This window comes from Flavobacterium galactosi (genome assembly GCF_048158585.1).
In the GTDB taxonomy this organism is placed as follows: Bacteria; Bacteroidota; Bacteroidia; order Flavobacteriales; family Flavobacteriaceae; genus Flavobacterium; species Flavobacterium galactosi.
In genome coordinates, this window is record NZ_JBLNKV010000004.1 from 230686 (window position 1) to 288356 (window position 57671).

The window sequence follows — 57671 nt, forward strand, 5'->3', positions numbered from 1 at the left end:
TGTCCAGAAGGAGATTTCTACTTCATTATTTCGGAGAAGAATTTGATGATGTCAATGGTGAAGGCGCTGATATGGATGACAATGTTAGAAACCCGAAAACAAAAGTTGAAGCCATCGATGAAGTGGTGAAACTGCTGGAAGTCGTTCGCGATACTAAGCATTTATACAAATCAAAAGAAGTTGTTTTTACGTTGATTGGCCGTGTCAATGCCGTAATCAAAGCGCATAGAACCGATACGCAGTCTTTTTTTGGGTGCGGTTCGGATCATGATGAAAAATATTGGATGGCTTTATTGCGACAAGTTCTCGTTGCCGGACTTTTGTCGAAAGACATTGAAACCTATGGCATCGTGAAAATTACCAAGAAAGGATTGGATTTTATTAAAAACCGAGAATCCTTTATGATGTCTGAAGATCATGAATACAATGAGTCCGAGGATGAAGCGATCGTAACTGCAGCAAAATCTACAGGAACTGCCGATGAAGTATTGATGGGAATGTTACGCGATTTACGTAAAAAAGTAGCCAAGAAATTAGGCGTTCCTCCATTTGTGGTTTTCCAAGATCCATCACTCGAAGATATGGCTTTGAAATATCCGGTTTCCCAAGAAGAATTGATTAATATTCATGGCGTTGGAGAAGGGAAAGCTAAGAAATACGGAAAGGAATTCCTCGAATTAATTAGCCGATATGTAGAAGATAATGATATCATTCGTCCGGAGGATTTAGTGGTGAAATCTACTGGAGTCAATTCGGTAAATAAACTCTATATCATTCAAAATATCGACAGAAAATTATCTCTTGATGACATTGCTTCCGCAAAAGGGCTGAAGATGGACGATTTGATTAAAGAAATGGAACAAATTGTCTATTCCGGAACCAAGTTGAATATAAAATATTGGATAGACGATATGCTTGATGATGATCAGCAGGAGGAAATTCATGATTATTTTATGGAATCCCTTTCCGATAATATAGAAGACGCGCTCAAAGAATTTGAGGGTGATTATGATATTGATGAATTGCGTTTGATGCGAATTAAATTTATCAGCGAAGTGGCTAATTAGAAAATAATCAGTTTGCAGTAATCAGTGTTCAGGAGTTTTTACTATTTGAATACTGATTACTGAATATTAAAAATTTCTCCTCGATGCGGTTTTAAAGCATCTCTTACTTGAATCATGTTTTCATCCGTTACTACCATAAAAGCGATAGCTTGCATTTCGCCTTGAACCTCAAAACCGGTGATATTTAAGTCAAGTTTTTCAATTGCAATATATTGTTTCAAATGAATTTCGTGATGTTCTGCCGTTTTTGCGGAAGCAGGCCCGCGGAAATCCCAAATCAGTTTTATTTTTCTAGACATTTTTTTATGAGATACAAAGGTTCAGAGATTCAAAGTGCCAAAGTTACAAAGTCTAATTTAAAAAAGCATTCTAGATTCAATAACTAATTCCACTTCAAAATACTATTTTTGTACTTTGTTTTTGTTTTTCGAATAAACGACTCAACAAAGCAAGGATTAAATAAGATAAAATGCCTCAAGAACTCCTATTACAAGTACTGCCGGAAATAGCCGCAAATGAATTGTTGCTCAAAGACTATTTGGCGAAACAAATTAAGGTTGCTACCAAAGAAATCGAGCATGTTTCCATTTTAAAACGTTCTATTGATGCGCGTCAGAAAGCGGTGAAAATTAATTTGAAAGTGCTGATTTATTTGAAAGGAGAGCTTTTTCAAGAACATAAATTCCAGCTTCCCGATTATAAGAATGTGGCAACGGCTCAAGAAGTAATCGTTGTTGGCGCTGGACCTGCAGGACTTTTTGCAGCATTGCAATTGATAGAATTGGGTTTGAAACCAATAGTTATTGAGCGTGGAAAAGATGTTCGTGGCAGAAGAAGAGATTTGAAAGCCATCAATGTAGCGCATCTTGTCAACGAAGATTCCAATTATTGTTTTGGCGAAGGCGGAGCTGGAACCTATTCGGACGGGAAACTATACACGCGTTCTAAAAAAAGAGGCGATGTAACGAGGATTTTGGAATTGTTTGTTGCTTTTGGAGCTTCGGAAGATATATTAATTGATGCGCATCCGCATATTGGAACCAATAAATTGCCTCAAATTATTCAGGATATTCGGGAGAAAATCATCGAATGTGGCGGACAGGTTTTGTTCGAAACCCGATTGACTGATATTTTAGTAAAAAACAATGAAGTGCAAGGTATCGTTACTCAAAATGGGGATACGATTCTTGCTAATAAACTCATTTTGGCCACTGGACATTCTGCCCGTGATATTTTCGAATTATTGGACAGGAAACAAATTTTTATCGAAGCCAAACCTTTTGCCTTGGGCGTAAGAGCCGAGCATCCACAATCGTTAATCGACAGCATTCAGTATAGTTGTGATTATCGTGGTGAAAATTTACCTCCGGCACCTTATTCTATTGTAAAGCAAGTGGGCGGCAGAGGTATGTATTCGTTTTGTATGTGTCCCGGCGGTGTGATTGCGCCTTGTGCCACGAGTCCTGGTGAAGTAGTTACCAATGGTTGGTCTCCATCCAAAAGGGATCAGGCGACTGCCAATTCTGGAATTGTAATCGAATTGAAACTCGAAGATTTTCAACCGTTTGCCAAATTTGGTGCTTTAGCCGGAATGGAATTTCAAAAAAGTATCGAGCAAAAGGCATGGCATTTGGCTGGGGAAACCCAAAAAGTTCCTGCGCAACGCATGATTGATTTTACCCAAAACAAAGTTTCCTCCGAAATACCGAAAACATCTTATGTTCCCGGAACTACATCGGTAGAAATGGGGCAGGTTTTTCCTGGGTTTTTAACGCAAATATTGCGTGAAGGTTTCTCTGAATTTGGAAAATCCATGCGCGGTTATTTGACTAATGAGGCGGTGCTTCACGCGCCAGAGTCAAGAACTTCCTCGCCAGTACGCATTGCCAGAGATCCATTTACTTATGAGCATGTTCAAATAAAAGGCTTGTATCCTTGTGGAGAAGGGGCCGGTTATGCGGGTGGGATTATATCTGCGGCGATTGATGGAGAGAAATGCGCGCTGATGATTGGTGCAATCTTGAATAAATAAAAACCCCATATCACAGGTTGTATCCCTTGTCCGAAAAGGCGAATTTCCTTTTAGAAGAAATCGGTAAAGTTTAATCTGATGACATGCATTTCGACCAATATATCGGCTTCTTTTAGGATTGGAGTTGGAATGTCAGTATATTCCAAAACATCTGAATTGCCAAAAGTTGAAAAAATTAGCGCTTTCATTTTGTTACTTTATTTTTATTAAATTCCTGTAAACATTGATTGATTTTATTATATAATAATTTTTCATCAATGGGTTTTGATACATAATCATTCATTCCGACTGCTTTGCATTTTTTTATATCCACCGAAGTGACGTCGGCTGTAAGTGCAATTATGGGAATATCTGATTTCATTGTATCGCGAATGTGTGCCGTAGCTTCAAACCCATTCATTTCCGGCATTTGTAAATCCATCAAAATGATATCGTAATTGGTTTTTTCGAGGTTTTCAATGCCAAGTTTACCATTATCGGCAATAGTGACATCGCAACCAAAATCCAATAATATTATTTTTATCAAAAGCTGATTCAGTGCAATGTCTTCAACAACCAATACTTTTATGTTTTCGGTTGCTTTTTCTTCACATGGATTTTCCTGAATCGGTTCTATTGCAGGTAAGGGTATTATTTCAGTTGCCGAATCTCTTTTCTCAAAGGGTAACACAAAACCAAAAGAGGAACCTTTTCCTTCTTCACTTTCTACTATAATCGTCCCTCCCTGGAGTTCTACCAATTGTTTAACGATGGCAAGCCCTAAGCCCGTTCCTCCAAAGGAGCTGCTAATGTCCGCAGAGGCTTGTTCGAAATTATTGAAAACTTCAACTAATTTATTCTTCGGGACTCCTATCCCTGTATCCGTTATCAGGAATTCAATGATTGCTTTTTCAGCGTCTTCTTTTAATAAACGAACGGATATTGAAATGGTGCCAGCTGCTGTAAACTTCACGGCGTTACTCATCAGATTTAGGATTATCTGGCGTATGCGCATAGGATCGCCAATCAAATTCAAAGGAATATTGGAGTCATATTCATTGATTAATTCTAAATTTTTTTCCTTCATTTTAGGTTCAAACAAATGAAGCATTGTAGCAATGGAAACAGATAAGCTTATCGGAAGTTTCTCAAAAATCATCTTTCCGGAGTCTACTTTGGCAATGTCAAGAATGTCATTTATTAAAACAATCAATGAATCTCCGGATTCTTTGATTGCATTCATGTATTCTTTTTGGGAATCATCTAATTTTGTCTTTAACACCACATTAGTAAACCCAATAATTCCATTCATGGGAGTTCTTATTTCGTGGCTCATATTCGATAAAAACTGCTGCTTGGATTTTACCGCTTCTTCAGCAATTTGTGTTTTTAGCTCTGCATTTATTTTAGCTTCAACCAATTCTTTTTTAGCTAGTACTTGTGCCGTTACATCATAAGCAATAATAGTCACGCCAGAAACGCTTTGATCCGCTTCCAGATAAGGCTGATAAACAAAATTAAAATAAGTTTGCTCTAATTTTCCGTTGCGAAACATAGGTGCCAGAAGCGAATCTCCATAAAAGGCGATACCGGTAGTGTATACTTCGTCCAGCAATTTTGGAAATTCCAAATCTTTAAGCTCCGGCAAAATGGATATGAATTTTTTTCCTTCAACAGCATTTCCTTTTCCCCATATTTCTTTTATGCTGTCATTGGCAAGTGTAACTACCATATCTTTCCCTTTTAATATTGCTATGGCAAATGGGGAGGTCATCAGCATTAGATTGTAACGTTTTTCACTATTTTCGATCTCTTTAAGAGATTTTTTTTCTATTTCGAGTTGTTCTTCTAAGATTCTTTTTTCTTTTGTTTGGAGTTCAATTGCTAATTTTCGTATCGCAGTAATATCTTTAATAGCCAGAATAATTGATTCTTGGCCAGTTGTTTTTTTAACAAAGTGACTGGCATTTAGTAACATTATTTTTTCGCCAAGATTTGGAAACGTACGTTTCACCTCCAGATCTTGAATGACAGCCTTTTTGGCATTGGTATTATTAAGCAATTCGTCAAGTTCGGGTATGTTCCATTGTCCATTTTCTAATTCAAACAAATGTTTTCCTTCTGTTTCTTCTTTGGTAATGCTATGCTGCTTATAAAATGAATTGCTGGCAGATTTTATATAGAAGTCTTTGTCCAGTATCAGCATTGTCTCATGAATGGTGCCAATGATAGCTTCAGCATATTCATACGCTTCAGCCAGTTGCTCATTGTTTTTTTTCAATGTCTGATTGCTGGAAATAAGTTGTTGGTTTTCGGTGATATCTTCCCCGTGCTGGATGATGTATTTCACATTATTATCGGCATCTAATACGGGAGAATGGCTTACTTTCCAATATCTAACTTCAAAGCCGCCACCATTTGCGTCCGTTTTTTTAATGTCGTATTTTTGAGCCGGCAAAGTATCTGTTGCCTTATTTTTAATCACTCTGTTAAAAGAGGCACGTATGTTTTTTTCTCCATCGGCATTTTCTTCATCGGGATTAATGGGAAATGAATCGAAAATATTCTTACCTAAAATAGTTGCTCTTTCTGTCATAGTAGTTTCCAAGAAAGCATCGGTAACTGCAATTATTGTAAAATTAAGATCAATAACTACTACTATTACCGGAGAAAGATTGAATAAATCTTTGAAATCATTTTCAATCATAAGTATGCTATTTTAGTTGTGAAAAATTATTTTATTTTTGCGATACTTTTAAAAATAGTACTAAAGCTAGTGTGTTTCTCTGGCATTGTAGTAATCTAAAAAGTCTGCAAAGTTGAGCAATTCAAATTCAAAAAAATTGTATTGCTTCTAATTATTATTAGTCTAAAAAAAGATGAAATATAATCAATATATGTGAATTTCAGTGTAAAATCATAGTTCACTCTTGTTATTTTATAACTAACACTATTTCAGTTATTTTTAAAAATATTATGGAGTAAAAAGGTGTTTAGTTTATTAAATAACAAGTTTCTTTTGAACTTAAATGTCGCTTTTATGTTTTCGAGCTGGTTAGTTTCTTGTGCATGTATTGAGCCGGAATAAATGACTTTTTTTAAATGGTTGATGATTAATTCGTAATCATGCCATTCTCCAAGCAGGTCAGTTAAATTATCCTTGTTTGAAAATAGTCTATTTTTCTTGTTATCCTTCAAAATTTTCTCACTGTACTGTAATTTTTTTAGTCGTTTGCGAAGTAGGTGTATTTGCTTGTTTTTTAAAGTGTTTTGGCGAAAGAATTTTTGAATTTTAGCTCTTTTTTTATGGATGTAACACTGCGTCTTTTTTTTACTTGTATTGGTGAGGAAGGAAGTGATTTTTCGATACTTTTTTTTCAGATTTGGACTTGATTTACTATTTATAATGGAGAAGTAAATTTTCAATTCTTTGGTCAGTTCTTTTTTTAAATAAGTGTTATAGTCTTTGGGCAAATTGAAAAAGAAATGTTTTTCAATTAAAGACAGTTCTACTTGAAGTTCGCGGACTTTTCCGGCCTGACGAAAAATAAGTTTAAACGGTTTGAAAGTCTTATTTTGTTTAAATCCGTTGGAGCAAAAGTCAACCAAGTCAAATAAAGCATGGAGCTTTTTGATTTCTACCCGGAGTGTGTGGAAAGTATCTGGTGTAAAAGATTGTGGTGGTTTTTGTAAAAGAAGGGTAATCGTAGTTTTTCGTTTTTTTAAATATTGATTAAACGCTTTCATCTTTTGAAATTGTTAATGACCGTTTTTCTTAAAAATAAAATAAGACGAAAGCTTTATCTTGATTGCGTTTAATGAAGTAAAGGTTGCTAATTTTCATCAAGAAATTTATTTTTTTTCGTCGAATTCTTCTTTCGTAATTTCTCCTTTGGCAAATCTTTTTTTTAGAATATCCAATGCAGTGTCGTTTTTTGTTCGCTGACCGGGAATGTCATAAGGAGTTGTGAATATCCAGATGAGCATGATTACCCAAAATACCCACCACAACACGTGTATGCCCCAAAAGGGATGTCCATTATGGATAGCGGGTTTTTTAAAAAGATTGAAAATTAGTATAAATGTATGAAATTTATAGTTGAAAATCAAGTGATTACATAAGATTGTTTCTTTAGGGAAGTGAAAAACCGTCTGGTTAGGAGACGGTTTTAGCATAATTTCTATTTTTTATTTTTCAATCGATCTTTAAATAGCTTTTCAAATTTTTCTATTTTGGGTTGAATTACCATTTGGCAATACGGTTGGTTTTTATTATTTGCATAATAATTCTGATGGTAGTTTTCTGCTTTGTAAAACTTGGTCAGTGGTTCCAGTGTTGTTACTATAGGACTATCGTATATTTTAGCTTTTTTCAACGCATTGATAATCGTTAGCGCGGCTACTTTTTGTTGTTCGTTTTTGTAGAAAATGGCAGAACGGTATTGTGTTCCGGCATCAGCACCTTGACGGTTTAACGTAGTTGGATCGTGGACAGTAAAGAATACTTTGAAAATTTCATCCAGATTCGTTACGTTTTTATCATAGGTAATTTGTACCACTTCGGCATAACCCGTTCTTCCCGTGGAAACATCTTCATACGATGGATTCTCCATTTTACCGCCAGCATAACCTGAAATTGCCGATTTTACACCATTTAGATTCTCATAAACCGCTTCAACGCACCAGTAACAACCGCCAGCTAAAGTGATGGTTTCGAGATTCGATTGTTTTGCTGCTTGACCAGCAGTATTGTTTTGTCCAAACATATTCACTGTTGTTAAGAGACAAATTAAAAATAAATTCTTCATGTTATTTGGTGTCAGGTATAAAATCCAGGGCTATAGAATTCATGCAATATCTTTTTCCGGTTGGTGCAGGTCCATCATCAAAAAGATGTCCTAAATGTCCACCACATCTGCCACAAAGGGCTTCGATTCTTTCCATTCCAAGTGAATTGTCAGTTTTATAAACTACACTGTTTTTGTTGTCTTGTTCAAAAAAACTGGGCCAACCGCAACTGCTGGCAAATTTTGCACCGGAACGAAATAATTTATTACCACAAGAAGCACAGTAGTACGTTCCTTTTTCATCGGTGTTCCAGTATTTTCCTGTAAATGGTCTTTCGGTATCAGCATGTCGCATTACTTCATAAACATCTTCAGGTAATATCTTTTTCCATTCGGCATCCGTAAGGTTTAGTTTTGTCGTATCTGTATTGGAATAATACGGATTTCCGGATTTATTGATTGGATTTTCCATACTAGTAGTTTTTTTAATATTGTTCTGTTTGTTTGTATTTTGCCCGCAGGCAGTAAACATGAATAATGGAAGCAAAAATAATACGCTTAAAAAACGGGTTGTTGTTTTCATATTTTTCTTTTTTTGTTCTACAAATGTAAAGCGGTTTTTCACTATAATATGTCGCCTACTTTACAAATTAATAGTGATTTAAGTAAGTTTTAACTATTGTTATTTACGTAAAAAAATCACTTTTGGATTTATAATTTAAAAAAGCATAATGCTACAATGCCATTCGCATATTTATCAAATGTTTTTTGAATCCTACTTTTTCATAGGCCTTAATTGCAGGACTATTGTCATTATAAACATCCAGTCGAAGTTCGGATATGTCTTTTGAATGACACCAATCCTTGAGTGCTTCAATAATTCTGGAATTCACTCCTTTGCCTCTGTGATTTTCATTCGTGTACATAAATCCTAAATAGGCATACGTCTCATGATTCAAATAGGGTTTTGCAGTTTCTATTCTGGCATAACCGCAACCAATAATCTCCGAATCAATTTCGGCTACCAATAGTTCGACATCAGCTGCTGAAATCATTTTTTCAATGTTATAATAATGGATTTTCCCTTCTTTTAAAGTGGGGTCGAAAGGGCGTTCGGCAGTAATAATTCCTTGTTCGAATTCAAGGAGTTTTTCTAAATCGTTAGGATGCGCTTTTCGGATGTTTATAGTATGCATTACAATAGGTGTGATTTGAGTATAAAAATACAAAAGAATCTTTAAAGGATTAGCATTGCATTTTATTTGGGCTTGCTCCAAAATGGTTTCGCATCAACAAATCGAAACAGAACGTTAAAGCTTCCTTCCATAATTTTCTTTTTTGTATTTTTGTAAGGCTAAAAACACTTATGAAAGAAGAAAACGTAATATTAGTTAACCAAAATGATGAGCAAATAGGGTTAATGCCAAAGCTTGAAGCGCATGAAAAAGCCATTTTACATCGCGCCTTTTCTGTTTTTATTTTAAATGATAAAAATGAACTCATGCTGCAACAACGGGCGCATCAAAAATACCATTCCCCTTTATTGTGGACCAATACCTGCTGCAGTCATCAACGTGAAGGAGAGTCTAATATTGAGGCCGGAAGCCGAAGATTGTATGAAGAGATGGGTTTTGAAACTGAGCTCAAAGAGCTTTTCCATTTTATATATAAAGCCCCTTTTGATAACGGTTTGACTGAACATGAACTGGATCACGTTATGATAGGGTATTATAATGATGACCCCGAAATTAATACGGAAGAAGTAGAAGACTGGAAGTGGATGAAGATAGAGGATGTGAAAGTTGATATGGAAATTCATCCCGAATTATATACCGTTTGGTTCAAAATAATATTCGACGAGTTTTATCATTTTCTGGAAGAACATAAAGTATAACGTTAATTCAACCCTTTCTAATGAAAGTTACTATTTCACGAAAAGCCCATTTCAATGCGGCACATAGATTACATAGAAAAGACTGGACTTTCGAGCAAAACGAGGCTGTTTTTGGTAAATGTAACAATCCTAATTATCACGGGCATAACTACGAATTGATTGTTAGTGTAACTGGAGCAATTGATGCCGAAACCGGTTTTGTCATGGATGTAAAATTCTTGAGCGAAATCATTAAAGAAGAAGTTGAAGATCGGTTTGACCATAAAAATCTCAATCTTGATGTTTTGGAATTTCAGGATTTAAATCCAACAGCCGAGAATATCGTAGTGGTAATTTGGAATAGAATCAGAAAAAGAATCAAACCACAATTTGAATTGGAAGTAGTTCTTTATGAAACACCTCGTAATTTTGTAACCTATAAAGGGGAATAATGGACTTAAAAGTGGGAGACAAAATCCCGAATTTTAAAGCAACAGATACCAACGGTAATGATTTTGACAGTCAAAGCATAGTAGGACATAAGCCCCTTGTTATTTATTTTTATCCAAAAGACAATACACCGGGCTGTACCGCTCAAGCATGCAGTTTTAGAGATCAATATGAAGATTTTAAGGATGTAGGTGCAGAGGTAATAGGTGTGAGTAGCGATAGTGTTGCTTCTCATCAAGAATTTACTAGACACTATAAACTGCCTTTTCTTCTTTTGTCAGACCCTGATAAAAAAATTAAAAAACTTTTTGGTGTTCACTCTCAAATGCTTGGGTTAATTCCGGGACGTGTAACGTATGTAACAGATAAGAACGGAATTATTCAATTGATTTTTGATAGCATGATAGCCACTAGGCACATACCTGTAGCGCTTGAAACCGTTAAAAGATTAATATCATAGATTAACAAAATCGTATTAGATACGTTTTATGTTTTTATCTTAATTTGCATCTTATCCCCACCTTACGGCGCCATTTTTTTAAGTGAACTGAAGACTTGTTTGCGGAAATGATATAGATTGTGCAAATTTGCACTACATAAAAAAAGTAAAATGAAATTTTATCCATTACAATTTGAACCCATTCTAAAAGAAAGAATTTGGGGTGGTGAAAAACTAAAAACGGTACTTCATAAACCAATTACATCAAAAATTACTGGCGAAAGCTGGGAGTTATCCACGGTAGAGGGTGATGTGAGTGTGGTAGCTAACGGTGAATGGAAAGGAAAATCATTGACTACTTTGATTAATGAATGTCCAAACGAAATTTTAGGAACAGTTGTTCATGCACGATTTGGAAAACAATTCCCATTGCTTTTCAAATATCTAGATGCTCGTGACGATTTGTCTATACAAGTTCATCCTAACGATGAGTTGGCCAAAAAACGACATAATTCTTTTGGAAAAACAGAAATGTGGTACATCATTCAAGCGGATGATGATGCCAAAATAATTGTTGGTTTCAAAGAGAAATCGAATGTGAACAATTATTTAGAAAATCTAAAAAATAAAACCTTACTTTCTATTCTTGACGATGTGAAAGTAAAATCAGGTGATGTCTTTTTCTTGGAAGCAGGAACGATTCATGCTATTGGTGCCGGATTGGTCGTTGCCGAAATTCAGCAAACATCAGATATTACCTATCGTCTTTATGACTTTGACAGGGTAGATGCTAATGGAAAAAATAGAGAACTACATGTTGATTTGGCTTTGGAGGCTATTAACTATAATACTGTAGAAACCAAAAAAGAATATACTAAAAACGAAAATGTGTCCAATGAAGTTGTGGATTGTCCTTATTTCACCACTAATTTTCTTCCGTTGAATGGTGAAATTACTGTTTCTAAATCCGGAAAAACGTTTACAGTTTATATGTGTTTGGAAGGAGGATTTGAAATTGATCTTGACAATTCAAAATCGCAATATAAAAAAGGAGATACTGTTTTGATTCCCGCTGCAATGAATACATTCATTCTCAATGGAAAAGCTTCAATTTTAGAAATTTACATTTCATAGTCGGTAATAGAAAGATTATGTGTACTTTTGCAGACGCAAATTAAAATTCAAATTTTAAAAAAATAAAAATGGCAAACGTTAAGAATTTAAAGAAAGACATCAACTACGTTTTAGGAGATATTATTGAAGCAGTTTACTTGTTCGAAATTTCTACAACAGGAAAACCAACAACAGAAACTAATGCTTTAATTGACGAAGCTATCGCTGCTTTTGACGTTTTAATCACAAAAGTGAACGAAAAAAAGGTAGAAGATAAAAAAGCACACTTCAAACAAATCAATGTTGAATTGGAACAAACTGCTAATCAATTGATTGCTAAAATCAACGAATTGTAGTCAAAAAAAAGCAAAAAAAGTTTGAATTTGTTTTGGAAAATAGAAATTCAGACTTATATTTGCACCCGTAATGAGTCGCCAGCGTAGCTCAGTTGGCTAGAGCAGCTGATTTGTAATCAGCAGGTCGTGGGTTCGAGTCCCTCCGCCGGCTCTTTAATAAAACCATCTAATACTCTTAGATGGTTTTTTGTTTTTATTAAAAAAAAGGCAACATTAAATTTAATTCAAGGTTAAAGAAAACCGTCTCGATGTATCGAGACGGTTTTTTTATTTTGATATAAAATAAGAATAGTAATACATTTTACCCCTGTGTAATATTTTTTTTGTTAAATTTGAAATCTAACCTAAAAAATAAATAGTATGGAAGAGCATTCAGTTATTGAAAATTTTGAAATGAGACTAAATGAATCTGCAAAAGATTTTTTAAAAGAAACGGCTAAATGGGCTCATTTTTTATCAATCCTTGGTTATATAGGAATTGGTTTTATTGCTTTAGCGGCGTTATTTGCGGGGACATTATTTTCTAAGTTTGGCAATATGGCACCTGGAATGGGAGCTATAGGGTCATCCATAAGAATATTTATAACGGTTGTGTATTTGATAATTGCAATTCTTTATTTTTTTCCAGTGTATTACTTAAATAAATTTGGATCTAATGCTAAAGCAGCGTTTAGAGACAATGATTCGGAAACACTTGCTGCCTCTTTAGAATATTTAAAATCACATTACAAATACATTGGAATTATGACATTAGTTGTTTTCTCTTTATATATCTTAATGTTTGCAGGTATGTTAATTATGGGAATGGCTTTAAAGAGTTAATGAATACTTGATTTACACTGTTGTTAAAATAGAAAAACCGTCTCGATATATCGAAACGGTTTTTCTATTTTAGGGAAACTTATAATTAACAACTCATTTATTTTTGCTTTTTGATATCGGAAACATATTTAGTCAATTTTTTTCCATAAAGCGATTGTGCTACTTTTGGAGACATGGATTTTTGAATCGTATCCAAGTATTTAATATTGATATCATAGATCTCTGATAAGGCAATATAAGGCGCTACCTCGTAGTTTTTATTGTTTATCGCAAAGTTAGTAGCAAATAAATACTTTCGTTTTGTATTAGAGTCTTGTCTTGCGTTTAAACTGTCAATAGCTTTAGCGTTATTGCTTTTAATGGCATTGAATTTTTTTTCAATTAAAGTAAGATTTTCATCTGTGAAACGTGAATTTATTTTTTTGTATTCCTCAAATAAATCATTATTCTTTGATCCTGTAATTTTAGCACTAGAAAGATAAGAGTCTAAACTAGTTTCAATAGTTATATTTCCTGGTTCAGCAAAAAACGAAAGGTTGTTGTCTAATGAATTGCTCACACCTCTATCCAGAAATAAATAAAGCATTTCAGGAGATTTTAATTCTAAGTCACTTTCAAAAGTAGGACTTCCATCGATGTTAATGGTGTCAATAACAACAAGGTTGGTGTCCACTACTCTTTGAATATATAAAGTTCCTTTTTTTAATCCTTTAATATTTCCGGTAATATGCAAGTTTGTTTTTGAATCTTTTTCGTTACAAGATGACAAAAGCAAAAAGGTAACGAATGCAATAATAGATTTTTTCATGTGAAGTTAATATTTGTTTTTTTTTGGAACATGGTATCGCCATTCTTTTAGTATGATTTTTTTGAATCATGGCGACTTCCTTTGTGTTTATATTTTGCCGCAAAATAAAGAAAATTGTTGGAATGATTTGGGAACGCATTCAAATTTTATAAAAAAAATCCCAATCTATTTTCTAAATTGGGATTTTCTGAATTATTTTTTGGATTTATGCTTTAAACCAAGCTTCCTTTAGTTTGCTCTTGGAAGAATCGGTTGCTTTAAGGCCTTCTTTTTCTTCATAAGGAAGTTTTACTTTTCCTTTAATGATTTGCTCCTTTCCATCGCGTTTTATTTTCACGGTAATTGCATCGTTTTCTTTCCAATTTTGGCTTTCGGTTATCATTTCATAAATATTGTCTAATGAATAGGATTTGTCATTTATAGCCATTATAACATCTCCTCCTTTAATACCAAGGGTAGTATAAAAATCAATTAACTTTATATTTGGATCAACGAGAATTTCCTTGGTTTGCTGATTAACCGTGATGTATGGTATTTTTTCTTTTAAGAAAACGTTGCCAGAAACTTTTTCCATCGTATTTGTAACACCCACTTTGGCTAAGTAGGTAGCATAAGGGATTGGAGTTGTTCCAGAGACATAAGTCTTTAAAAAAGTTCCGACTTCAGGATAGGTTAAAGCGGTGATTTTTGCGAAAAGCTCTTCGTCATTAAATGGTTTTGTTGGACCATATTCAGTCGAAAGTTTTTGCATCAAATCAAGAATTCCTTTTTCGCCATTGCTTTTTTCTCGGATTATAATATCCAAGCACATCCCAATAAGGGCTCCTTTTTCATACACATTCAAATATTGATCTTTGTATGGCTCTGTCAATACATTAGCACTCATCGTTGTAAAAGACATCGTGTCATTCAGGGTATTGGCGCGCGTAATTTTTTCGGCTATTCGGGTGTAAAATTCTTCTTCATTAATTAGGCCTTGATTAATTTGAAAAAGATTAGCAAAATATTCAGTTACACCTTCATACATCCATAAGTGCTGAGACATTTTTGGGGCATTATAATCAAAATATTGAATTTCTTTAGAATGAATTGATAAAGGAGTCACGATATGAAAAAATTCATGTGAAACTACATCTTTCATTGATTTTACTAATTCGTCTTTTGGCATCATTTCAGGTAAAACTACTGTTGTTGCGGTAGGATGTTCTAAAGCACCAAATCCTTTTGCGTCATCTTCCTTCATAGTGGACAGGTATACTAAAACGCTGTATTTTTTAGTGGCATTTATTTTACCCAGAAAATTCTTTTGGGCGGTCATCATCGTTTTCATTTCAGGAGTAATACTTTCGGCGGTATATTTGCCCGTAGGAGAATATACAGCAATCAGTATTTCCATTCCGTCAACTGTAAAAGTGGTATAATCTGGCTTGGCATACATGATCGGGTTTTCGACTAATTCAGCGTAGCGAGACATAATGAATTTGTCATTTGTGGTACTTGCGTCCAAATCAGTCATAGAGGTTGCTCCCCAAAGTGTTGCTGGATGTGAAATGGTTACATTATACGGTATTGACATGTAATTTGTAAAATAACCCACAAAACAATGCGTGTTAAGCATTATGTTTTTTCCGGCATCGATATTAGAACCTGCAGGTGAAAAAATTTCATCACCACCAAATTTTTTCCCGGTTTCGGTATCAAAGGAGTCACTTACCAAATAAGTGATTTTATCTAAAGTTTTTGCATTCGCAATGGACCAAGAATTAGCGTCTGTTTTATTTACCGCCAATAGATTTCCTTTTGTATCATACGCTTTTAGATCATCAATATATCTACCGTAGTTGTCTTCAGAATACGTTCCTGGAACTGTTTTTGGAATATGATACGTGATTTCATCAGTCGAAATTGATGGCGTATGGATTGTTACCATCACCTTGTCATCTTTTATTTCATTTAGATTGATTGCAACTTGAACTTCTTGTTTTGCAGTGGTAGTAGCCGATGAACTGGCAGTTTTGCAACTCCAAAGAATAGAAGCTAAGGCAAGGGATAAAAATATTCGTTTCATTTTCGTTTGTTTTATTTTAGCTGTTAGTCATTTAAAAACGTAATTGTTACAGTTTATAATGATTTAATGAAAACAGTAATAGTGCTGGTTAATTTTGGCGATACAGGTAAATCAGGATTGGTATAGGATTTCATATTTTCGGTATCATCACCCTTGATTTCTTTGAAAATGTGATTCATGTTATCAATAATGACGAGTTCAGCATCAGGTTTTGCTTTTTTCAATAACTCCGCATCTGCAACATTGACTTGTAAATCTTTGGTTCCATTGATTAGCAATGCCGGAATTTTTAGCTTTTTGATTTCATCTTGCGGATTGTATTTTAACCATGAAATCATATAAGGTTGAACGCTAGCTCTAAATAAAGAAGCTAACATTTGATTTTTTAGTTCAAAAGTTTTTCCGCTTTTAAGAATTTCAAGATCTTTTTGTACTTCTTCTTTTAGAAAAGGGGCTTGTTTCTCTATTTGCTCTACTAAAACAGCATCAATCGTTCTACCGGCTCCTTCCAATGAAATAAAAGCGTCGGAATTGTTATTTGCGGCTAGCATTCCTATTAGTGAGCCCTCACTATGTCCAGCAATTATTATTTTGTTGTATTTTTTTTGATTTTTGAAATAACTAAAAACGTCTTTTGCATCATTGACAAAATCATCAAACGAAAGTGTCATTTCATTTACACTTCCGGATAACATTTGAGCGATAATCCTTTTGTCATAACTGAAAACGGCAATGTCATTTTTACCAATTCTTCGGATAAGTATTTAGAAGAGTTGTTGATTAAACCTTTTTGGTTTCCATTTCTATCCGTAGGTCCGGAACCGGCAATTAGAATGACAAGATTCGTCTTCTTGTTTTGTTTTAAAGGAGAATACAACGAACCTTTTATCAATGTATTTATAGAAAATTCTTCTTTGTTAAAAGACTGAATTGCTGTTTTTGCCTGAGAATGACATAATGTTGAAAATAATGTCAGGAATAAGAGTAGTGATTTTTTCATTTTATTTAATGTTTAATAAGCGTATTGTTTCTTCAGGATTTTAGACTTCGAGAAATAATTTAGAAAAAAAGTTCTCTATCAATGCTGCAATAATTATTTTTTTCTTTTGTATCGTTATTTTAGTAAGGGACACTCTAAAAACAAAAAACTCCTGAATGATACAGGAGTTTTATTTTAGTCAAGTTTATTTTTTATGTAATATTTACCATCCAAATCTTCATCAAAATCATCTATTTTAACGGGTTTTGGTTTTGGCTTATTTGCAGTAGCTTTCTTTTTCCACATTTCAAATTTTTCTGCGGGCATCTTCTTTTTCATGATCTCAAGAACTTCTTTTTCGGCCAGACCAAATTCTTTTTTGATAATTTCAAAAGGATTTTTTTCCTCTAAGGCCAGTGTAACAAGTTTTTCTGTTTGTTCCCAGTTCAATTCTTTGCGGTTACTCTTTTTCATCACGTGAAAATTAATTCAAATAAGTTGTTAATGATTAATAAATGTCATTTCTAATTATATTCCAATATTAAGAAAAAAAATAATTACTTCGTATCAAAAGAAGATTTTTTTTATTGTTTTTAGTGGTTTTCTTTTGAACGGGGTTTTTGAAACGGTATTTTGAGCAAATTTTTTAGTTGGTTGTGCTCCTCGGGCTTTGTATAGGTATCGATGCCGTAAATGATTTCTTCTTTTGGGAGTGTCATAAAGGTACCGAAAAGACGGTCCCAAACCGAAAATATATTCCCATAATTACTATCGGTATAGGGTAACACATGATGATGGTGTACTTTATGCATGTCTGGCGAGACAATAAAATAGCTCAAAATGGTATCTAATTTTTTAGGAAGCGAAATATTGGCGTGATTAAATTGTGTAGCAACAACGGATAAAGTTTGATAAAGAAAAACCATCCACATGGGACTTCCTACAATTAAAACCCCCAAAGTGGTGAAGACAAACCGGATAATACTTTCTCCGGGATGATGCCGGTTTGCAGAGGTGGTGTCTATCCATGTATCGGTATGATGGATTAAGTGAAAACGCCATAGCAATTTAGTTTTATGTTCAACTAAATGCACTAAATAAGCGCCTATTAAATCCAATAAAAGCAATCCAATGATCATATAAATCCACAATGGCATTTGCGGAAGCCATTGTAAAATTCCAAAATGATTTGCAATTGTCCAATCAGCTGCTTTTAATAAAATAAAAGCCAGACAGAAATTGACAACGATAGTCGTGAGCGTCAGAAAAATATTGATACTCGCGTGATGCCATTTTTTGTAGGTAAAATTAAAAAGTGGATAAGCATTTTCTATCAGCCAAAAAATAGTGATTCCGCCCACAAGAATTAAACTTCTGTGCGCAGATGGAATAGTAGAAAAATAGGCAATAATAGGATTCATAATTCAGATATTTATTTCAAATCTAATGTTTTTTGCAGAAATTATCTATTTGATTACCCGAAAAGTAGCATTTATTCTGGTACCTATCGGTTTAGTGGTTTTGGGGATTTGATGTTTCCAGAAATGCTGCGTGGTTCCTTTCATTAGTAATAAACTGCCGTGATCCAGAACGATACTTTTTTTCTGGTCTTTATCAGAATTGTGTTTTAATTGAAAGGTGCGTTCGGCACCAAAACTGACCGAGGCAATTACAGGATTTATCCCTAATTCTTTTTCATTGTCAGCATGCCAGCCGTTGCTGTCTTTTCCGTCGCGATACTGATTGAGTAAAACGCTGGTGAAAGTCGTATCGCAAACACTTTCAATTCGGGATTTTATCTTTTGCAAAAGCGAATTCCAAGGATGCGGTTGCATTTTTATATTCGAATAAGAATAGGGTTTCCCCTCGTTTCCATATAAAGCGGTCAATCGAGGTTGCGGATGAATTTTGCCAAAAACTCGAATTTCATCTTGTTGCCAAGGAATTTCATGTAGCAGTTCATCATAAATTTTATCGGCTTCTTCTTTGTTAAAAAAAGCGGGATAATAGATGATTTCTGCATCTGGCAAATGGAGCTGTATCGGTTCTGAAGTGGAGTCAAATAGGGATTTCAATGGCTTAAATGTATTGGTAAGCCCAGAAAATCAAGGCTAATTGTAAAGGCATTCGTAGCAGTAAAGCCCATTTTGGCAAACCCATTCTTGCTTTTTCATTTGCATACATATAAAGATGCGTTGGGAAAACAGCTATTAATAAGGCTATAATTCCCCATGCGCCGTAATTTGAGAGTATAGGAATACACAGTGTTATTCCCAAAAGTATTTCGGCAAAACCGCTTATGGAATTTAATAATTTTGGATTTGAAAAATAAGGAGGAATGATTTTTAGGTAAAGTCTAGGGTTCCTGAAATGATTCAATCCTGCTAAAATATAAACAAAAGCCATCGCATATAAATGCCAAGGTAAATTCATCATAAGATTATTTATTACGAATTTATAAAAAATAGTGGTATTAATACTCTTGAATTGAAAATCAGGTTGCTTTCTTAAAATTCACATTCATGATGACAATGGCCAGAATTATTAAAACAATTCCAAACCATTGAAGAACATTTACTTTTTCACTTAAAAGAAAATAGGCCATTAGTACCGAAACCGGAAGTTCTAATGCCGACACAATGCTTCCTAAACCAATTCCGGTAAGCGGGAAACCGGCATTAAATAATAATGGCGGGATTACTGTCCCAAAGAGGGCCAATACAATTCCCCATTTCATGAAAATAGCAAAGTTAAAAGGGGTTGTTTGTGTTGCGATTGCAAAACCAGCTACGATTATGGCTCCGCCAAGAAGCATAAACAAACTGCGTTGTGCCGATGAAATGTGAGTTGCCACACGATTCGCGGTAAACATGGTTGTGGTAAAAGATGCTGCAGCCAAAAGACCCAAAACGATTCCTCGCCAGTCTAGTTGTATTTCGCTTTGAATAAGATTGGTGGCAAGTGCAGTTCCTAATAAAACAATGATCACAGAAACTATTTTTTGAGTAGCAGGAATTTTCTTTTCTAAAATCATTTCGAATAAAACACCCATCCAAACGGTTTGCATCAATAAAACGATAGCGATAGAAACAGGAATGTATTTTACCGCTAGATAATAAAAAACACTGGTCATTCCCAAAGATGTTCCGGCGAGCATCAATTGAAAAATATTTTTCTTGGATGCTTTTACAACAGCATTCCCTTTTTTGGCTTTTTGAGAGCTATTGATAAGCAACATTCCGAGAATTCCATATACAAATTGGGCAATTGTTACTTCTGGAGTGGTAAAACCTTCGTCATACGCTATTTTTACAAACGTTGCCAGCATTCCGTAACTCGTTGCACCAAGACCCACCAAAAAAACTCCTTTTAACACCCTATTCTGTATCATTTATTCCATTTTAAAAAGCGGGGCAAAGATAAGGTTTTGTGGTGATTTATGCCTTTTTTAAAATAATCCTTCCAGAATTTTGTTTCGTATTCCGATTTGAGAGGAATCAAAATCAAATTTGTTTTTCAAAAGGGAGGCATAAACGCTTCTAAAATCAATCTCATGTTTTAAATCACCAGTATCTAAATCCGAAAGATTGGGGTTTTTTCCTATGATTTTTCCTCGGTTGTTTCCTCCAATGATAAACATGGGAGCAGCCGTCCCGTGATCAGTCCCTTTTCCATTGTCTTTTACGCGGCGGCCAAATTCCGAGAAAACCACTATTGTTACGTTTTGTAATTGTTGTGCTTTTTTCAAATCTTGGTAAAAACTAAAAACGGCATCATTGAGATCCGTCAATTTGTTTTTGTGTATTGCAAGTTGATTGTCATGGGTGTCAAAACCACCCAGCGAGGTATAATATACCTTTGAGTTCAGGTTTCCTTTTATCAATTTCGAAATCCATTCGAGGTTTTTAGCCAAGCCAGTTTTTGGATAAACCACATCTGAAACGGCTGATTTAGACAACGCTTTTTGGATCTCATCGGAACCTTCAATGACGGAATTGGCAATTTTTCGAACAAAATCCAGCTGTGGATTATTGGATAATTGGCTGTCGTTTTCCAATCTGTTTTTTGTAATAAACCGATTGGGATCTTTTACGGTAATCGAGTTGGGTTCTCCTCCTTTCAACGCTAAATTATCAATGGTATCAATGTTTATGCCCGCCGTGGGTTGGTGTTCCTTACATTGCAAATCAAGATAGCGACCGAGCCAGCCTTCATTGAGATATTCCTGATTGGTTGGTGCGGTTTGCCAAATTTCCTGACTTCGAAAATGAGAACGAACCGGATTTGGATACCCTACATTTTGTATGACGGACAAATCGCCGCTTTGCTGTATGCTGGCAAAACCTTTCAGAGCGGGATGAAACGCCATCCCTTTTGATGAGGAGAGTACTTCCGTTTTTGAAATTGAAATTTTGGGACGCAAGTCATAATAAAGGGCATCTTCAAATGGAATGAACGTGTTTAGCCCATCATTTCCACCATTTAACTGAACAAAAACAATGCATTGTTCAACCAAAACCAAATTGTTTTGAGAGCCAAAAGAATATAAAAAATCAGGCAATAGGAGTGATCCTCCTGTAAATGTCCCTGTGAGTGTTAAAAAATTTCTTCTGTTCATAATAGTAGTCTTAATGTCCAAAGTCTAAAGTCCAAAGTCTAAATTTTCATTTGACTTTAGGACATTTGACTTTCGACTCATATTAGTTGGAATTCCGGTGTTTTCACCATAAAATTAAACAATCGCGTCACGGCATTTTCGGAACCTTCGGTTTTACTGTCGAAATCGTATTTTAATAATTTCTCAAAATCCTGCTGGTCAGTTTCATCAGTTTGAAATAGTAGCCGGTCTTTGAGTTCGGCAATGATTTGCTGATTATTCCCTTCTTTGTCCCAATGCAGCATTACGTTTCTGGGCCGATTGGGGTTTTGTTTCCTCATCGCATTCTCATTTTCTTTTTTTCCTCGGTTTAAATTTTTACCGTTACAAAGCAAATCAGCAACATTGTTTCGTTGCAGAAAAACTTGTGAAGTGAGCCACGAATTCCCGCCGTCCCATCCTTTTACATTGGGCTGGTTGAATAAATCCATGCCTTGGTCCTTGATAAAATGCGCGATTAATTTTCCATTCGGATTTTGAACATGGAGTTCATCCATTAATTGTAAAAGGTATTCCAACGGATTTTTAATTTTGGAACCTGCATTGTTTTTGGGGAATTCTTCGGTGAAAATTTTGGTCAGAAGTGGTTTGATTTCAAAATCGACTTTCTTGAAATAATCACCATAATAGTGCACTAACTCCTCCTTTGGATTATCATAAATAAACCATTTTAAGATCTTTCGAGTGATTAAATAAGGGATTTTGGGTTGTTCGAAAATGGCATCGACCATTTCATCCAGTTTTAAATTGCCTTTTTTACCCAGATAACTGAAGCTTTCATTGTCTTCGAAAAATTTTCTGTACACTGCATTTTCTTCCCCAATGCCAAGTCCGGCAAGACCTTTGGCTCCGTTTTTAATATCTTCTTCCGTGTAATTTCCTATTCCAAGGGTAAAAAGTTCGAGTAATTCCCGACTTAAATTTTCATTGAGCTTGTCTTTCCTATTGTCGGTATTATCGAGGTAACGCACCATCGCATTACTTTTAATGATTTCTTTGGTCAGGATTTTGAAATTTCCAAAAGCATGCTCCCTTAAAATTTGATTGTGCTGAAAAACCCAATAATTGACCTTCACTTTTTGATACGTGGACACAAAATGGTTGTGCCAGAAACAGGTCATTTTTTCCCGAAGCGGAAATTCGTCTTCATTCATTTTATCAATCCACCAAGCTTTCATTTCAAAGGAAGTTTGTACTTCGTTTTTTTGCATTTCTTTTGCTTCTTCTGGACTTGAGGCTTTTAATTTTTTCCGGAGTTCTTTTAATTCAGTAAATGATTTCGGACTGTTTTCCAGAAAATCAGGAACTTGCGAATCAAATTTTTGAGCAAAAGACTGTTCCAAGAAATTTTTTAAACCTGTTCTTTTGATAGTTTCCGCCTGTTTAGCTGAATATCCGAGTCGCAAGGACCAAAGGGTGTGGTTGTTCATAATCTAAAGTGCTTGACAGTTGGACTTTATAATTGTAAAAGGGTTTAATGGGAAAACAATAAAGTTTGTTTTTGACAATAGTTTCTGTTCTTCTTTAATAACAGAAACTATCAGGTTTTCGTATTGGTGATCCAAATAAGTTTAATTAGACGCCTTCTTTTTTATCCATTAAATCGCTTAAATGCAAGCGAAGTGCATCGACAGAAATATTAATTTCCCAAAACGATAAACCCAATGAAATCAGTAAACTGAATAAACTCAATCCAAAAAGATAAACGCCAAATAATTGCTGATCTAAAAATAATAATAACATCGTAAATACCGAGAGGAATAGACTCAAGACGCCAGCCATTTGCATGTAGCGAATGAGGGTTAATCGTAAGTTTAGGTTTTTGATTTCCAATAAAATCAAGCTGTTTTCTTTCTCCTTGTATACTTTTTTCAGTCCTCTTATGATGGTGGCTATCGTTAGAAACCGATTGGTATATGCCAATAAAATCAAGGAAGTTGCGGAGAAAAGCAGGGCAGGAGTTTCAATAGGTAAGGTCATAATTATGGTTGTTTCTTTATAATGAAATATCTAAAGTACGCAATTCGATTCTTTTTTCTATAAAAAAAGGTAAGAGTGATGTGAAGTTGGATGAATTGCCTATTTGCAGTATTTCGGTACTTTTTTAAAATAATACAACTTTTAGGTAGGGTAAAGTGCTTTACAGTTGTCTTACTATTGAAGTTAGCAATACAAACGATACTAACTGTAATTAAAATTTATAATCATGAAAACAATTAAAACCTTATTCGCAATATTTTTTTTGGGAACAATAGCAACAGTACAAGCCCAAGATGCCCGTGTAGAAAGTGAAAGACGTATAAATTCCAATCCGGATAAAATCACGTATTACCAACAAAGGGGGAGTGAAGATGCCAATTATGAGTTAACATTTAAGGCTAAAACTAAAGCCGAAGAGAAAGCCTTTTGGAAAGAGCAAAAAGCCTACGAAAAGGAGTTAAAGAAAAAGAACAGAAAAGCGTATCAGGCCTATATTGCCAGCAAGCAAGATGTGTATACCATGCATCATTCTCATTGTGATGCGCATTGCCACCACAGTGATTCTTTTTATGGACATGCGGGATTTTATTATTACGAATATGATCAAAGAAATTATCAAAGAAGACCAAGCAATACTTCGGTAAATACACAAATAGGCGTGCGTGCCCCCAGCATACGATTAGGCCTTTAGTATATTGAAGTTTGCAAAAAGCCGTTTTTTCTTGTTTAGAAAAAACGGCTTTATTTGTTTTATAGCAGGTGTTTTTGCATTTTTATCTGTTACAAAAAATGCTATTGCGAGAAAAAGTAAACTCATTCCAATTTATACGTACATGATTTTATTTGTATTTATTTTCTGATTTTGTTTGTGTGCATGAGCGAGAAACTCACGCTAGCTGGGTTAGCGGATAGCCATTTTTCATTTCTTATTTTCCTTTCCAAAATTGTACTTAATTCCAATATTGAAAAGATTATTATTTGTTGAAGTTGGCACAAAATCCATATCTCGATCTTTTATAACTCGGTCATTCCCTAAAATATAAACTTCATAATTCATATATATGGCAGTTTTTTTATTTAGATAATAGTTAAAACCAAATGCAGGATTAAAATTTACAAACAAAGTTGAATAATTTGTTTTAGCATTTGTCGGATAACAATAGTCGCTTTTTATTTCTTGATTCAATGCTAAACCAAGTTTTAATTTTCCACTAAAATTTTTCATAATTCGATATTGCCAATTAACATTTACGGGAATTGAAATTACACTTCCATAAAATCTATAAGCTGGGTCATTATTATATGAAACTCCAGTTTTAAAATATTTTATTCTTCCTGATAAACTCCAATGCTGTGCAAAATAATATTCAGCCAATATTCCACCTTGAATTGAATTCTCATGATTTGGCTTCAATGAAGTAATTGTATTAAGACCAATTTCTGCACCAAAAAACCATTTTCCTTTTGGATTTATATTTTCATCTGTTTGTGAAATTATATTATTTGAAAATAAAATTAACATAAATAAAAATAATATTTTGAATTTCATAGTTTGTTTTAATAGATGATTTTCATTTTTCAGATGGTTTCCGCCAACTCGTTTATATATATGAAAAAATCATACAAGCCCACCCATTTATGAGAAGATATGTATGACAAACGTCATTTGTTACAATTCAAATATATAAATAATTCTTTACAAATAGTTACAACCGATTATTTAATGAGTGAACTGGTTTGAGCGGTTTTAATGAACATTATTTTGAAAATAAAAACACTCTAAATAGCCCTGATGGCAATGAAAATACCACGCCATTGCTAGGGACGAAGTAATCGGGCGTGGATTGCAATGGGCAGCAGGAGGAGGTGTTCTTATGGAAACCAATCATTCTGCTCCTAAACAAAAAAAGGCTGCCCGATGTGGACAGCCCTTAGTGTTGTAGCGTGTTGCTGAAATTATTTTATCATGTCAAAACTTCTTTTCACGAAAGCCGTTAACGCTTCTCCTTTTAATAGGTTTTGTGACAATTTAGCTAAGTCTAGCGCTTGCTTGACCAAACTTTCCTGAGCTGATTTGTCTTCAGTAGTAAGGATGGTGGTAGCCAAATCTGAATTGGTATTTACAACCAAATTGTACATTTCAGGCATATTTCCCATTCCGAACATTCCGCCACCGCCAGATTGACTCATTTCTTTCATTCTACGCATGAATTCCGGTTGCGTAATAATGAATGGAGCTGCTTGGCTGTCCATTGCTTCCAGTTGTACCGAATAATTTTGTTTTGGAACTATCGTTTCTAAAACTGTTTTTAAATTGGTTTGCTCTTCCTCAGATAATTTAGAAATAGTAGTTTCCTCTTTCTTGATTAAATTATCAATATGGTCTGAATCGACACGCACAAAAGTCATTCCGCTGTTGTCGCCTTCAATTTTTTGGATTAAATGCGAGATAATTGGGGAGTCAAGCAATAAAACCTCATATCCTTTGTCTTTGGCAATTTCGATATACGAGTGTTGCGCTTCTTTACTTCCAGCATATAAAACCACTAGTTTTCCGTCTTTGTCAGTTTGATTAGCGGCCAGTTTTTCTTTTAATTCTTCCAGCGTGTAAAATTTATCATCTACAGTAGGATACAAAACAAATGCACTTGATTTTTCGTAGAATTTGTCTTCAGAAAGCATCCCGTATTCTAAAACGATCTTGATGTCGTTCCATTTTTTCTCGAAATCTTCACGGTTTTCGTTGAATAACGATTTTAGTTTATCAGCCACTTTACGCGTGATGTAATTCGAGATTTTCTTAACGGCAGCATCAGCCTGTAATCCAGAACGAGATACATTCAATGGAATATCCGGTGAATCAATAACCCCTTTAAGCATGGTCAAAAATTCAGGAACAATTCCTTCTACATTATCGGTTACATAAACCTGATTTTGGTACAATTGAATTTTATCTTTCTGAATTTGTAAATCAGAACCCAATTTTGGAAAATATAAAATACCGGTTAAATTAAACGGGTAATCAACATTTAAATGAATGTGGAATAACGGTTCTTCAAATTGCATTGGATACAATTCATGGTAGAAATTTTTATAATCTTCATCCGATAATTCTGTTGGCAGTTTTGTCCAAGCTGGATTTGGGTTATTGATGATGTTATCTATTTCAACTGTTTTGAAGGTCTCTTCTATGTCTTCTGGGGCAACTTCTTCACCCTTTTTTTGTTCAATTTTTTCTGTCTTAGTTCCAAATTTAATTGGAATAGGCATGAACTTATTGTACTTATTTAATAATTGACTGATTTTAGATTCTTCCAGAAATTCTAAAGAGTCTTCAGCAATATGTAAAATGATTTCTGTTCCACGAGTGGTTTTATCAGCAGGCTCTAAAGTGAATTCAGGGCTTCCGTCGCAGGTCCAGTGTGCTGCAGGTTCGTCTTTGAACGATTTAGTGATAATTTCCACTTTTTCGGCAACCATAAAAGCAGAATAGAAACCAAGACCAAAATGACCAATAATACCGGAATCTTTTGCAGAATCCTTGTATTTGTCCAGAAATTCTTCGGCACCGGAAAAGGCTACTTGGTTGATGTATTTTTCTACTTCATCCGCAGTCATCCCCAAACCTTGGTCGATAATGTGCAGTTTTTTACCCTCTTTGTCGATTTTCACTTCGATAATTGGATTGCCATATTCTACTTTGGCTTCGCCAATGCTTGTTAAATGTTTTAATTTTAGCGTCGCGTCAGTCCCATTAGAAATCAATTCACGCAAGAAAATTTCGTGATCACTGTATAAGAATTTCTTGATTAAGGGGAAGATGTTTTCTACCGAAACGTTAATTTTTCCAGTTGTCATATTTTGAATTTTTAAGTTTGAATTTGGTACAATTTACTCAAATAAGATACCAATTTAGACTAAAGTGACAAATTGTCGGAAGCGTTAATTATGATATAAAATAATTTAATTTTGAAACATTTTTGTTTCGTTTGCTTCGTATCTTTGTAAGAGTATTAATTACAAATTTTTAAAAGATGAAAAAAATTATTTTATTATGCATATTAGCTGTTTCGATGTTTGCTTGTAAGTCAAAATCAGTAACAGGTACTAATGAAAATACTAAAGCTCAAGTTGCAATGAAAGGAAACTGGGTGATTAGTTCAGTAACGTATCCGGGTTCGCAATACATCAAAGTAAATTCTTTTCAAATTGCTGATTCAGAATGTTTTGTTGGAAGTACATGGAAGTTTGTTTCAAATAATAATAAAGGAAATATGGCTTTGACAAAAGCAGGTTGTACTTCATTTAGCTCACCGATTACTTGGTTTGTAAACAAAGACGGGCAATTTGTTCTAAAAGTTTTAGATGCAGGTATAAAAGCTAAAAAAGTTAGAGAAGGGTATATCCTTATGGTAGCAAACCAAACAGCTACTTCTTTTCAATTGATTGATAAAATTGACGTGGGAGGAAAAATAACTGACGTGGTTTACCAATTTCAAAAAAACTAATTACATAAAAAGACAGATATGAAAAAGATTTCAATAGTTGCGATAGCAACAATACTAGTTATAGGTTCAATGTTTACAAGTTGTGAAGCATTAAAAAATACAAATAATGCGCAAAAAGGTGCTGGAATAGGAGCCGTTGGTGGAGCCGTTATAGGTGGAATCCTTGGGAACAACCTTGGAAAAGGAGGAAAAGGTGCCCTTGGAGCTGTATTAGGTGGTGTTGTTGGTGGTGTTGCCGGTGGAGTCATTGGTAACAAAATGGACAAACAAGCAAGAGAAATCGATGCAGCACTTCCGGGAGCTGAAGTAGTTCGTGTAGGAGAAGGAATTAAATTGGTTTTGAATGAAAATGCAGTGCGTTTTAATACTAATAAATCTTCTTTGACTGCGGAAGCAAAAGCAAATTTAGATAAATTAGTTCCAGTTTTTAAAGAATATCCTGATACAAATATTACAATTTACGGATATACAGACATTACGGGTACACCAAAATATAATTTGAAACTTTCTGGAGAAAGAGCTGCGTCCGTTAGAGATTATTTAGCGAGCAGAGGCGTTTCTTCTACGAGATTTCAAGTAACTGGTTTAGGAATTGCTGACCCAATTGCATCAAATGAAACAGCTGAAGGCAGAACCCAAAACCGTCGTGTTGAATTTGCTATTACTGCAAATGAGAAAATGATTCAAGAAGCAAAAACTGAAGTGAAGTAATAAGCTAATTTTCTATAAAAGTAAAAGCTGTTTCGTAAGGAAACAGCTTTTTTTTGGCTTTTTTTTTAAATTAAACATCGTAAATTTGCGCTCTTAAATACAGAACATGCTTGAAATAAAAAACATTTCTTTTACATACATTGAAAATCCCGTTATCAAGAATGTTAGTTTTGAAATTGCCAAAGGTCAGAATATAGCTGTAATAGGCGAGAGTGGCTGCGGTAAAAGTACTTTATTAAAATTGATATATGGATTATATGATTTGGATGAAGGAGAAATAACCTATAATAATAAACGAATTCTTGGGCCAAAACAGAATCTTATTCCTGGCGAAGATTACATCAAATATTTAGCGCAGGATTTCGATTTGATGCCTTATATATCTGTCGAAGAAAACGTAGGGAAGTTTTTGTCCAATATTTATAAAGACAAAAAGAAAGCCAGAGTTCAGGAACTTTTGGAAATGGTCGAAATGACGGAATTTGCAAAAGGAAAAGCCAAATACCTCAGTGGAGGCCAACAGCAAAGAGTGGCATTGGCCAGAGTTTTGGCGTTGGAGCCAGAAATCATTTTGCTGGATGAACCTTTCAGTCAGATTGATTCGTTTCGGAAAAATGCCTTGCGCAGAAATTTATTCAGTTACTTAAAACAAAAGGGGATTACCTGCATTATTGCCACACATGACAGTACGGATGCTTTGTCTTTTTCGGATGAAACGATTGTGGTTAGAAATGGAAACGTCATAGCGAAAGGAAACTCAAAGGCCTTATATGAAAATCCTATTAATAAATATGTCGCGTCCCTTTTTGGAGAAGTCAATGAATTAAAATTGTCACAATTAATTGAACTTGATGGAGATGATGAAGCGCTTTTACTGTATCCACATCAATTAAAAGTTGTCGATAACGGAAGGATGCAGGTAATTGTGAAACAATGCTATTTTAAAGGAAGTCATTATTTGATTAAAGCCGCTTTTGAAAGAAGGGCTATTTTCTTTGAACACGATTCGGAATTAGAATTGAATCTAGAAGTGACTTTGATGTTAGCCTAATTAGCAGATAGCAGTTTTCAAATAAAAGATAATTGAATTCAGGTTAATAGTGAATACCTAGCCCTGATGGGAGCGGCATCCTTTTATTCTCGTTTTTTTTTACGAGAATAAAAGATACAGTGTACAGCAGGATATAGCTCCTGAAAATTATAATTGCATATTACTAAAAAAGTAGTAATTTGGAACCTGATATTTAGCGTATCGTTAAATATGTATCCTTATTTTAATAAAATAATAAAACTATGTACCATTCAAAAATAGCAGGATTGGGATTTTACGTTCCTTCCAATATAGTTACCAATGCCGATTTGTCGAAAATTATTGACACGAATGATGAGTGGATTCAGGAGCGCACCGGTATTCAAGAAAGAAGGCACATTATACGCGGGGAAGATACTACAACTACGATGGGAGTAAAAGCGGCTGAAATCGCGATTGAGCGTTCCGGTGTTGCAAAAGAAGATATTGATTTTATTGTTTTTGCCACATTAAGTCCGGATTACTATTTTCCAGGCCCGGGAGTTTTGGTACAACGTGATTTAGGTCTTAGAACTATTGGTGCTTTGGATGTTAGGAATCAATGTTCCGGTTTTATTTATGCGTTGTCCGTTGCGGATCAATACATAAAAACGGGAATGTATAAAAATGTTTTGGTAATTGGTTCTGAGGTGCACTCGGCAGGATTGGATATGACGACGCGAGGCAGAGGTGTTTCGGTAATTTTTGGTGATGGAGCAGGAGCAGCAATTTTGAGCAGAGAAGAAGATTTGACCAAAGGAATTTTGTCCACACATTTACATTCTGAAGGACAACATGCCGAAGAATTAATTGTAAAAGCACCAGGCATGGGAGGTCGCTGGGTTACTGATATTTTAGCCGATAATGATCCAGATGATGAAAGTTATTTCCCTTATATGAATGGACAATTTGTCTTTAAAAATGCTGTAGTTCGTTTTAGCGAAGTAATAAATGAAGCGCTGCAGGCTAATAATTTGCAGGTTTCGGATATTGATATGTTGATTCCACATCAGGCAAATTTGAGAATTTCTCAATTTATCCAAAAGAAATTTGGATTGACGGACGACCAAGTATATAACAATATTCAAAAATACGGTAATACAACTGCCGCTTCTATTCCTATTGCTTTGACTGAAGCATGGGAACAAGGGAAAATAAAATCAGGAGATACAGTAGTTTTGGCTGCTTTTGGTAGTGGTTTTACTTGGGGAAGTGCTATTATAAAATGGTGAAAAATCTTTTTTAGTTATAACGATTTATATCAGAAAACCCGGAGTTGGCATACTCCGGGTTTTCTTTTTGCAACAAACTATTAAAACTTATTTTATAAAAGTCCACCACCACCTTGGGTTTCGTTTTTATCACGTGCTTTTCTTTCAATCGCTTTGTTTTTTCCTGCCCCAAAACGGTAATTGAATCCAATATATGCCGATTGGCTTTCCCAGTTGAATTGTCCTTCCAGTTTTTTTGGTTTTGTTCCTTCAAAAGCGAAGTGCATCGTATTGAAAACATCGCTGAATCGTGCAGTTATTGTTCCGCTTCCTTTTAGAACCGTATAACTGGTTCCTAAATCCATTTTCCACATAGGTTGTCTCAGCATTTGTATTCCTAAATCACGACCTCTATACATACCCGATAATTGAAAGCGTAAGTTTTTAGAAGCCTTAAATGTATTACTGATACGCGCATTAACGGCTGTTACATTTACTTCAACAAATTCATCAGCTACCACACCTCTTGTTTTTTTGCTATATGCATCAAAGCTGATCTTAGAACTCAACCATTTTGTAAATTGTAAATTTCCTGATATTTCGAAACCAAAAGCATTGTTGTCGTTGAGGTTTGCATAGGATAAAATTATCTTAGAGGGATCATTAGGGTTTTCATAAAGAGTTCTTGTGATTTCATCATTTATTCTTCTGTAAAATACACCGGTTGTAATGGAACCAATTTTTGTTTTTCTAGTGTAATTCAATTCGTAAGAATTCGTAAATTGTGGAAAAAGTTTCGGATTTCCTTCCGAATCAATTTGTGGGGTACTCCATTCCCGTATTGGATTTACCTGATCAATACTTGGTCTGTCTACACGTCTTGAAAAACTTAAATTAAAAGAGTTCTTTTCGTTGGGCGTATAATTGATGTATCCGGATGGATATAGTGTAAATAAATCATCTTCGAATGTTTCGTTATTCTCATTTACCTTTTTGAATAGTGCTTTGGCATCGTATTTTTCGAAACGGGTTCCTATTTGTCCGCTCCATTTTCCTATTTGTTTGGAAACATTTGCATAAGCAGAATAAATGTTTCTTTCATAGGAGAAGTCAGAATTATAAGAATTATTTAGAAGGAAATTGTTTTTTGTGTTTTCGATTCTACTTTCTAAACCCAACTCTAGTTTGGTTGTTTTTGTTAAAGGATTGGTATAGTCTAAATTGATTAGTGTATTGTTTCCTTTGTTTGTAATATGGTTAGCGGCAGGAGTACTGAAAACAGCATTTTCCTTGTCATCATTATTAGCGTAATTTACCTCAAGTTCTATGTTATGTCCTTCTTTTTTAAAATCCTTTTTATAATCGAAGTTATAAGCCTGTGAGTAATTGTTGTTTTTATTATTAAACAATTGCGTAATATCCGTTTTGGATGGATCAAGAAAATCTACGGTAGTTTTAGAGTCTCCCTTTCCTCTATAAACGTTTTGCGTTGTATAGAAGGAAATAGTATTTTTTTCATTTAAATAAAAGTCAAAACCTACTTTCGCTAAATGAGAAGTATTATTATTCAAAAAAGTAAATTTTTGAAAATCTTCCTGACCTGGCTCTGTTGTTTTTATGAACCCGTAATTGGATTGTTTTCCGGTATTCAAACCATAATTCCCGTAAATATTGAACTTTCCAGTTCTGTAATTCATATCTACTGAAGAATTTAATTTTGGTGTTTTTCCAAAGGTTACCCCATTATTCACACTTCCGTTAAAACCAATTTTACTGTTTTTATTCAAAACTATATTGATAATTCCACTCATTCCTTCCGGATTGTATTTAGCAGACGGATTAGTGATTAATTCAATTTGCTTGATGGACGTCGAAGGAATTTGTTGTAATAATTGGGAAGCTTCAATTGTAGTTGGTTTTCCATCTATTAAGATTCGGACATTAGAATTTCCACGAAGGCTAATTGCATTTGTCTGCGGGTCAACACTTACTGATGGAATGTTGTTCATGATTTCTGCGGCAGTGGCCCCTGCTGAAATTAAGTCTTTACCAACATTGATTACTTTTCTATCAATCTTTTGTTCAATTGTAGAACGTTCACTTACCACTTCAACACCTTTCAATTCAATTGCATCTTCCTCTAACGAAATGGTATTCATATTGACATTTTTGTCTCCATTTGTTAATGAAATTGTTTTTGAAACCGTTTTGTATCCTATAAACTGTATCTCAACCGTATATTTTTTTAAATCCAGATTTTTGATAAGAAAAGTTCCTTTGTCTGAAGTTATTCCTCCCGTAACCACTTTATTTTCTTCTTTTACAATAACATTTACATACGGAAGTGGTTCGTTAGTTTTCTTGTCGATTATCTTGCCTGAGATACTTCCAGAGTTTTCCAAAAGTATTGGTTTGACCGAATTTTGCGCTTGTATCGAAAACACGGTTCCGAATAAGCAAAATAAAATTAATGTGAGCTTCATGATTTTTTGTTTTTGATTAAAAATTGATTGATGATGATGCAAAGGTATTGATTTATTTTAGATATATGTATTGCATAGTACTGTTTTATGAAATTTAACATTTTATTGAAATAAAATGTTACCTAAATAGACTCTTTAATGGATAAATTGTTACAACCACTTTAGAAAAAATAACTCAACTGTAATTAGTAAATATTTAAGAGGGATGCTGTCACTAGGAAATTATATTGTTTTCCAATTTTCAAATCGATGCATTATAACTATATTTGCAACCTTTAAATAAATACATAAAATGACATTATCACAAATTCTTACGCCTTCTATTGAAAAAGCGGTTCTAGCTTTATTTGACATTGCTATTGACAAAGTTGAATTTCAAACCACTCGGAAGGAATTTGAAGGTGATATTACCATGGTTATTTTTCCATTATTGAAAGTTATTAAAAGTAATCCCGTAGAATTGGGGAACAAAATTGGTACCTATTTAGTAGAAAACGTAACAGAAGTAAGTCGTTTCAATGTGGTTTCCGGATTTTTAAACATTGTTATTTCTGACGAATATTATTTGAATTTCTTCAAAGGAATCAAAGACGATACAAAGTTTGGTTTTGTTACACCAAATCCTGAGGATAAAGCTATAATGGTAGAATATTCTTCACCAAACACGAATAAACCGTTGCATTTAGGTCACGTTCGTAACAATCTTTTAGGATATTCAGTAGCCGAAATCATCAAAGCTTCTGGGAAAAAAGTATATAAAACCCAGATCATAAATGATAGAGGAATTCATATTTGTAAATCAATGTTGGCTTGGCAAAAATTCGGAAACGGACAAACACCAGCATCAACAGGTTTAAAAGGAGATAAATTAGTTGGAAATTTTTATGTGGCTTTTGATAAAGCCTATAAAGAAGAAATTGCCCAATTAATGAGTGCCGGAAAAACTGAAGAAGAGGCTAAAAAACAAGCATCAATCATTCTTGAAGCACAAGAAATGTTGCTTAAATGGGAAGCTGGAGACGCTGAGGTAATTTCACTTTGGAAAACGATGAACCAATGGGTTTATGACGGTTTTGCAGTTACCTATAAAAATTTAGGGGTCGATTTTGATTGTTATTATTACGAAAGCAATACCTATTTATTAGGAAAAGACGTTGTTCAAATTGGTTTAGAGAAAGGTGTTTTTGAAAAAGATCCTGACGGTTCCGTTTGGATCGATTTGACAGATGAAGGTTTAGACAGAAAAATTGTGCTTCGTTCAGATGGAACAGCCGTTTACATGACACAAGATATTGGAACTGCCATTCAGCGTGTAAAAGATTACCCGGATGTTGGTGGAATGGTTTATACTGTAGGGAACGAACAAGACTATCATTTCAAGGTATTGTTTCTTATCCTGAAAAAATTAGGTTTTGATTGGTCTAAAAACCTGTTCCATTTATCTTACGGAATGGTAGATTTACCTTCAGGCAAAATGAAAAGCCGTGAAGGAACTGTTGTTGATGCAGATGATTTGATGCGGGAAATGACAGATACGGCTCAAAAAATTGCGGAGGATTTAGGGAAATTAGATACTTATTCTGCTGATGAAAAAGCAAATCTATACAACACCATAGGCCTTGGGGCTTTGAAATATTATATTCTAAAAGTAGATCCAAAAAAACGTATCCTTTTTAATCCGGAAGAATCAGTAGATTTTGCAGGAAATACAGGGCCATTTATTCAATATACTTACGCCCGAATTCAATCGATTATTCGCAAGGCTAATTTTGATTATGCCATTTCGCGCACAGTCGCGGAACTTCATGAAAAAGAGAAAGAATTGCTGAAACAATTGGAATTATTTCCTGAAGTGATTCAAAATGCGGCACACAATCATAGTCCGGCTTTACTGGCAAATTTCACGTATGATTTAGTGCGTGAATACAATTCATTCTATCAGGCTGTCCCTATTCTTGGAGAAGAAAATTTAGAAAAGAAAATTTTCAGAGTTCAGTTGTCTAAAAAAGTGGCTGATACCATCGCTGCGTCTTTCCGTTTGTTTGGAATTAATGTTCCGGAAAGAATGTAATTAATTAGATATTTAATCTGGCTTTTTTTGTATATTCGTTATGATCGTTGTTGAAAACTAATGAATTATGAAAAAAATCATTTTTATGCCGATTTTGTTCTGTATTTTTTTATTAAATATTGCAGGGACATGTTGTGATGATGACACGATGGCTACCGCTGTTGCAAAAGATGCTACGCCAGTCGTAAATACTATTAACAATGGAACGTGGAAAATCACCTATTTTTTTGATGATAATTCAAATAAAACAAGTCTTTTTTCGGGCCATACTTTTACTTTTGGATCCAATACTATTCTAACTGCCAATAAAGAGGTAACTGTTTATTCAGGTAATTGGTCGGTACTACAATCGGATGTTGTTGATTATAACTCGGGTAACGACTTAGATTTTTCCATTTCATTTTCAAGTCCGGATCATTTGGTACAGCTGTCAAATAATTGGGATGTTTTTGAAAGAACAACCACAAGAGTAATATTAAGAGACTTAAATGGAGGTACGGGAGTCATTGATTATTTAACTTTCGAAAAGAATTAGATTTAATAGCAGTGATTCTTATATTATATCGATTTAAAACAGTCTAAAAAAGGCTGTTTTTTTATTTAAATAATCCGTAAAACTTCAAAATCAAATCCTTAAATTTGCACTTCAATAAAATAAAAAATCATGTTCGATAATTTAAGCGATAAACTAGACAAAGCCTTTCATATACTAAAAGGACACGGAAAAATCACCGAAGTAAATGTAGCAGAGACATTAAAAGAAGTTCGTAGAGCTTTGCTTGATGCCGATGTCAACTTTAAAATTGCCAAAGATTTTACCACCAAAGTAAAAGAAAAAGCAATAGGTCAGGACGTGTTAACAACATTACAACCAGGACAATTATTGGTAAAGTTAGTTAAAGACGAACTTACTGAATTAATGGGTGGTGATGTTGCCGGAATTAATTTATCAGGAAATCCTACAGTGATTTTAATGTCAGGTTTACAAGGTTCCGGGAAAACTACTTTTTCTGGAAAATTGGCTAATTATTTACTTACAAAAAAGAATAAAAAACCACTTTTGGTTGCTTGTGATATTTATCGTCCGGCAGCTATTCAACAATTATATGTTGTTGGAGATTCTATAGGAGTCGAGGTTTACTCCGAACCCGAAAATAAAAATCCAGTTGAAATTGCACAAAATGCAATAAAACACGCTAAAGCGAATGGATTTAATGTTGTGATTGTCGATACAGCAGGACGTTTGGCTGTTGATGAACAAATGATGAAAGAAATTGCCGAAGTTCACAAAGCAATTCAGCCACAAGAAACTTTATTTGTTGTCGATGCAATGACAGGACAGGATGCTGTAAATACAGCTAAAGCCTTTAATGACATATTGAATTTTGACGGGGTTATCTTAACCAAATTAGATGGTGATACTCGTGGAGGAGCTGCAATTTCAATTAAATCGGTTGTAAATAAGCCAATTAAATTTGTAGGTACAGGGGAGAAAATGGATGCAATTGATGTGTTCTATCCTGTTCGTATGGCGGAACGTATTCTTGGAATGGGTGACGTTGTGTCTTTGGTAGAAAGAGCTCAAGAGCAATTTGATGAAGAGGAAGCAAGAAAAATCCAAAAGAAAATCGCCAAAAACGAATTTGGGTTTGATGATTTCTTGTCCCAAATACAGCAAGTAAAGAAAATGGGTAATATGAAAGATCTGGTTGGAATGATACCAGGTGCTTCAAAAGCTATGAAAGATGTAGAAATTGAAGATGATGCTTTCAAACATATTGAAGCAATTATTCATTCGATGACTCCAAAAGAAAGAAGCAAGCCAGTTATAATTGATGTAAAAAGAAAAGCCAGAATCGCAAAAGGTTCCGGAACAAAAATTGAGCAAGTCAATCAATTGATGAAGCAGTTTGAGCAAATGAGCAAGATGATGAAGATGATGCAAGGCCCTGGAGGAAAGAATCTAATGAAAATGATGGGTGGCATGCAGGGTGGTATGCCAGGCATGCGATAAAAAAATAGTGTTCAATATTCAGGTTTTCAATAATCAGTTTTGAAACACATTATACTAATAATATTTAAGAGTTTTCGTTTTTAAGTTTCCAAAACTTTAAGCTTTAAACTTTAAACTTTTTAAACAAGAAGAAATGCAACTACTAGACGGGAAAAAAACATCGGAAGATATTAAACAGGAAATTGCTGCCGAAGTACAACAAATGAAAAATAATGGTGAAAAAGTGCCTCATTTGGCAGCTGTAATCGTTGGTACTAATGGAGCCAGTTTAACTTATGTTGGAAGTAAAGTACGTTCTTGTGAACAAATTGGCTTTGAATCCACTTTAGTGAGTTTACCGGAAACCATTACAGAAGTTGAATTGCTTGCGAAAATCAAGGAGTTAAACGAAGATGATAATTTAGATGGTTATATCGTTCAATTGCCTTTGCCAAAACATATTGATGAGCAAAAAATCCTGATGGCGATTGATCCTGACAAAGATGTAGATGGTTTTCATCCTGCCAATTTTGGAAAAATGGCTTTGGAAATGGAGACATTTTTACCAGCAACTCCATTTGGAATTATGCAATTGTTAGAACGTTACAAAGTAGAAACCGCAGGCAAACATACTGTAGTTATTGGACGTAGCCATATTGTAGGAAGACCAATGAGTATCTTAATGAGTCGCAAAGGATATCCAGGAGATTCAACAGTAACGCTGACTCACAGTAGAACTAAAAACATTGAAGAATTTACAAGAAATGCTGATATTATCATTACAGCATTAGGAGTTCCTAATTACCTTAAAGCCGATATGGTGAAAGACGGAGTTGTAGTAATTGACGTAGGTATTACCAGAGTGGAAGATGCTTCTCACCCCAAGGGATATGTGATTACTGGTGATGTTGATTTTGATGAAGTGAGTAAAAAGTCCTCTTTCATAACGCCGGTTCCAGGTGGAGTAGGACCAATGACCATTGCTATGTTGTTGAAAAACACACTTCTGGCAAGGAAACTGAGATGTGCTAAAAATAATTAGAATGAAACCATAAAAAAACCAAGATTTTAATCTTGGTTTTTTTATGCAAATATTTGAGGCATATAAATTTTAATAATCCCTTATTTTCTTCAATCACGGATCGTCTCTTTTGATGAATTTTTGTTCTTCTTTTTGCATGCTCTCTGTAAGTAAACTCGCTTCTTCAGTTTTTTCGAAGAGAAGTTTAATAAACTTTGTAATCGATACAGCAATTTTATATTTGAAAACATTTCAATTGCATTTGTTTAGCTATTATTTCTTCCAAGTTTTTTAAAACAACGGGTTTAGTTATAAAATCATCCATACCTTTAGAAATGGCTTTTACCTTGTCTTCATCAAATGCGCTTGCAGTTACAGCAATAATTGGTATAGGTGTAATTTGATATTTTGGAGAGGCATGTATTTTTTCTGTTGCTTCAAACCCATCCATTTCAGGCATGTGTAAATCCATAAAAATGATGTCATAATCGTTTTTATTATAAAGTGTAACCGCTTCTTTTCCGTTAATTGCAATATCTGAAGGGATATTTAGTTTATTCAAAAGTTTATACAAGACTTTTTGATTTATTAAATTATCTTCAACTATTAATGCTTTATTAATAATTACATCTTTTAAATCATTGAAGCGAGTTTCATTATTGTCTTCAATTGAAATCACATTTGTATTAATTTTGAATGGAATTTCAAAACTAAAACTCGATCCCCCACTTTCTAAACCTATAATATTTAATTTACTGCCCCCCATTAGTTGCACTAATTGGTTAGAAATTGTTAAACCCAATCCTGTGCCACCATATTTTCTAGTGGTTGTTAAATCGGCTTGTTCAAACGCTAGAAGCATTTGTTCTGTTTTATCGGCGTCTATACCTATACCTGAATCCATGATTTTAAAACTCAAATACTGTAAATCGTCTATTCGATTTAATAAATTTACCTCAAGTTTTACATCTCCATGAGTTGTAAACTTAATTGCATTGTCAATAAGGTTAATCAATACTTGTTGTAATCTTAAATTATCTCCAAGTATGTTATTTGAAATGCTATCATCATAAATAAAATGTAGTTTTATGTTTTTATCAATTATTCGGTATTCAAATAATCTGATAAGTTTAGTAAGTTCTTTTTTGAGATTTATTGGATATTGTTCTACCTTCATTTTACCAGCTTCCATTTTTGAATGATCTAAAATCATATTTACAATACCCAAAAGATGATCTGCACTGTGTTCCGCTATTTCGATATATTCGGTTTGTTCGCTATTTAATGAACTTGTTTTAAGCATGTTTAACATTCCTATAACTCCATTAAGTGGTGATCTAATTTCGTGGCTCATGTTAGCAAGAAATTGCGTTTTGAAGGTTGCTGTTTTATTCGCCTGCTCAGTTTTCTTTTCTAAAAAAATAATATTTTCAGATAGCTTTTCTTTTAATATTCCGTAACTTTTTAATAAGAAATCAACCTCCCTAATTGATGATCTATGGTTTAAATTGGATATTGGTTCCTTGAAATTAGACTTTATATAATTTGAAATATCTAACGAAAGTGATTTGATGTCTTTTGTGAAATATTTAGATATGTAAATGCATAATATTAAGGCGATAAGAGCCATAAGCAGTGTTTGACATAATTGAGAATAAAATAGGGTTTTTTTTAATTCATTTATTCTTTTTTCATTATGAGCTATAATTTGAACAAATGAACTTTCAACAAATCCATTAATTTGATTTATTTTTCCATATAAACCCTGATTCTGAGAAACTCCTAATTTTGAACTCAATTTTACCAAAGTGTCAAAATCATTTTTATAATCTATAAGAACTTGCTTGGTTGCTGAATCAATATTTTTTTTTTTAAAAGTAGAATTATATAAATTTTCAAATTTTTTAATTGAAGCAGCATCTGAACGTAACAAATAATCTTTTTCATGTCTACGAAATTGAAGTAAAGTAATTTTGTTTAATGAAGATTTTTTTTCTAAAAAATGTGCTTTGTTCCTCATTTTACCTTCAATCCCATGATCTTTAAATCCCCGAATTAATGCTGTTTTTTTAAACTGATTTACAACAATATAAAGATTATCTATTTCTTTAGAAAGATTAGTCATAGATGGATTGTTTCCAATGTTTAACTCTTTCGATTCTTTGAAAATTAGATCAATTTCCTTTCTTTGGTTTTTTAGATTGTCTATGTATAGTTTAAGGTCTTTCTGATTGTGATTAATATAAAAGTCTTTTTCCTTATATCCAAACAATAAAAAAGTTTGAAAATTTCTTATGTTACCAGTAAAGTCTTGTGAAATTTGATACGATTTGTAAGTGAAATTATTGAGATGATCAACTTTACGGTCGATATACAGGTAAAACATAAACCAAATAACTATCAAAACAATCATTGATGAAAATGATAAAAATATTTGTGTTCTGAAGTAACGAAAATTGTTGAAGAAAAATTTCAAGTACTTTTTTTTAGATGATGCAAATTTATAGCGTTTATTAAAAAAAACAGATTAAGAGACTTCAAACAAAAGGTTAAGTTATTGTATGCTAAATTAAATTACTCAGCGATTATAGATATTTAATTGAATACAATTTCTTGGATTTATAATTCATATTCCCAAAAGGAGTAAAAGAGAAATTTAATATTTGGATTATTGTTAAAGGGATTTATTTACCCCCTCTTTTCGTCAATCACGGGTAGTTTCTGTTGATGAATTCCGTTTTTCTTTTAACAGGTTACGCTTTTGACAAACTAGCTCCTTCAGTTTTGCAGGTAGGTTCACGGAATATTTTAGTTCTTCGATGGAATACTATTAATTTTTTTGGAAATAAATCAGTTTCTATTTTGTAATCTAAAAATAATCAATAACTTTGTAATTCAAAGTACTTTATTTATGAGTCAAAAACATCAAGAAGATTTATCGCATATTCGTTCCATGATGGAGCGCTCTTCAAGATTTATTTCGTTAAGTGGCCTTTCAGGAATATTTGCTGGGGCAGTTGCATTAGCTGGGGCAATTTATGGATATCAATTGTTTAAACAGAATGGTATTGAATATTTTGACGGAAAGCAAAAGATGTATAGTTATGGTTTAATAATGGAATTAACTTTAATTGCTTTGTTAATTTTGATTTTAGCATTGGGATTTGGTATATTTTTTACTTTAAGAAAAAGTAAAAAGTTTAATTTACCTGTGTGGACGAATACTACTAAAAAGATGTTACTCAATTTAGCGATTCCTTTATTTGTTGGGGGCGTATTTTGTATCGCACTTTTATACCATCAGCTATTTGCTATGATCGCACCAACAACGTTGTTGTTTTATGGCTTAGCACTTATGAATGCCGAAAAGTATACTTTTTCAGATATTAAATATTTGGGTATATGTGAAATTATTTTAGGATGTGTTTCTCTTTTTTATCTTGGATATGGACTTGTTTTTTGGGCTATAGGATTTGGAATTTTACATATTCTTTACGGTTTAATTATGTTCAAAAAATATAAATAGTAATGGGTATCATTGATAAATTAAACAAAGATTTCGAAAGTCGAGTCAGACTAGGTATCATGTCTGTTTTGATGGTAAATGATTGGATTGATTTTACCGAAATGAAATCTTTATTGAATATTACTGACGGTAATTTAGCGAGTCATTCATCTGCCTTGGAAAAATCGGGTTACATAGAAGTAAAAAAGGAGTTTGTCGGAAAAAAACCAAAAACATCCTATCGAGTTACCAATATGGGTAGAACCGCTTTTGTTTCCCACTTAAATAGTCTTGAAAAATTAATTAAATCGAAATAACCCCTTTTTTTAACTCAATACTTTGAAATGCAAAGTACTTTTAAATTTTTTATTATGAAAAAACACCATTTTATTTTAGCTTGTAGTGTGATTTTTACGTTGCTTTTTTACAACGAATCTGTAGGAGTAAATTTGGCAATTTTCGGTTTGATATTGACCGGAATGATTTGCTATTTCTTTCAGGAACGATTTAACAGTCGTTTGCATCTAGTATTAGTAATCACCTCTGTTTTGTCGTGTTTTGCCTTTGCTTGGTATGGCGATTTTGTCTCCTTTTTGGCTTTATCAATGTCTATTCTTTTTTTACAATTTAAAACTCATGAAGTAAAACTTAAAATACTACAGATTTTTCCAATTGTATTTATCAACGGATTTACTTCATTAGGTCGCATATTGATGTTTAGCCAGTGGCTTCCAAAAAGAGAAATCAAAAATGATTTGACTAAAAAACTCATTGCTTACGTTGTTATTCCAGCTATATTTATAACCTTGTTTTTCGTGGTTTACGCTTTCGGTAGCGAACACTTTTCATCTCTATTTACCGATTATACTTTAGATTTGAATGTTTTGGAAGTCTTTCTAATTGCTTTGTTAGGCTTCTATATTTCGTTCAGTTTCTGGAATTATTGGGTACCCGAGATTTGTTATGATAAAAATTCAATGTTAGATAATGATTTTAGTAATGAGACAAGAATGGAGCATCAACAAACTTTTTCATTTCTTGATCTTGATTTTGAAAGAAAGAGTGGTGAAATTACATTAGTGCTTTTAAATTGTATGATTTTAATTTTTATTGTTACCTATAATTATGAACAGTTTTTTGAAGAACAAGTGGTTGTTTCTTTGAGCGCAGCAACACATGAAAGAGTAAATGCTGTTATTTTTTCAATAATAATGGCTGTTGGCGTGATGCTATTCTTTTTTAAAAATGGATTCAATTTTGACAAGAAAGCAAGTACTCTCAAATTATTATCTAAAATTTGGATAGCATTGAATGGAGTATTAATTATCAGTGCCATTATAAAAAACGTTGAATATGTTGCTGCATTTGGTTTAACCTATAAAAGATTAGGCGTTTTTGCATTCCTGTTATTAGCAATTGTGGGTCTGTTAATTACTTTTTGGAAGATTTATAAACAAAAAACAAATGCTTATTTATTCAATAAAATGATTTGGTATTTTTATGGAATGATTCTGATAAGCAGTTTTATTAATTGGGGGAATATAATCACCAATTACAATATTTCTGTAAATAAAGGAGTGGAGCCTATATTTTTATCTGGATTAAATTTTAATGATGAAAACCGTCGAGACTATTTTTTACTAAAGAAATTAGATGGACAATACATTGAACTTACAAGAGAGAATGCGATTAGTAACAGGCAATCTGAAAGCTTTTTATCAAAGGCTTTGTACTACGAATTTATATCTAAAAAATAAAAGTGAAATCTCATTCAGTATTAGACAGCCCCCAAATAGGGTCTTACTTTTTGGGGGCAGTCTAATACGAAAAGGGATTTTTTAATACTTAATAATCCATTCTTCCTTTAAACCTCGGATCATCTTTTTTGATGAATTCCGTTCTTCTTTTTGGAGCTTCAGTTTTGGGTAAACTCGCTTCTTCTGTTTTGCTCGAAGGTTCAATAAGTTCGTTTAATTCTTTGATTTCGGCATCTGTTAAATCCCGGTAGCGACCCACGGGAATGTCTAGTGAAATATTGATGATTCTAATACGTTTCAAAGCGGTAACTTCATAACCCAGATATTCGCACATTCTACGAATTTGGCGGTTTAAACCTTGGGTCAAAACGATTTTAAAAATGGTGGAGCTGATTTTTTCTACCTTACATTTTCGGGTAATTGTGTCCAAAATTGGCACGCCATTTCCCATTTTTTCGATAAAACGATCGGTTATGAGTTTGTTAACCGTTACGGTGTATTCTTTTTCGTGATTGTTTCTGGCGCGAAGAATTTTGTTGACAATATCACCGTCATTGGTCATGAAAATCAATCCTTCACTGGCTTTGTCCAATCGACCAATAGGGAAAATACGTTTAGGATAATTGATGTAATCTACAATGTTATTGCGAACCTCCAGGTTTGTGGTACATTCAATGCCTACTGGTTTGTTGAAAGCCAAATAAACGGGTTTTTCATTTTTCTCTCGAATTAATTTTCCGTCAATACGCACTTCGTCATCAGGGGAAACTTTTGTGCCTAATTCCGGAACGATTCCATTGATGGTTACACGACCTTCTTCAATGATTTTATCGGCCTCACGACGGGAGCAGTACCCGGTTTCTCCTATGAATTTATTGAGACGTTTTAGATTTTCTTCCATAATGCAAAAGTAGTACTAAATTGTTTAATCGTTTACGTAGTTATTTGTTTATTTGAAAATTAAGAAGTCGGCAAAAGATTTTGCTGATGTATCATTTTACTCCGTTTCAAATAAAAAGCGGGAGACTTTTTCATATAATTCTGCATCATGCATACTATGGCCTAAGCCCTTAGTTTCTATGAAAATTGCATTTTTCCACGCGCCTGCAATTTTTTTACCTTCTTCGAATAAAACTACAGTGTCATCAATATCATGGGCAATAAATCCTTTTATATTTAATTTAGAAGCAAACATTTTACCAGAAAATTGTTCCAAACTGAGTTTGAAATTATTTAAATAATGATCTTCTAAAGCTTTAGAAATTTTAGAATTCAAACTCAACAGGGCAATGTAATTGTGTAAGATTATCTTGAAATCACTAGGCGCTCCCAGAATTACCATTTTTTTAAGCAAATCATTTTGATATACCGACTGATAATACAAACAAGTTTTTCCGCCCATAGAATGACCTATCAAGTATTGAGGCTTAAATTTTTGAACAGCAATATGAATAAATTCTGCATATTTAGGAATACTAAATTCTTTTCCGCTAGATAATCCGTGAGCCGGACCGTCTATGGCAATAATGGTACTTCCTGATTTTTTTAGATAGGGCAGGATATTCTCCCATCGGGAAGCGTTGCTTTCCCAACCGTGAACCAAAAGAATAATGGTGTCATTGCCTTTCCATGTGTAGGTTTGAAAAGAATGCTCATTTTGATAAAACGTCTCGGTTTGCGCTTCTTGTAGAATTTCAGGCAACTTACTTTTAGATAGCCTTCCCTCTCTGGGTTCACTAAAAAAGGCATACGCCAGTTGCGATGCTTTTTTTGGAAATACAAAACTCAAAAAGTTAATGTACAATCCAATGGATTTAGTGAATATAAAAAACGTCAATTTCTTCATAATAAAAAAGCCTCCGATTAAGGAGGCTTAAATGTAATTAGAATTTAGAGAACAATTGTTCCATTTTCTCTTTTTCTTCGTCAGCAAGTGCGCTGTCGACTAATATTCTTCCTGAATGTTCATCAGTAATAATTTTCTTTCTTGAAGCGATTTCCACTTGTGTTTGTGGGGGAATCGTAAAGAATGATCCTGCAGATGCTCCTCTTTCAATAGAAACAACAGCTAATCCGTTGCGAACGCTAGTTCTGATTCTAGTGTAAGCCTTCAACAATCTTTCTTCGATTAAAGCTTGGTATTCAGCTGATTTATCAGATAAAAATGCTTCTTCTTTAGCAGTTTCAGACATGATAGCGTCTAATTCTGATTTTTTGTGCTTCAGATGATTCGATTTTGCTTCTAATCTTTCTTTTGAATTTGAGATTACTTCTTTCTTGTGTTCGATAGAAGCTTTCATTTCTTTAATTTGTTTTTCAGACAATTGAATTTCTAATTCTTGAAATTCAACCTCTTTAGTCAACGAATTAAATTCTCTGTTGTTGCGAACAGTTTCTTGTTGCTTCGTATATTTTTTGATAGCCTCTTTGTGCTCATCAATTGCATTCTTTTTTGCTTTGATTAGATCTTCGATAACTTCGAGTTCACTTTTCAATTTTTCGGAACGTGTGCTTAAACCTGCAACTTCATCTTCTAAATCCTCTACTTCAAGAGGAAGTTCACCCCTTACATTTCTGATTTCGTCAATTCTTGAGTCAATTAGTTGTAAATCGTAAATTGCTCTTAACTTGTCCTCAACACTTAATTCTTTCGTATTCGCCATATTCTATAAGTACTTAACTGGATTTGAATTTTCTTCTGATAAAATAACTGCAAAATTAAGGATTTTTTTCCGAAGATAGTCAACAATATAATTTTTTGTATAGCGTTCGCTTTCAAAATGTCCAATATCTGCCAATAAAAGTTTATTTTCGGCTTCATAAAACTGATGATACTTCAAATCGGCAGTCAAAAAAGCATCTGCTCCGGCTTGAATCGCATTTTTTATGGCAAAACTTCCAGCTCCACCAAGAACGGCTACTTTTTTTATTTCTTTTCCTAAAAAGTTAGAGTGTCGAATCCCGTCACTTTGCATTTTTACTTTTGCAAAAAGCAAAAACTCTTTTTCTTTCATCGGACTTTTCAATTCACCAATCATTCCCAAGCCAATATTTTGATGTTGGTTTTGCAAGTCATAAATTTCATAGGCAACTTCTTCATAAGCATGGCTTTTGAATAATGCTTTTAGAATTTTATTTTCTAAATGTTTTTCGAAAGTGACTTCTATTTTGATTTCATCTCCTTGTACAAATTCGAATCGCTCACCAACTTGAGGATTGCTGTGTTCATTTCCCATATAGGTTCCAATTCCTTTCGAATTAAAACTGCAATTTTCATAGTTTCCAATAGTTCCCGCACCGGCATCAAATAGTGCATTTCGTACTTCTTCTGCATTTTCCGGAATCGTATAGGTTACTAGTTTGCGAATATAATTTTGTTTTGGAATCAGAATTTTAGTGTTTATCAATCCCAAGGCATCACAAAATATTTTATTCACGCCTTCTTGATGGTTGTCCAAAGCGGTGTGAACGGCATAAATGGCAATGTCATTTTTTATGGCTTTAATAACAGTTCGCTCCACATAGTTTTTGCCCGTTATTTTTTTTAAACCAGAAAATAATATCGGATGAAAACAAACCACCAGATTGCATTTTTTTGCAATTGCTTCGTCAATTATATTTTCTAAAGCATCATGGCAAACTAAAACACCTGTGGCTTCCGCTTCTTGATCTCCAACCAATAAACCCACATTGTCAAAATCTTCAGCGTAGGCGAGTGGCGCCATTTCTTCAAGTACGGAAATGATTTCTTTGATTTTCATTAGTTTAAGGTTTAAGGTTTAAGATTTGAAGTTTAAGGTTTAAGGTTTTGTCGAGCAGAACTTTAAACATTAAGCAAAAGAAACAAAATTTTAAATCAAAGATAATTTATTCTACTTTCGTAAAATGAATTTACTGCGAAAAATACTATTTCCATTCGCCATTTTATATGGTTTGATAACGAGTATTCGGAATTTTCTTTTCGATAAAGGTGTTTTAAAATCTTATTCTTTTGATTTACCTATTATTGCTGTTGGAAATCTTAGCGTTGGTGGAACAGGAAAAACACCTCAAATTGAATATTTGATTCGGTTGCTTTCGGATAAGTATAAAATTGCCACATTAAGTCGCGGATATAAAAGACAATCAGAAGGCTTTATTTTGGCTGATGCCAATTCGAATGCTGCCATTCTTGGAGATGAGCCTTTTCAGTTTTTTCAAAAATTCAAAAACATCCAAGTTGCTGTTGACGCCAATAGAAAAAACGGAATTGAACAATTGCTTGGGCGACAAGAAAAACCAGAAGTTATTTTGCTGGACGACGCTTTTCAACACCGAAAAGTAAAAGCAGGGTTCTATATTTTACTGACTTCCTACGGCGATTTGTATTCGGATGATTGTATGCTGCCAACTGGTAATTTACGGGAGAGTAGCAGCGGAGCGAAAAGAGCGGATGTTATTGTAGTTACCAAATGTCCTTCTCCTCTTTCACTTGACGAGCAAAAGGAGATTAAAAACAAATTAAAGCTTTCGATAAATCAAGAATTGTATTTTACGTACATCGATTATGATGATTGGATTTATTCTGAAAATAAAAAGATAAAAGTTGGTGAAATTAAATGGCTGGATAAAATACTAATTGCAGGAATTGCAAAACCAGAACCGTTTTTCTCTTATTTACGGCATACAAATGATACCTGTTTGTCTTTTCCGGACCATCATCATTTTACCGATAAAGATATTTTAGAAATTAAGAATTTAGCTCAGGAAAGCATTATTATCACTACCGAAAAAGATTATGTCAGGTTAAAAGGAAGTTTGCCAAGCGAACAACTTTTCTATCTGCCCATAAAAAGTTCTTTTATTTCAGCAAGTGAAAATTTTGATAAAAATATTTTAAATTATGTGGGAACAAGTTCAAGAAACCGTTAGTTTTATTAAAGGAAAAATTGATTTTACACCAGAATATGGTGTTATTTTAGGTTCGGGATTAGGGAGTTTTACTGATGAAATGAAAGTAGAATTTACATTGCCTTATAACGAAATTCCAAATTTTCCTATATCGACGGTTCAAGGTCACAAGGGTGCATTGGTTTTTGGAACAATAGACGATAAAAAAGTTGTTGCTATGCAAGGACGATTCCATTTTTACGAAGGTTATTCGATGAAAGAAGTGACTTTCCCGGTGCGAATAATAAAGTTTTTAGGCGTTGATAAATTAATTGTTTCAAATGCATCTGGAGGAGTGAATCCAAATTATAAAGTAGGTTCTATTGTCATGATTACAGATCACATCAATATGACGCCGCAGCATCCTTTACGGGGTAAAAACGACGAACGCTTTGGACCTCGTTTCGTAAACATGAGTGAGCCATATTCCAGAAAGATGATTGCTAAGGCCAAAGAATTGGCGCAGAAATTAAATATTGAGGTTCACGAAGGGATTTATCTTGGTTTACAAGGTCCTACTTTTGAAACTTTGGCTGAATATAGAATGGTGAAAATTCTGGGTGCTGATTGCGTAGGAATGTCCACAGTTCCAGAGGTGATTGTTGCTCGTCATATGGATGTGGAAACATTTGGAATTTCTGTAATTACTGATATGGGAAATGAAGAAAGTATTGGGACTATTTCTCACGATGAAGTTTTGGAAGCTGCTAAAAATGCAGAGCCAAAAGTAAGAATTCTTATTAAAGAATTGATTATAAATTATTAGTCGCTATACGTTTTTAGCAATTACAGCATAGAATTCTTCTGGTATGAATGGCTTTGTAACAACATCATTCATACCAAAGGATAAAAGCATTTCACGATTTTCATCTAATGAAATGGCGGTAAGTGCAATTATAGGTGTTTTAGTGTCGAATTTTCTAATTTCTTCTGTAGCAATAGTTCCGTTAATTCCTGGTAAATGGACATCCATAAGAATCAAATCAAATTTGTTCTTTTTCGCTATTTCTATAGCATCTTCACCATTGTCAATTATTTCGCAAAAGATTCCTTTGTTGTGAAGCATTTTTTCGGTAATCATTTGATTGATTTTATTGTCTTCGACTAAAAGTATTTTTTTATTTTTTAAGGAAGAATCATCGTATGTTTTAGGTTTTTCGTCAAGATTCACTAATTGCGAGCCTAGTTTAAATTGTAATTTGAATGAAAAAGTAGAGCCTTTTCCTACGACACTCTTTAAGTTTATTCTACCGCCCAGAATTTTGATCAATTTTTTTACAATTGTTAAACCTAAACCTGTTCCGCCATATTTACGATTGATTTCTATAGAGCCTTGAGAAAAACTATCAAAAACACTTTGCAATTTGTCTGCCGGAATTCCAATTCCGGTATCAATTACTTCAAAATATAAAGTTGCATTTTTAGCTTCCAAAGAATGAAGTTTTACAATTACGCTGACATTACCATTTTTTGTAAATTTAAGTGCATTGTTAATCAGATTCATTATTATCTGAGATAATTTTGTAGGATCACCAATCAAATAATCCGGAATGGAGGAGTCAATTTCGAGATTAAATGTGTTGTTGTTTACAGTAGCTAATTCTTTTAAAGAGTTTTGTATATCTTCTAATAATTGTTTCAAATTAAAGTTGATGTATTCAATTTCAACCTTATTAGAATCAATTTTATTAATTTCCAGAATTTCATTTATAAACTTTGTCAGATAATCTCCTGAAAATTTTAATGAATTCAGATAGTCCATTTGAGCTTTTTTTGGATTTTCTTCCAATAATAAATGGGCTATTCCGTTTATGGCATTTAGTGGTGTCCGAAGTTCATGGCTCACAGTCGATAAAAATTCAGATCGGGCATTAGAGGCTCTTTCCGCTTTCTCTTTAGCGATTTCCAACTCATTGTTTTTTTCTTTTAACAGTAGATTTGACTGCGTTCTAATGATATTGTTTTTATACAAAGACAAGCTTAGTAAGGATAAAATAGAGATTAACGCAATTGCCAGAATACTAATTAATTTAGAAAACTTATTTGCCTTTTCCTGTTGTTTGTTATCACTGTCTAATTGCGCCAGTTCTTTTAAACGTTCGGATTCTTTAAATTTATCATAATCATCAATTCCCAGTCTTTCGTTGTTTAAAATAGAAATGCTTTCTTTGAGATTGAGATGTTGTTTTAAATAAGAATATGCATTGTTTTTATCCAGCATTTTTTCGAAAACAGAACTTAATGCGAGTAAAATATTTGATTTTTGTTCTAGATTTTCATTTTTTTCATTTAACGCTAATGCTTTATTTAGATAGTTCAAAGCTAGGTTAAATCGGTTTTTTGTAGCTTCAATAGTTCCTATTTGATACAGCGCTTCCACTTTAGAATCTACTATTTCGGGACTCTCAGGTTTTGCAATAATGGTTTTGAAAATTGTTGAGGCTAAATCTAAATTTCCTTTTGACTTGCTTATAATTCCTCTTTGAAGCGTTATTATTTGAGCAGTATCAGGGATTTTTAATTCATCAAATATTGATTGAGTTTGGTCAAAACAAATTTCGGCATCAGCAAAATTTGCTTTTGCGACATAGCATTTCCCAAGATAATAATAAGAATAGGCATATGCCTCAGTCGGGTTTAAATTTTTATATAGTGAAATGCTTTTATGAAAGGTTTCAATAGCATCATTATACTTTTTTAAATCATAATAAATTTTACCTAAGGAATAGGTCTGATTTGCTTGAGCCAGTAAAGTACGAGCTTCTTTAGAATAGTTTATTGCTTTTTGGGTGTAAAAAAGAGCATTTTTGTATTTGTTATTTAAGATATTGGATTTGCTTAAATTACCATAATATGAAATACTATCTGTTTTCTCATTAGCTTGAGAATACAGAACCGAATTTAAAAAAAAGATAAAAATGAAAAGGTATTTCATTTATAACTAAATTTTTTATTGTTAATTTTTTTTACTTTCTATCAAGATAATTAAATCAATAATTCTAGATGAATACCCTATTTCATTATCATACCATCCTACCACTTTTACCATTTTATCTATTACTGAGGTCAGTTGTGCATCAAAAAGACAAGAATTTCTGTTTCCGATAACATCTACAGAAACGATTGGATCTTCCGTATAATCAAGAACTCCTTTTAAGTTTGTTTGTGCTGCATTTTTGAAAGCTGCATTTATTTCGTTTATGGTTACTGCACGTTTTACATTGAATGTTATATCCGTCAAAGAACCGTCCGGAACCGGGACTCTAATACCGCATCCGCCAATTTTCCCCTGCAAGTTAGTGAAAATTTTTGTTAATGCCTTAGCTGCACCAGTAGTTGTAGGAACAATTGATTGACTTGCTCCTCGAGCTCTGCGTAAATCCTTATGTGGTTGATCGTGTAAACTTTGATCTGTAGTATACGAGTGAATAGTAGTAATATAGGCTTGCTCAATGCCGCAAAGTTCATCAATGACTTTCATCATTGGGGCAGCATTATTCGTTGTACAACTGGCGTTAGATATGATGGTTTCAGTGCCATCAAGAATTGTTTCGTTAACTCCCAGAACAACCGTTTTTATGGTTTCTACTTCGGAAGGTGCAGAAAGAATTACTTTCTTGGCACCAGCCAAAATATGAGCATTTATTTCTTCAAAAGTGTGATACTTTCCAGTCGACTCGATTACGTAATCGATGTCTAAAATTTTCCAATCAAGATTTGAAATTTTTTTTTCGTGAAAGAATAAATAATGTTTTCCATCTACGGAAAAACCTTTTTCATCAGGACTTACTGAAAATGGTAAAACACCGTGAATACTGTCGTATTTCACTAAATGTGCCATAGTTTTTTTATCAGCAATATCATTTATGGCAACGACTTCAATAGTAGGATGGTTTAAAAGTAAGCGAAATAAATTTCGACCAATTCTTCCAAAACCATTAATGGCAATTCTTGTTTTCAAATGGATTCGTTATTCGTTTATTTGGTTAACCGATTAACCGATTAAACAAATAAACTTTTTATAAAATATGTTTTTGTGCTTTGTAGGATGAACGAACTAATGGTCCGCTTTCTACATGACGAAACCCTAATTCCAAACCAAATTTCTCATATATTGCAAATTGATCTGGCGTTATAAACTCTTTTACTGGTAAGTGTTTTTTACTGGGTTGTAAGTATTGGCCTATCGTTACAATATCAACATTTGCTTCACGCAAATCTCGCATCGTTTGAAAAACTTCTTCTTCTTTTTCACCAAGACCAAGCATGATTCCAGACTTCGTTCTATTAATTCCTTTTTCTTTTAAGTAGCGTAAAACTTCCAGACTTCGGTCATATTTTGCTTGAATACGCACTTCACGCGTCAATCTACGAACGGTTTCTACATTATGCGAAACTACTTCAGGATTGGCTTCCACGATACGGTCAATATTTCTTTCGATACCTTGAAAATCAGGAATTAATGTTTCAAGTGTTGTGTTTGGGTTCATTCTTCGAATGGCTTTTACGGTTTCAATCCAAATAATTGATCCGCCATCTTTTAAATCATCTCTGTCAACGCTGGTAATTACGGCATGTTTGATGTTCATAATTTTGATAGAACGCGCCACTTTTTCCGGCTCATCCCAATCCACAGTTTCTGGTCTTCCGGTTTTTACACCACAAAAACCACAAGATCGGGTACATACATTTCCTAAAATCATAAATGTTGCCGTTCCTTCACCCCAGCATTCACCCATGTTTGGGCAACTTCCAGAAGTACAAATCGTGTTCAAACTATATTTGTCAACTAAGCCGCGAAGCTCTGTATATTTTTGGCCAATTGGGAGTTTTACCTTCAACCATTTCGGTTTTCCAATTGGTAAAGTATTTTCTAAAACAGTTTCCATATATCAATTTTCAAAGCACAAAGATAAGGAATGTAGTTTATTTGTGGATTCGTTTATTTGTTTATTTGAAGAAGAGAAATTGCAGCAGTAGGAGCACAATATTTGCTATTTTTAGGAAATAGTTGTCCTGCTTTCCATTGTATCCACGCAAAAAAATGCGTGGGATGCCACTGCAATCAGGGCTAAAAAGGCCTTTTGGTTTTTTTAAGAGAAAATGTTTTAAAGAAAATAAAGAAAATATTCAAAAAAAGCTTCAAAATTAAATGAAGCTTTTCTGTTTTAAATAACTAATCCATTTGTACCGTAATGGGAAGAGTATAGGCAGTTCGAACCGGTTTTGAACCAATCATTCCCGGAGACCATTTCGTTTTTAAGGATTTCAATACTCTGATGGCTTCTTTTCCCAAGCCATATCCAGGATCTTTTTTTACCTGAATGTCAGTCATGCTCCCGTCTTTTTCTATTACAAAAGATACATAAACTTTCATCGTGCTGCCGCTGTCAATATCTGGTTTTTCAAAATTATTTCCTACATAAGTATAGAACTTATTGATTCCTCCCGGGAATTCAGGAAGTTTGTCCAGACTTGCACTGGCAACAATTGTATTTCCGGGATCAACAGGAGTATCAGTTCCCGTTCCAGAGGAAGAAGTTGGGTTTATGCCAACAGTTGCCGTTCCATCTGTAATGCTGTTTGTTGTACTTGTGTTTTCGTTATTTTTTGCAATATCTTGATTTGCCAGTTGTGCCTGTACAATTATGGGATTCACTAGTTGGTCACTTTGAATTGGAGCTTCCGCATTTTGTGTTTTCACTTCCGGAAGAATTGGTTTTTCTATTTCTTGAATTTGATTGGGTATAATGTCAGTTACGTTGACTATGGTTTTTGTAAATTCAGGTATTGTTATCCTATTTTCAGAATTAAAATAATTCAGAACTACAGGAATACTCAAAGCAGAAGCTAAAAGTAATATTCCCATGAAAAGTGCCATTATTGAAGTTTTGGTACTTTCCTGGCGCAACTGATACGCTCCATATTCTTTGTTTCTGTATTGGAAAACAAGGTCAATCCAGCTGGTTTCGTAAATGCTTAATTTTGACATAATTTATGGATTTAAAGGTTAGGTATCAGTTAAATCATAAGCAAGGGTTGTTTTTATTTAACAACGTAAATAACAAGAAATTTAGTATCAAAAGAATAGATTATTTTTTTAATTAAAAAAAAGGGTAGAAAAGACAGGGACGTAGAGCCTTTTATTATAGCCATATGATATGAATAGCCATTGGTCAAAACCAACGGCTATTGAAAAAATAAAAAAACAATATAACAATCGTATTATCTCTTATTCTGAATGATTTCGGCCAGAAGTTTTTTGGCGCGAAGCAATTTAATTTTCACATTGCTCAACGGTTCGTCAATTTTGTTGGCAATTTCCTGGTAACTCATTTCCTGAAAATAGCGCAATTGGATGACTTCCTGATAATGAGGCTTCAGTTCTTTGATGAATTGCAATAATTGGGAAAGGTTTTGTTCCGTGATCAATTCATCTTCTGCCGATGGAGTAGTGTCGGCAATATTGTAAGCTTGTTGGTCTTCTTCATCAGTAATTTCGACAAAAAGACTCGATTTCTTTTTTCGTAATAAATCGATGTGTACATTTTTTGCAATAGCGATAAGCCATGTATTAAACTGAAATTCGGAGTTATAAGTCCCTATTTTGTCAAAAGCTTTTGAGAAAGTTTCGATTGTAATATCTTCTGCATTGGTTTCATTTTCAGTGCGCTTGAGCATAAAGCCATACACTTCATTCCAATAATAATCCAATAGAAAAGTAAAGGCAACCTGATCGCCTTGTTTTGCTTTTTCTATTTGTTTGTTTATTTCCAATGTACCGGTTTTGAGAATATATTTGTTATAAAGATATTGATTTGTGTCAATATAAGTACTATCTCTACTATAGGGAACCATACTTTAATGTCATTTTCTTTTAATTTTCCTGCCGAAAATCCAACAACAATCCATGCAACCAGATATCGTACTGCAATTAAACTCAAGACTAGTATCCATTGAAATTGAAAAGATAATAAGATAATAGGCACTAAAATAAATAATAATTGCGAACAATAAAAAGCTCCTAATTGTAATTTATCTAAAGGTTTATAATAATTCGCCGTAGCTACGTGCCTTCTTTTTTGGGTAAACCACTCTTTAAATGTTGTTTTTGGTTTAGAGAGTGTGAAACTTTCCGGGGTGTAAGCAATAGTCGTGTTTTTTGCATTTGCCGCCTGATTGACAAACAAATCATCATCGCCTGAACGAATTTGCATGTGTTCTATAAAGCCATTTACATTAAAAAAAGTTTCTTTTTTGTAGGCTAAATTTCGTCCCACACCCATATATGGTTGTCCAATTTTTGCCCAAGAAAAATATTGAATTGCCGTAAGCAAAGTTTCAAAGCGAATTATTTTATTCAGAAATGAATTAGGGATTTTTTCATATTTACCATAACCCAAAACAATTGTCTTTTGCATCGTAAATTGAGAACTCATTCCAAGAATCCAGTCTTTTGAAGTTGGGTAACAATCTGCATCAGTGAATAGTAAATATTCTTTTTTGGCCGCTTTAATTCCTAAAGTCAACGCATATTTTTTGTTGCCCCAAAAAGCTTCGTTGTTCTTCACTTTTACCAAACGAACATTAGAATATTGCTTTTCAAATTCTTCAAAAATAGCCAAAGTATTATCACTTGAAGCATCGTCAATCAAGACAATTTCAAAATCAGGATAGTTTTGTTCAGCAAGTAGCGGGATGAAATTTGTTACATTTTTTTCTTCGTTTTTGGCACAAACAATAACCGATATCGGGATTCTTTTTGGCGTTACTTTTTGTGCTTTGGTAAAAGCAAATTTTCCAAAAACACCCAGATAATACGAAATTTGAACAGCAACTATAAAAATAAAAAAGTAAAGAATTAGTATAAGCATCAGAGTTTAATGAGTTTTTAAATCGAGTGCAAAGGTATGAATAGAATTGTGAATTGTTAAGTACAATGTGTGAATTTCGAAAGAATTTATCGAGGGCATTTCTTCATTTCATTTGCGACAGCAATCGCTTGGGTATCTTCTGTTTTTTCTAATTCGGAAATGATGTTTTGATAATTTTTATCATCTCGGTTTTGCGATAATTTTCTTGTGGCTTGGATTTCTGTAATTTCGATTTCAAATGCTACAATACCTCGGGTTTGCATCATGGTTTTCTTCGATAAATCTTCTACACGAACTGGGTTTTCAGAATTTTGTTCGTATTTATCAACCAGTTTTTTTAGGGATTGGACAACAGCATCTCCTTCGATAATTTTGATTTTCCCGTAAACATGTACGGCAATATAGTTCCAGGTAGGAACATTTTCATGATCGTACCAAGAAGAAGAAATGTAAGAATGTGGTCCGGAGAAAATAGCTAAAATTTGGTCTTTATCAGTAAAACCTTTCCATTGTGGGTTTTCTTTAGAAATGTGGCCACATAAAATTTGATTTCCGTCTTTATTACTATCCAGTTCTAATGGAATATGTGTTGCGCACAATTTTCCATCCGTTTGATTGATTAGGATACCAAAGCTGTTCTCTTGAAGAAATTTTTCGATTTCTTCTTGATTTTCGTTTTTGTAGGGATTTGGAGTGTACATTTTATTATTAGGTTTTAGATGTTGGTTTTGGAAATTTAGCATTAGAGATAGCAAAATGGATTTTAGGATTTATAAATACCCAACACCTAAAATCTGAAACTAAATTACATTTACCTCAGCCTCAATATGAATACCAAACGTTTTAAAAATTGTCTCTTGAATATCTTTTGAAACATTCAAAATATCCTGTCCTGTGGCATTGCCATAATTGACTAAAACTAAGGCTTGATTTTTATGGATTCCCGCATCACCAAAACGTTTTCCTTTGAAACCCGCTTGCTCAATCAGCCATCCGGCAGGAACTTTTACTTCGGTTTCAGAAACATCATAATATTTCATTTCTGGAAATTGCTGATGGATTTTCTCAAAATCAGATTTTAATAGAATTGGATTTTTAAAAAAACTGCCACTGTTTCCCAGTTCTTTTG

At 33.7% G+C, this 57671-nt stretch carries 58 protein-coding genes and 1 tRNA gene (2 of these 59 only partly in view); 23 read left to right on the plus strand and 36 right to left on the minus strand.

Going from position 1 to position 57671, the window contains the following annotated elements:
- A protein-coding gene (gene recQ / locus ACM55M_RS10150) for a DNA helicase RecQ (protein ID WP_416857489.1) crosses the window boundary here: on the plus strand, positions 1–1067 show its 3' portion. It extends 1129 nt beyond the left edge of the window; only the last 1067 of its 2196 coding nucleotides appear in the window; the start codon falls outside the window, past its left edge; it ends in the stop codon at positions 1065–1067.
- A 56-nt stretch (positions 1068–1123) separates the two neighbouring features.
- Here the strand turns inward: recQ and ACM55M_RS10155 are convergent, their stop codons facing one another.
- Entirely contained in the window at positions 1124–1366 is a 243-nt protein-coding gene (locus tag ACM55M_RS10155; protein WP_416857490.1) for a hypothetical protein, read from the minus strand.
- A 170-nt stretch (positions 1367–1536) separates the two neighbouring features.
- Here ACM55M_RS10155 and ACM55M_RS10160 point away from each other — a divergent pair, with 170 nt between their 5' ends.
- Positions 1537–3099 carry an NAD(P)/FAD-dependent oxidoreductase gene (locus ACM55M_RS10160; RefSeq protein WP_416857492.1) on the plus strand — a complete coding sequence of 521 codons (1563 nt, stop codon included), beginning with the start codon at positions 1537–1539 and terminating at the stop codon, positions 3097–3099.
- Positions 3100–3149: 50 nt separating this feature from the next.
- On the opposite strand, the gene ACM55M_RS10165 is transcribed toward ACM55M_RS10160, so the two are convergent.
- From ACM55M_RS10165 to ACM55M_RS10195, 7 genes are all read right to left on the minus strand, one after another.
- Positions 3150–3287, minus strand: a complete 138-nt coding sequence (locus ACM55M_RS10165; RefSeq protein WP_416857493.1) for a hypothetical protein — start codon at positions 3285–3287, stop codon at positions 3150–3152.
- On the minus strand, positions 3284–5785 hold the full coding sequence (locus tag ACM55M_RS10170; RefSeq protein ID WP_416857495.1) for a PAS domain-containing hybrid sensor histidine kinase/response regulator: 2502 nt from the start codon (positions 5783–5785) through the stop codon (positions 3284–3286). The genes ACM55M_RS10165 and ACM55M_RS10170 overlap by 4 nt, the downstream gene beginning before the upstream one ends.
- A gap of 248 nt (positions 5786–6033) precedes the next feature.
- Entirely contained in the window at positions 6034–6825 is a 792-nt protein-coding gene (locus ACM55M_RS10175) for a CHAD domain-containing protein (RefSeq protein ID WP_416857496.1), read from the minus strand.
- 105 nt (positions 6826–6930) lie between these two features.
- Positions 6931–7254, minus strand: coding sequence for an SHOCT domain-containing protein (locus ACM55M_RS10180; protein WP_416857498.1), 324 nt, complete (start codon positions 7252–7254; stop codon positions 6931–6933).
- A gap of 5 nt (positions 7255–7259) precedes the next feature.
- A complete protein-coding gene (msrA, locus tag ACM55M_RS10185) occupies positions 7260–7886 on the minus strand; it encodes a peptide-methionine (S)-S-oxide reductase MsrA (RefSeq protein ID WP_416857500.1) in 627 nt (208 codons plus the stop codon).
- A 1-nt stretch (position 7887) separates the two neighbouring features.
- Positions 7888–8448: a peptide-methionine (R)-S-oxide reductase MsrB gene (msrB, locus tag ACM55M_RS10190; RefSeq protein ID WP_416857501.1), complete on the minus strand. Its 561-nt coding sequence runs from the start codon at positions 8446–8448 to the stop codon at positions 7888–7890.
- A gap of 151 nt (positions 8449–8599) precedes the next feature.
- On the minus strand, positions 8600–9061 hold the full coding sequence (locus ACM55M_RS10195; RefSeq protein ID WP_416857503.1) for a GNAT family N-acetyltransferase: 462 nt from the start codon (positions 9059–9061) through the stop codon (positions 8600–8602).
- A gap of 170 nt (positions 9062–9231) precedes the next feature.
- Between ACM55M_RS10195 and idi the strand changes: the two genes are divergently transcribed.
- The 7 genes from idi to ACM55M_RS10230 all read left to right on the plus strand — a co-directional run bounded on the left by idi (position 9232) and on the right by ACM55M_RS10230 (position 12918).
- Positions 9232–9759 carry an isopentenyl-diphosphate Delta-isomerase gene (idi, locus tag ACM55M_RS10200; protein WP_416857504.1) on the plus strand — a complete coding sequence of 176 codons (528 nt, stop codon included), beginning with the start codon at positions 9232–9234 and terminating at the stop codon, positions 9757–9759.
- A 20-nt stretch (positions 9760–9779) separates the two neighbouring features.
- Positions 9780–10190 (plus strand): 6-pyruvoyl trahydropterin synthase family protein, encoded by a 411-nt coding sequence (locus tag ACM55M_RS10205; protein WP_416857506.1) that lies wholly within the window; start codon positions 9780–9782, stop codon positions 10188–10190.
- Complete coding sequence (locus ACM55M_RS10210) at positions 10190–10648, plus strand: peroxiredoxin (RefSeq protein WP_416857508.1); 459 nt, start codon at positions 10190–10192, stop codon at positions 10646–10648. The genes ACM55M_RS10205 and ACM55M_RS10210 overlap by 1 nt, the downstream gene beginning before the upstream one ends.
- A gap of 150 nt (positions 10649–10798) precedes the next feature.
- Complete coding sequence (locus ACM55M_RS10215; RefSeq protein ID WP_416857510.1) at positions 10799–11761, plus strand: type I phosphomannose isomerase catalytic subunit; 963 nt, start codon at positions 10799–10801, stop codon at positions 11759–11761.
- A gap of 68 nt (positions 11762–11829) precedes the next feature.
- Positions 11830–12096, plus strand: coding sequence for a hypothetical protein (locus ACM55M_RS10220; RefSeq protein WP_416843010.1), 267 nt, complete (start codon positions 11830–11832; stop codon positions 12094–12096).
- A 77-nt stretch (positions 12097–12173) separates the two neighbouring features.
- Positions 12174–12247, plus strand: a tRNA-Thr gene (locus ACM55M_RS10225).
- 209 nt (positions 12248–12456) lie between these two features.
- Entirely contained in the window at positions 12457–12918 is a 462-nt protein-coding gene (locus ACM55M_RS10230; protein ID WP_416857511.1) for a hypothetical protein, read from the plus strand.
- Between the two features lie 97 nt (positions 12919–13015).
- Here the strand turns inward: ACM55M_RS10230 and ACM55M_RS10235 are convergent, their stop codons facing one another.
- The 12 genes from ACM55M_RS10235 to ACM55M_RS10290 all read right to left on the minus strand — a co-directional run bounded on the left by ACM55M_RS10235 (position 13016) and on the right by ACM55M_RS10290 (position 23410).
- Positions 13016–13726: a DUF4369 domain-containing protein gene (locus ACM55M_RS10235; protein ID WP_416857512.1), complete on the minus strand. Its 711-nt coding sequence runs from the start codon at positions 13724–13726 to the stop codon at positions 13016–13018.
- Positions 13727–13931: 205 nt separating this feature from the next.
- Entirely contained in the window at positions 13932–15794 is a 1863-nt protein-coding gene (locus ACM55M_RS10240; RefSeq protein WP_416857514.1) for a M61 family metallopeptidase, read from the minus strand.
- Positions 15795–15847: 53 nt separating this feature from the next.
- On the minus strand, positions 15848–16489 hold the full coding sequence (locus ACM55M_RS10245) for an alpha/beta fold hydrolase (RefSeq protein WP_416857515.1): 642 nt from the start codon (positions 16487–16489) through the stop codon (positions 15848–15850).
- On the minus strand, positions 16471–16794 hold the full coding sequence (locus ACM55M_RS10250) for a hypothetical protein (RefSeq protein ID WP_416857516.1): 324 nt from the start codon (positions 16792–16794) through the stop codon (positions 16471–16473). Before ACM55M_RS10250 ends, ACM55M_RS10245 begins: the two co-directional genes overlap by 19 nt.
- 174 nt (positions 16795–16968) lie before the next feature.
- Positions 16969–17247 (minus strand): DUF2805 domain-containing protein, encoded by a 279-nt coding sequence (locus ACM55M_RS10255; protein WP_035670363.1) that lies wholly within the window; start codon positions 17245–17247, stop codon positions 16969–16971.
- A gap of 119 nt (positions 17248–17366) precedes the next feature.
- Positions 17367–18194 (minus strand): sterol desaturase family protein, encoded by an 828-nt coding sequence (locus ACM55M_RS10260; RefSeq protein WP_416857518.1) that lies wholly within the window; start codon positions 18192–18194, stop codon positions 17367–17369.
- Between the two features lie 45 nt (positions 18195–18239).
- Positions 18240–18848 (minus strand): alpha-ketoglutarate-dependent dioxygenase AlkB family protein, encoded by a 609-nt coding sequence (locus ACM55M_RS10265; RefSeq protein WP_416857519.1) that lies wholly within the window; start codon positions 18846–18848, stop codon positions 18240–18242.
- 4 nt (positions 18849–18852) lie between these two features.
- Positions 18853–19209 (minus strand): DoxX family protein, encoded by a 357-nt coding sequence (locus ACM55M_RS10270; protein WP_416857520.1) that lies wholly within the window; start codon positions 19207–19209, stop codon positions 18853–18855.
- 58 nt (positions 19210–19267) lie between these two features.
- Entirely contained in the window at positions 19268–20164 is an 897-nt protein-coding gene (locus tag ACM55M_RS10275; RefSeq protein ID WP_416857522.1) for an EamA family transporter, read from the minus strand.
- 57 nt (positions 20165–20221) lie between these two features.
- Positions 20222–21391 carry a DUF1501 domain-containing protein gene (locus ACM55M_RS10280; protein ID WP_416857523.1) on the minus strand — a complete coding sequence of 390 codons (1170 nt, stop codon included), beginning with the start codon at positions 21389–21391 and terminating at the stop codon, positions 20222–20224.
- Positions 21392–21468: 77 nt separating this feature from the next.
- A complete protein-coding gene (locus ACM55M_RS10285) occupies positions 21469–22860 on the minus strand; it encodes a DUF1800 domain-containing protein (RefSeq protein ID WP_416857524.1) in 1392 nt (463 codons plus the stop codon).
- A gap of 145 nt (positions 22861–23005) precedes the next feature.
- On the minus strand, positions 23006–23410 hold the full coding sequence (locus ACM55M_RS10290; RefSeq protein WP_416857525.1) for a DUF2721 domain-containing protein: 405 nt from the start codon (positions 23408–23410) through the stop codon (positions 23006–23008).
- 226 nt (positions 23411–23636) lie between these two features.
- On the opposite strand from ACM55M_RS10290, the gene ACM55M_RS10295 reads away from it, so the two are divergent.
- The gene (locus ACM55M_RS10295) at positions 23637–24101 is read left to right on the plus strand and encodes a hypothetical protein (protein WP_416857526.1); all 465 of its coding nucleotides are present in this window, start codon (positions 23637–23639) and stop codon (positions 24099–24101) included.
- Between the two features lie 228 nt (positions 24102–24329).
- On the opposite strand, the gene ACM55M_RS10300 is transcribed toward ACM55M_RS10295, so the two are convergent.
- Both ACM55M_RS10300 and htpG read right to left on the minus strand, forming a co-directional pair.
- Entirely contained in the window at positions 24330–24959 is a 630-nt protein-coding gene (locus ACM55M_RS10300; protein WP_416857528.1) for an outer membrane beta-barrel protein, read from the minus strand.
- 407 nt (positions 24960–25366) lie between these two features.
- Positions 25367–27268 (minus strand): molecular chaperone HtpG, encoded by a 1902-nt coding sequence (htpG, locus tag ACM55M_RS10305; protein WP_416857529.1) that lies wholly within the window; start codon positions 27266–27268, stop codon positions 25367–25369.
- Positions 27269–27444: 176 nt separating this feature from the next.
- On the opposite strand from htpG, the gene ACM55M_RS10310 reads away from it, so the two are divergent.
- The 4 genes from ACM55M_RS10310 to ACM55M_RS10325 all read left to right on the plus strand — a co-directional run bounded on the left by ACM55M_RS10310 (position 27445) and on the right by ACM55M_RS10325 (position 30930).
- Complete coding sequence (locus tag ACM55M_RS10310; RefSeq protein ID WP_416857530.1) at positions 27445–27918, plus strand: lipocalin family protein; 474 nt, start codon at positions 27445–27447, stop codon at positions 27916–27918.
- An 18-nt stretch (positions 27919–27936) separates the two neighbouring features.
- Positions 27937–28629 (plus strand): YiaD family glycine zipper/OmpA-like lipoprotein, encoded by a 693-nt coding sequence (locus ACM55M_RS10315; RefSeq protein WP_416857531.1) that lies wholly within the window; start codon positions 27937–27939, stop codon positions 28627–28629.
- Positions 28630–28735: 106 nt separating this feature from the next.
- Positions 28736–29680, plus strand: a complete 945-nt coding sequence (locus ACM55M_RS10320) for an ABC transporter ATP-binding protein (RefSeq protein ID WP_416857533.1) — start codon at positions 28736–28738, stop codon at positions 29678–29680.
- A 242-nt stretch (positions 29681–29922) separates the two neighbouring features.
- Positions 29923–30930 carry a 3-oxoacyl-ACP synthase III family protein gene (locus tag ACM55M_RS10325; protein ID WP_416857534.1) on the plus strand — a complete coding sequence of 336 codons (1008 nt, stop codon included), beginning with the start codon at positions 29923–29925 and terminating at the stop codon, positions 30928–30930.
- A 92-nt stretch (positions 30931–31022) separates the two neighbouring features.
- On the opposite strand, the gene ACM55M_RS10330 is transcribed toward ACM55M_RS10325, so the two are convergent.
- Positions 31023–33392: a TonB-dependent receptor gene (locus ACM55M_RS10330; RefSeq protein WP_416857536.1), complete on the minus strand. Its 2370-nt coding sequence runs from the start codon at positions 33390–33392 to the stop codon at positions 31023–31025.
- A gap of 292 nt (positions 33393–33684) precedes the next feature.
- On the opposite strand from ACM55M_RS10330, the gene argS reads away from it, so the two are divergent.
- The 4 genes from argS (at position 33685) to ACM55M_RS10350 (ending at position 38498) form a co-directional block, all read left to right on the plus strand.
- The gene (argS, locus tag ACM55M_RS10335) at positions 33685–35463 is read left to right on the plus strand and encodes an arginine--tRNA ligase (RefSeq protein WP_416857537.1); all 1779 of its coding nucleotides are present in this window, start codon (positions 33685–33687) and stop codon (positions 35461–35463) included.
- A 67-nt stretch (positions 35464–35530) separates the two neighbouring features.
- Complete coding sequence (locus tag ACM55M_RS10340; RefSeq protein WP_416857538.1) at positions 35531–35998, plus strand: hypothetical protein; 468 nt, start codon at positions 35531–35533, stop codon at positions 35996–35998.
- 129 nt (positions 35999–36127) lie between these two features.
- Positions 36128–37477, plus strand: coding sequence for a signal recognition particle protein (gene ffh, locus ACM55M_RS10345; RefSeq protein WP_416857539.1), 1350 nt, complete (start codon positions 36128–36130; stop codon positions 37475–37477).
- A 133-nt stretch (positions 37478–37610) separates the two neighbouring features.
- Entirely contained in the window at positions 37611–38498 is an 888-nt protein-coding gene (locus ACM55M_RS10350; protein WP_416857541.1) for a bifunctional 5,10-methylenetetrahydrofolate dehydrogenase/5,10-methenyltetrahydrofolate cyclohydrolase, read from the plus strand.
- A 214-nt stretch (positions 38499–38712) separates the two neighbouring features.
- Here ACM55M_RS10350 and ACM55M_RS10355 read toward each other — a convergent pair whose 3' ends face one another.
- Complete coding sequence (locus ACM55M_RS10355) at positions 38713–40953, minus strand: response regulator (RefSeq protein ID WP_416857542.1); 2241 nt, start codon at positions 40951–40953, stop codon at positions 38713–38715.
- Positions 40954–41388: 435 nt separating this feature from the next.
- On the opposite strand from ACM55M_RS10355, the gene ACM55M_RS10360 reads away from it, so the two are divergent.
- Genes ACM55M_RS10360 through ACM55M_RS10370 form a run of 3 tightly spaced genes read left to right on the plus strand, consistent with a single transcriptional unit; the run spans position 41389 to position 43739 of the window.
- Entirely contained in the window at positions 41389–42003 is a 615-nt protein-coding gene (locus ACM55M_RS10360; protein WP_416857543.1) for a hypothetical protein, read from the plus strand.
- A 2-nt stretch (positions 42004–42005) separates the two neighbouring features.
- The gene (locus tag ACM55M_RS10365) at positions 42006–42299 is read left to right on the plus strand and encodes a winged helix-turn-helix domain-containing protein (RefSeq protein WP_269683998.1); all 294 of its coding nucleotides are present in this window, start codon (positions 42006–42008) and stop codon (positions 42297–42299) included.
- Positions 42300–42353: 54 nt separating this feature from the next.
- Complete coding sequence (locus ACM55M_RS10370) at positions 42354–43739, plus strand: DUF4153 domain-containing protein (RefSeq protein WP_416857545.1); 1386 nt, start codon at positions 42354–42356, stop codon at positions 43737–43739.
- 88 nt (positions 43740–43827) lie between these two features.
- On the opposite strand, the gene rluF is transcribed toward ACM55M_RS10370, so the two are convergent.
- The 4 genes from rluF to ACM55M_RS10390 form a co-directional block, all read right to left on the minus strand.
- Positions 43828–44640, minus strand: coding sequence for a 23S rRNA pseudouridine(2604) synthase RluF (gene rluF, locus ACM55M_RS10375; RefSeq protein WP_416857546.1), 813 nt, complete (start codon positions 44638–44640; stop codon positions 43828–43830).
- A 96-nt stretch (positions 44641–44736) separates the two neighbouring features.
- On the minus strand, positions 44737–45585 hold the full coding sequence (locus ACM55M_RS10380; protein WP_416857548.1) for an alpha/beta fold hydrolase: 849 nt from the start codon (positions 45583–45585) through the stop codon (positions 44737–44739).
- Positions 45586–45622: 37 nt separating this feature from the next.
- On the minus strand, positions 45623–46402 hold the full coding sequence (locus ACM55M_RS10385; RefSeq protein WP_416843033.1) for a zinc ribbon domain-containing protein: 780 nt from the start codon (positions 46400–46402) through the stop codon (positions 45623–45625).
- A gap of 3 nt (positions 46403–46405) precedes the next feature.
- Complete coding sequence (locus ACM55M_RS10390; RefSeq protein WP_416857550.1) at positions 46406–47500, minus strand: Nif3-like dinuclear metal center hexameric protein; 1095 nt, start codon at positions 47498–47500, stop codon at positions 46406–46408.
- 124 nt (positions 47501–47624) lie between these two features.
- On the opposite strand from ACM55M_RS10390, the gene lpxK reads away from it, so the two are divergent.
- Both lpxK and ACM55M_RS10400 read left to right on the plus strand, forming a co-directional pair.
- Complete coding sequence (gene lpxK / locus ACM55M_RS10395; RefSeq protein ID WP_416857551.1) at positions 47625–48650, plus strand: tetraacyldisaccharide 4'-kinase; 1026 nt, start codon at positions 47625–47627, stop codon at positions 48648–48650.
- On the plus strand, positions 48622–49434 hold the full coding sequence (locus ACM55M_RS10400; protein ID WP_416857553.1) for a purine-nucleoside phosphorylase: 813 nt from the start codon (positions 48622–48624) through the stop codon (positions 49432–49434). The genes lpxK and ACM55M_RS10400 overlap by 29 nt, the downstream gene beginning before the upstream one ends.
- Before the next feature lie 3 nt (positions 49435–49437).
- On the opposite strand, the gene ACM55M_RS10405 is transcribed toward ACM55M_RS10400, so the two are convergent.
- The 8 genes from ACM55M_RS10405 to murB form a co-directional block, all read right to left on the minus strand.
- Positions 49438–51603 (minus strand): ATP-binding protein, encoded by a 2166-nt coding sequence (locus tag ACM55M_RS10405; protein ID WP_416857555.1) that lies wholly within the window; start codon positions 51601–51603, stop codon positions 49438–49440.
- Positions 51604–51624: 21 nt separating this feature from the next.
- Positions 51625–52629, minus strand: coding sequence for a type I glyceraldehyde-3-phosphate dehydrogenase (gap, locus tag ACM55M_RS10410; RefSeq protein WP_416857556.1), 1005 nt, complete (start codon positions 52627–52629; stop codon positions 51625–51627).
- Positions 52630–52687: 58 nt separating this feature from the next.
- Positions 52688–53557, minus strand: a complete 870-nt coding sequence (gene lipA / locus ACM55M_RS10415; RefSeq protein ID WP_039110082.1) for a lipoyl synthase — start codon at positions 53555–53557, stop codon at positions 52688–52690.
- A 287-nt stretch (positions 53558–53844) separates the two neighbouring features.
- Positions 53845–54660 (minus strand): energy transducer TonB, encoded by an 816-nt coding sequence (locus ACM55M_RS10420; RefSeq protein WP_416857557.1) that lies wholly within the window; start codon positions 54658–54660, stop codon positions 53845–53847.
- Between the two features lie 233 nt (positions 54661–54893).
- On the minus strand, positions 54894–55445 hold the full coding sequence (locus ACM55M_RS10425) for an RNA polymerase sigma factor (protein WP_416857558.1): 552 nt from the start codon (positions 55443–55445) through the stop codon (positions 54894–54896).
- Positions 55436–56542, minus strand: a complete 1107-nt coding sequence (locus ACM55M_RS10430; RefSeq protein ID WP_416857560.1) for a glycosyltransferase — start codon at positions 56540–56542, stop codon at positions 55436–55438. The genes ACM55M_RS10425 and ACM55M_RS10430 overlap by 10 nt, the downstream gene beginning before the upstream one ends.
- An 86-nt stretch (positions 56543–56628) precedes the next feature.
- Positions 56629–57243, minus strand: coding sequence for an FMN-binding negative transcriptional regulator (locus ACM55M_RS10435; RefSeq protein ID WP_416857561.1), 615 nt, complete (start codon positions 57241–57243; stop codon positions 56629–56631).
- Between the two features lie 99 nt (positions 57244–57342).
- Positions 57343–57671: the 3' portion of a UDP-N-acetylmuramate dehydrogenase gene (murB, locus tag ACM55M_RS10440; RefSeq protein WP_416857562.1), read on the minus strand. 685 nt of this gene lie beyond the right edge of the window; the window shows 329 of its 1014 coding nt (coding positions 686–1014); the start codon falls outside the window, past its right edge; the stop codon is at positions 57343–57345.

Excerpts from the sequence above, each read along its gene's own strand:
- ACM55M_RS10350 (WP_416857541.1), top strand. The coding sequence starts at position 37,611 with ATGCAACTACTAGACGGGAAAAAAACATCGGAAGATATTAAACAGGAA.
- ACM55M_RS10315 (WP_416857531.1), top strand. The coding sequence starts at position 27,937 with ATGAAAAAGATTTCAATAGTTGCGATAGCAACAATACTAGTTATAGGT.
- lpxK (WP_416857551.1), top strand. The coding sequence starts at position 47,625 with ATGAATTTACTGCGAAAAATACTATTTCCATTCGCCATTTTATATGGT.
- msrB (WP_416857501.1), bottom strand. The coding sequence starts at position 8,448 with ATGAAAACAACAACCCGTTTTTTAAGCGTATTATTTTTGCTTCCATTA.
- ACM55M_RS10300 (WP_416857528.1), bottom strand. The coding sequence starts at position 24,959 with ATGAAATTCAAAATATTATTTTTATTTATGTTAATTTTATTTTCAAAT.
- ACM55M_RS10320 (WP_416857533.1), top strand. The coding sequence starts at position 28,736 with ATGCTTGAAATAAAAAACATTTCTTTTACATACATTGAAAATCCCGTT.
- ACM55M_RS10290 (WP_416857525.1), bottom strand. The coding sequence starts at position 23,410 with ATGACCTTACCTATTGAAACTCCTGCCCTGCTTTTCTCCGCAACTTCC.
- ACM55M_RS10250 (WP_416857516.1), bottom strand. The coding sequence starts at position 16,794 with ATGAAAAAATCACTACTCTTATTCCTGACATTATTTTCAACATTATGT.
- ACM55M_RS10270 (WP_416857520.1), bottom strand. The coding sequence starts at position 19,209 with ATGATGAATTTACCTTGGCATTTATATGCGATGGCTTTTGTTTATATT.
- ACM55M_RS10340 (WP_416857538.1), top strand. The coding sequence starts at position 35,531 with ATGAAAAAAATCATTTTTATGCCGATTTTGTTCTGTATTTTTTTATTA.
- ACM55M_RS10360 (WP_416857543.1), top strand. The coding sequence starts at position 41,389 with ATGAGTCAAAAACATCAAGAAGATTTATCGCATATTCGTTCCATGATG.
- ACM55M_RS10195 (WP_416857503.1), bottom strand. The coding sequence starts at position 9,061 with ATGCATACTATAAACATCCGAAAAGCGCATCCTAACGATTTAGAAAAA.
- ACM55M_RS10370 (WP_416857545.1), top strand. The coding sequence starts at position 42,354 with ATGAAAAAACACCATTTTATTTTAGCTTGTAGTGTGATTTTTACGTTG.
- ACM55M_RS10325 (WP_416857534.1), top strand. The coding sequence starts at position 29,923 with ATGTACCATTCAAAAATAGCAGGATTGGGATTTTACGTTCCTTCCAAT.
- ACM55M_RS10435 (WP_416857561.1), bottom strand. The coding sequence starts at position 57,243 with ATGTACACTCCAAATCCCTACAAAAACGAAAATCAAGAAGAAATCGAA.
- lipA (WP_039110082.1), bottom strand. The coding sequence starts at position 53,557 with ATGGAAACTGTTTTAGAAAATACTTTACCAATTGGAAAACCGAAATGG.
- ffh (WP_416857539.1), top strand. The coding sequence starts at position 36,128 with ATGTTCGATAATTTAAGCGATAAACTAGACAAAGCCTTTCATATACTA.
- ACM55M_RS10310 (WP_416857530.1), top strand. The coding sequence starts at position 27,445 with ATGAAAAAAATTATTTTATTATGCATATTAGCTGTTTCGATGTTTGCT.
- ACM55M_RS10245 (WP_416857515.1), bottom strand. The coding sequence starts at position 16,489 with ATGTTATCCGGAAGTGTAAATGAAATGACACTTTCGTTTGATGATTTT.
- ACM55M_RS10280 (WP_416857523.1), bottom strand. The coding sequence starts at position 21,391 with ATGAACAGAAGAAATTTTTTAACACTCACAGGGACATTTACAGGAGGA.
- ACM55M_RS10180 (WP_416857498.1), bottom strand. The coding sequence starts at position 7,254 with ATGCTAAAACCGTCTCCTAACCAGACGGTTTTTCACTTCCCTAAAGAA.
- htpG (WP_416857529.1), bottom strand. The coding sequence starts at position 27,268 with ATGACAACTGGAAAAATTAACGTTTCGGTAGAAAACATCTTCCCCTTA.
- ACM55M_RS10220 (WP_416843010.1), top strand. The coding sequence starts at position 11,830 with ATGGCAAACGTTAAGAATTTAAAGAAAGACATCAACTACGTTTTAGGA.
- ACM55M_RS10230 (WP_416857511.1), top strand. The coding sequence starts at position 12,457 with ATGGAAGAGCATTCAGTTATTGAAAATTTTGAAATGAGACTAAATGAA.
- ACM55M_RS10235 (WP_416857512.1), bottom strand. The coding sequence starts at position 13,726 with ATGAAAAAATCTATTATTGCATTCGTTACCTTTTTGCTTTTGTCATCT.
- ACM55M_RS10295 (WP_416857526.1), top strand. The coding sequence starts at position 23,637 with ATGAAAACAATTAAAACCTTATTCGCAATATTTTTTTTGGGAACAATA.
- ACM55M_RS10160 (WP_416857492.1), top strand. The coding sequence starts at position 1,537 with ATGCCTCAAGAACTCCTATTACAAGTACTGCCGGAAATAGCCGCAAAT.
- ACM55M_RS10175 (WP_416857496.1), bottom strand. The coding sequence starts at position 6,825 with ATGAAAGCGTTTAATCAATATTTAAAAAAACGAAAAACTACGATTACC.
- ACM55M_RS10275 (WP_416857522.1), bottom strand. The coding sequence starts at position 20,164 with ATGATACAGAATAGGGTGTTAAAAGGAGTTTTTTTGGTGGGTCTTGGT.
- ACM55M_RS10255 (WP_035670363.1), bottom strand. The coding sequence starts at position 17,247 with ATGAAAAAGAGTAACCGCAAAGAATTGAACTGGGAACAAACAGAAAAA.
- ACM55M_RS10385 (WP_416843033.1), bottom strand. The coding sequence starts at position 46,402 with ATGGCGAATACGAAAGAATTAAGTGTTGAGGACAAGTTAAGAGCAATT.
- msrA (WP_416857500.1), bottom strand. The coding sequence starts at position 7,886 with ATGAAGAATTTATTTTTAATTTGTCTCTTAACAACAGTGAATATGTTT.
- ACM55M_RS10330 (WP_416857536.1), bottom strand. The coding sequence starts at position 33,392 with ATGAAGCTCACATTAATTTTATTTTGCTTATTCGGAACCGTGTTTTCG.
- ACM55M_RS10210 (WP_416857508.1), top strand. The coding sequence starts at position 10,190 with ATGGACTTAAAAGTGGGAGACAAAATCCCGAATTTTAAAGCAACAGAT.
- ACM55M_RS10430 (WP_416857560.1), bottom strand. The coding sequence starts at position 56,542 with ATGCTTATACTAATTCTTTACTTTTTTATTTTTATAGTTGCTGTTCAA.
- idi (WP_416857504.1), top strand. The coding sequence starts at position 9,232 with ATGAAAGAAGAAAACGTAATATTAGTTAACCAAAATGATGAGCAAATA.
- ACM55M_RS10380 (WP_416857548.1), bottom strand. The coding sequence starts at position 45,585 with ATGAAGAAATTGACGTTTTTTATATTCACTAAATCCATTGGATTGTAC.
- ACM55M_RS10155 (WP_416857490.1), bottom strand. The coding sequence starts at position 1,366 with ATGTCTAGAAAAATAAAACTGATTTGGGATTTCCGCGGGCCTGCTTCC.
- ACM55M_RS10365 (WP_269683998.1), top strand. The coding sequence starts at position 42,006 with ATGGGTATCATTGATAAATTAAACAAAGATTTCGAAAGTCGAGTCAGA.
- rluF (WP_416857546.1), bottom strand. The coding sequence starts at position 44,640 with ATGGAAGAAAATCTAAAACGTCTCAATAAATTCATAGGAGAAACCGGG.
- ACM55M_RS10405 (WP_416857555.1), bottom strand. The coding sequence starts at position 51,603 with ATGAAATACCTTTTCATTTTTATCTTTTTTTTAAATTCGGTTCTGTAT.
- ACM55M_RS10400 (WP_416857553.1), top strand. The coding sequence starts at position 48,622 with ATGTGGGAACAAGTTCAAGAAACCGTTAGTTTTATTAAAGGAAAAATT.
- ACM55M_RS10390 (WP_416857550.1), bottom strand. The coding sequence starts at position 47,500 with ATGAAAATCAAAGAAATCATTTCCGTACTTGAAGAAATGGCGCCACTC.
- ACM55M_RS10205 (WP_416857506.1), top strand. The coding sequence starts at position 9,780 with ATGAAAGTTACTATTTCACGAAAAGCCCATTTCAATGCGGCACATAGA.
- ACM55M_RS10165 (WP_416857493.1), bottom strand. The coding sequence starts at position 3,287 with ATGAAAGCGCTAATTTTTTCAACTTTTGGCAATTCAGATGTTTTGGAA.
- ACM55M_RS10170 (WP_416857495.1), bottom strand. The coding sequence starts at position 5,785 with ATGATTGAAAATGATTTCAAAGATTTATTCAATCTTTCTCCGGTAATA.
- argS (WP_416857537.1), top strand. The coding sequence starts at position 33,685 with ATGACATTATCACAAATTCTTACGCCTTCTATTGAAAAAGCGGTTCTA.
- ACM55M_RS10260 (WP_416857518.1), bottom strand. The coding sequence starts at position 18,194 with ATGAATCCTATTATTGCCTATTTTTCTACTATTCCATCTGCGCACAGA.
- ACM55M_RS10285 (WP_416857524.1), bottom strand. The coding sequence starts at position 22,860 with ATGAACAACCACACCCTTTGGTCCTTGCGACTCGGATATTCAGCTAAA.
- ACM55M_RS10240 (WP_416857514.1), bottom strand. The coding sequence starts at position 15,794 with ATGAAACGAATATTTTTATCCCTTGCCTTAGCTTCTATTCTTTGGAGT.
- ACM55M_RS10420 (WP_416857557.1), bottom strand. The coding sequence starts at position 54,660 with ATGTCAAAATTAAGCATTTACGAAACCAGCTGGATTGACCTTGTTTTC.
- ACM55M_RS10215 (WP_416857510.1), top strand. The coding sequence starts at position 10,799 with ATGAAATTTTATCCATTACAATTTGAACCCATTCTAAAAGAAAGAATT.